The sequence below is a fragment of the Pedobacter sp. PLR genome, from assembly GCF_026239675.1.
Taxonomy (GTDB): domain Bacteria; phylum Bacteroidota; class Bacteroidia; order Sphingobacteriales; family Sphingobacteriaceae; genus Pedobacter.
Genome location: NZ_JAPIVQ010000012.1, coordinates 1 through 57,671, shown reverse-complemented (window position 1 = coordinate 57,671; position 57,671 = coordinate 1). Strand labels below are relative to the sequence as shown.

Genomic DNA, 57,671 nt, shown 5'->3' with positions numbered 1-57,671 from the left:
GCCGTGTAAAAGTGCGACGTTCCGGTGTTTTTGAAAGAACGCTTACTCCCGGAGAACAGAGCCTGGTTGGGAAGGGGATTGAGGTGAGAAAAGTAGATACAGTTACTGCTGTGGCCTGGAAAAATGGACTGTTTAAATTTGAAGACGCCAATATTTACGAGGTCATGAACCAGTTTTCCAGGTGGTACAATTTCGAAGTAGCCTACGAAGGGAAAGTACCTGACAATAAGTTTAAAGGAGAAGTATATAGAAATCTGAATGCCTCAAAAGCAATGAAGCTGTTAAGCTATGCCAATATAAAATTCCGTGTGGAAGTCAATAGTAAAGAACCAGAAAGAAAAAAAATAATCATCACTTCTAACCAGTAGACCCGCCTTTTAGACAACAGCATTAACCGAGCAAATAATTTTAACCAAATAACCTAAACTAAACTGAACATGGAAAGAAAGATACGATGGCATAGCTGAGCGTAGCTAAGGGCCTCTAATGAAAAAACCAGACAATGATTCGAGCCATTGCCTGGCGATAAGTTTGAGCTAACCCATCCGATGATATCATCGGAAAATAAAATCTGAACAATCTGTATTAACCCAAACCAACCAAATGTAAGAAACGGTATCGAGATTACATCCCTTCAAGTGATCAAAATTCTCTGCTATTCCTCTCATTTGGGCAATTTCTAAGCTAAATGAAAATAAATGCTTTTAATCCCGGCCTGTCCGTTTTTCGGATAGCCCCTAAACTGCTATTGATAATGAAATTGACCACTTTCATCCTCATGATAGCCTTGGTACAGGCAAGCGCCGCTGTCACCGCACAGCGCGTTACGCTGAAAGAAAATAATCAACCACTTTCAACGATACTAAAAGAAATAAAGAGACAAACAGGATATGTTTTCTTCAGCAGCGACTTTGATCCGGCAAAAGAAAACCTCTCCGTTAAAGTAACCAATGCCTCTTTGGAAGAAGCACTGGAAGCTTGTTTTAAACGACTTGCCATTAATTATGTCCTGGTTGATAAAACGATTTTCTTGACCAGAAAGACTGATTTTCTGGATAAAAAGAAAGATATATTATTGAGAGGGATTGTGTTGGATGAGAAAGGACAAAGCATCCCTGGAGTAGGCGTAAAAGTGAAAGGAAGTATGGTTTCTACCTCCACAGATGTGAATGGTAGTTTTAGCATCACCGTTCCCGGACCTGGTTCCATACTGATCATTACCTATATCGGATATGAAACACAGGAAGTCGCCGTAACCAATGAGAAAAACCTAAGCATCACCCTTAAGCCCAGCGAAAAAGCATTGGAAGAAGTAGCGGTAGTTGGTTTTGGAACGCAAAGAAAAGTTTCCCTGATCGGTGCACAATCCACCATCAGTTCAAAGGAACTTAAACAACCGGTAGCGAGTGTGACACAGTCTCTTGCCGGCCGTATCGCCGGTGTAGTTGGTGTGCAAAGAAGTGGGGAGCCTGGTAGAAGTACCGCCGACATCTGGATTCGTGGAATCTCTACTTTTGGAGGAAACAAAAGTAACCCCTTAGTTTTGGTAGATGGGGTAGAACGATCTATTGATAATATTGACCCGGAAGATATTGAATCTTTTACGGTCCTGAAAGATGCCTCCGGAACCGCAGTTTATGGGGTTAGAGGGGCCAATGGGGTCGTTTTAGTGCAAACAAAAACAGGTAAAGTGGGTAAGAATACCATCCTGTTCGATTACAATGAAGGCATGAGTACCTTTACCAAAAGGCCAGAAATGGCAGAAGGACTGACCTATATGAACATGGCCAATGAAGCCAGTGTAGGCAGAGGTGGAATTGTACAATATACCCCGGATTATATCGGTAAAACTGCTGCTAAGGTGGATCCATTACTTTATCCAAGTGTGAACTGGATGGACGAAATCCTGAATAAGTACAGCAATAACAGACGCGCCAATCTGAATGCCAGTGGTGGGGTAGACAGAGCACAATATTATGTGTCTTTAGCTTATTTCAATGAGACCGGGTTTTTAAAGACAAACGACCTGAAACAATACAATTCTTCATTAGATTACAACAGGTATAATTTTACCAGTAATTTAAACCTGAAACTCACTAAGACCACCAAGCTGGACCTGGGCTTGCAAGGGTATGCTTCTACCGGAAATTATCCTGGTGAGAATACACAAGATATTTTCGGAACGGCAATGGACATTTCTCCGGTCATCTATCCAGTGATGTATCCGGGTAATTTTATTCCGGGGAAAGCGTCTAACGGCGGACAAAGGAATCCTTATGCGGACTTAACCAGAAGAGGTTACCGGACTGAGTTTAAAAACCAGTTGTACAGTAATCTGAGGTTAACCCAGGATCTGAGCATGCTGACAGAAGGCTTAACCGCGACAGGTATGTTTTCTTTTGACTCCTATAATGAAAACTTCATCAAAAGATCGAAAAGAGAAAGTACTTACTTCCCTGAAAATTTGCCGGGAACGAATTCTCCGTACAAACCAGATGGCAGCTTAAATTTAAAAGAAACATTTGCGAGTGGTGGAAATTACCTGAGCTTTAATCCAGACCGTAACGGAAACCGGAAAACCTATACAGAAGCTGCGTTAAATTATGACCGTGCATTTGGTAAACACAGAGTAGACGCTTTAATGCTTGGCTATGCCAGTGATGCGACCGAACCATTTGCCGGAGATTTTACCACCTCCATCCCTAAGCGTATGCTGGGTTTAGCCGCTCGTGCTACCTATTCTTATGATGACCGTTACTTTGCGGAATTTAACTTCGGATACAATGGTTCAGAGCTTTTTGCGCCTCAAAAACGTTATGGTGCCTTTCCAGCTTTTGGAATTGGCTGGATTCCATCAAATGAGAAATTCTGGGAACCGATTAGAAGTACGATTTCCTTCCTGAAATTCAGGTATTCTGATGGGGTCACCGGAATTGGAGAGATCAACGGAAGAAGATTTGCTTATTTAACACTCGTTTCAGAAAATGACAATGGGTATCAATTTGGAAAGAACTTCACGGGTTACAAAGGAATTAATGTGACCGACTATGGCGTAGATATTTCCTGGGCAGAATCAAGAAAACAGGATTTGGGAATGGAATTCCGGACCCTAAATGATAACCTTCATGTCATTGTGGATGTTTTTAAAGAACACCGTACCGGAATCTTCCTGCAAAGGGGCTCTATTCCAGGCTTTATTGGCTTAACCAATTCACCATGGGGGAACCTTGGGGTAGTCGATAATAAAGGGATTGATGCAACTTTAGAATATAATCTGAAACTAGGTCAGGTAGATCTTGGTTTGAGAGGAACCCTTACTTATAACGAGGATAAGTTGATTAGAGACGATCGCCCGCAACAACCGTATCCATGGATGAGCCGTATTGGTGATAATGTACTTTCCCGCTATGGCTATGTTGCCGAGAAACTATTTGACTCTCAGGCAGAAATTAATGCAAGCGCTGTTCCGGGATCGAAGGCCAGTATCTTGCCCGGAGATATTAAATACAGCGATTTAAACGGCGATGGGGTGATCAACGATTATGATAAAACCAGAATCGGAAGGGGAGATGTTCCTAACCTGGTTTATGGTTTTGGCTTCAACCTATCTTACAAAGGTTTCGCCATCAGCACCTTATTCCAGGCGCTGGAAAATGCGGATGTCATGCTGGGTGGTAATGGCATCATCCCTTTTAATGGTGGAGACAGCAACGTATTCAGTAACATCAGCGACAGATGGACGCCTGAGAATCCTGCTCAGGATGTGTTTTACCCTCGCTTAGCCTATGGAGAAGCGCAAAACATCAACAACTCATTAGAGAGTTCATGGTGGGTGAAAGATGTCAGTTTCCTGAGGTTGAAAAGTGCTCAGATCAGTTATAACCTTCCTAAAAGCTTCACTTCAAAATTCAAACTGGGTAACGTGGCAGTTTATGCAATTGGTACCAATCTGTTAACGTTTAGCAAGTTTAAATTATGGGATCCTGAACTGAACACCAATGCATCTCAAGGCAGAGCAAATGGAACCAAGTACCCGATGACCGCAAATGTGTCTCTAGGATTAAATATTAAATTTTAACTCGTTTGATAAATAGCATTATGAAAAAGTTTATCTATATCACTTTAATAGCATGTTTAACGCTTGCGTCATCATGTAAGAAATTCCTTGACCAGGTGCCTAATGATAGGTTAACATTGGAGGAAACGTTTACCAACAGAGCAACAGCAGAGAAATTCCTGGCCAATGTTTACCACAATGTACCGGATGAATTCGGACAAAGGAATCCAGGAGGGAGCAAAAATGCCGGACTCTGGACTGGTGGTTCGGATGAAGCCGATTTTGTATGGGGCTTTGTACAGAGCAATGCCATGAACATAGGCAGCTGGGATGCCAACACCGGTTTTATAGGTGATTTCTGGAGAAACTATTACCGCGGAATTCGCTCTGCAAGTTTCTTTATGGCCCATATCGATCAGGTGTCTAATGACATCACTCCTGAGCAAAAGCTGAGGTATAAAGCAGAAGCCAGAGCACTGAGAGCTATGTTTTACTTTTACATCATGCGCCTGTATGGACCGGTGATCCTGCTTGGAGAAACAGTGACTCCACCAGATGCCCCGGCTGAACAAATACAGTTGCCTAGAAATTCATTTGATGAATGTGTAGAATACGTAACTTCCGAACTGGATAAAGCTGCAGCCGACCTGCCTGTTATTCCTGCCAATGATGACAATTATGGCCGCATTACAAAAGGAGTTGCCCTGGCTTTTAAAGCGCAAACCTTATTGCTCGCCGCTAGTCCTTTATATAACGGCAACACGGATCTTGGAAATTTGAGAAATAAAGACGGGAAACAACTCATTAACCAATCGGTATCGGTAAGCAAATGGAAGAAAGCAGCTGATGTCTATAAAGATTTTATCGTTCAGTTTAATCCCGGGACTTATAGCTTATTCAAAAAGAATGATGCTGCCGGCAATTTTGATCCTTATTTGTCTTGTCGTGATGTATTTTTGACCGATTGGAATTCTGAAGTCATCTTTGCCCGTGTGCAAACCTCTATTCAGTCCAGACAATATGAGATGACGCCTTATCATAATGGTAAAAACTCGGAGTCTAAAGGTTCTGGTGGTTTAGGTGCTACCCAAAATCAGGTAGATGCTTTCTTTACAGCGAATGGCAGGAGTATTGATGATGCGCAATCGGGTTATGTAAACACCGGGTTTGCAAGCACGGCAACTAAATATACCAAAGCAGGTATTTACAATCCATGGGTGAACAGGGAGCCACGTTTCTATGTGAACATTACTTTTAACGGAAGTACCTGGTTGAATACGGCCAATGGAGAGATCATCACAGAGCTGTATAACAATGGAAATTCAGGAAAAGCAACTGGTGGTGGTGATTACAGCACTACCGGCTATATTGTTCGTAAAGCCATGGGATTGGGTAAATGGCAAGTAGACAACCGTACAAACATCCTGTACAGATTAGCAAATGTTTATCTGGACTATGCAGAGGCTTTAAATGAAGCGGAACCAGGTCATGCTGATGTCGTTAAATATGTAAACCTGATTAGAGAGCGTGCAGGTATTCCGCAATATGGAACAGGCAATTTGAACGTTCCTGCAAGTCAGGCGGAAATGCGTGAAGCCATTAGAAAAGAACGTCGCGTAGAATTAGCTTTTGAAAATGTAAGGTACTTTGATACCAGGCGATGGAAAATCGCGGAAGTAACAGACAACGGGCCAGTTTATGGCTTAAACATCACGTCTAACCTTCCTGCTTTTTTAAATGTTGTGCCATTTGAAACACGGGTATTTACTAAGAAACATTATTTGTGGCCTATACCTTCAAATGATGTGAATGTAGATAAGGAGCTGATACAGAATCCGGGATGGTAGTGTGTTTGTCTCCGGTTAATTTTTCATAAGTATTCAGGTGTTGCTCCCCAAAAAGGAGCAATACCCGAACTTTCACGTTTTAAATTTCTGATTGATGAAACTTTTAAAAGCGATAAGTTTAGTCCTGCTGCTAGCTGCCTGCGGGAAAAAAAATGAGGGACCGGTTTTACCTTCCCCCTCATTGACACAAGCCAAAACGTTTAACATGATAGATGCTAACAACGCATTCGATGCTTTCAATACGGCATTCTATGATACAAATAGAAAATTATATTTTAGTAAAAGCGACCGGAAAGAGCTTGCCGTAGGTTGGCCACAGGCAGTTTTTTGGGACATTTCTATGGCAGCCTATAAAAGAAGTAAAAGTGCTGCACATTTGAAACTGGTCAATGATATTTATCAGGGAGGAGCTGCCGAATACTCTAATTTTGATTGGAAGAAGGTAAAAGAAGTGAATGATTTCATTTATGACGACATGATGTGGTGGATCATTTCCTTAGCACGTGGTTATGAGCTGACTCATGACCAGAAACACCTGGATGCTGCTACAGCAGGCTTCAAATACGTTTGGGATAATTCCTATGATCCTGTAAATGGTGGAATGAGATGGAGCTGGAAAGTAGAAGGTAAAAATGCCTGCATCAATTACCCAACGGTAATTGCGGCAATGACCCTGTTCAATATCACCAAAAATCAAGACTACCTGGATAAAGCAAAGAACATTTATGCCTGGTCGGGAACCAATCTTTTCCAGGCTTCAACCGGAAGGGTTGCAGACCATAAAGTAGGGAATAATCCTCCTGGATTTGAAGATTATACTTATAACCAGGGCACATATATCGGTTCAGCCGTGATGCTGTTTAAAGCAACAAATGATCCATCGTTTTTAGCTGATGCGAAGCGCGCTGCAGATTATACGAAAAACAAGATGTCTGATAGTAAAGGTGTTTTGCCCGCTGAAGGAGAGTGGAATGAGCAAGGAGTATTGAAAGCAATTTTCGCACAATACATGCAAATGTTGATCCTGGATGCCGGACAAACTCAATACAGCGAATGGATGCATGCCAATCTAAATCTGGCCTGGATAAACCGTGATCAGAAAAGAACACTGATGTTCAGAGATTATAAAATCGCCTGTCCAACAGGTGTTATTCAGTCTTACGAAGCCAGCAGTGGGGTAGCCTTTATGCAATTGTTTGACCCGGTGACCAATTAATCCAGGGGAGCGCTGTTCCCGGTTTTCCCGAATTATTAAGATAAAGATTTAAAAGAATGATAAAATTTAAAGTTAGTATCGCTTTCCTTTTATGCTGCTGCTTCAGTACCTATGCCCAGGAAAAGAACCTGGTTCAATACGTAAATACTTTGCAGGGTACAAATTCCAAACATGAGTTGACCAGGGGGAATACCTATCCAACCACAGCATTGCCTTTTGCCATGCACACCTGGACGCCGCAAACCGGTAGAAATGGAGATGGCTGGAAGTATCAATACGAAAAAGAGCACATCAGAGGCTTCCAACAGGCTCACCAATGTAGTTCCTGGAGTAGGGATTATGCGGTTTTCTCTTTTATGCCGGTGATCGGCGAACTCAAGGTAGCCGAAAATGAACGCGAAGCGAAATTCAGTCATGCCAATGAAATTGGGAAACCCAATTACTATAAAGTGCAGTTCGACAATAAGATCAGCACAGAAATCTCACCATCTGAGCGTGGTGCCCATATCAGGTTTAGCTATCCTAAAGGACAAAAAAGTTTTCTGGTACTGGATGGGTATACGCACCTGAGTGGCGTAAAGATCTATCCGAAAGAACGCAGAATCACCGGGTATGTAAATAATGGAGAGGGCTTTAAGCCTACTTTCAGGAATTTCTTTACGGTCTGTTTTGATCAGCCTTTTAAAGCTTTCGGAACCTGGGAGAATCGTAAAAACACCATACAGCCCAATCAACTGGAAGCAGAAGGTGAGGGGAAAGGTGCCTATCTGGAATTTGCTGCCGGCAGTACGGTTCAGGTTAAAGTGGCCTCTTCTTATATCAGCGCAGCACAAGCAGAGCTTAACCTCAGCAGAGAGCTTGGGAAAGATAAAAAGCTGGAGCAAACGAAAGAAAATGCAGCGAAGGTTTGGAATGCTACGCTAGGTAAAATCCAGGTGGAGGGTGGTTCAGAAGAAGACATCAGGACTTTCTATTCCTGTATGTTCAGGGCAAATCTTTTCAGCAGGAAGTATTATGAGCTGGATAAAGATGGACAGCCTTATTACTTTAGTCCATACGATGCAAAGGTACATCCCGGGTATATGTTTACAGATACCGGATTTTGGGATACTTTCCGGGCGCAGTTCCCACTAAATACCCTGATGCATCCTGAAATGCATGGCAGGTATATGCAGGCGCTCCTGGATGCTTATGAGCAATGTGGCTGGTTGCCTTCCTGGTCTTTTCCAAGTGAAGCCGGAAGTATGATCGGTAATCATGCCATTTCCTTGTTAACCGATGCCTGGGTAAAGGGGATTCGAACGTTTGATCCTCAACTTGCCTTAAAAGCTTACCTGCATGAGGCAACCAATAAAGGGCCATGGGGCCCTGCAAATGGACGGGATGGCTGGAAAGAGTATTTTCAGCTGGGCTATGTTCCGTATACCAAAGCAAGAGAGGCAACGGCAAAAACAATGGAATATGCTTATGATGATTTTTGTGGGTATAACCTGGCCAAAGCAACCGGCAACAAGTTTTATGAAGACATCTTCGCCAGACAGATGTACAACTATAAAAATGTATATGATCCCTCCACTAAATTCATGCGGGGAAGAGATGAAAATGGAGCCTGGAAACCAAATTTCGATCCGGTAGAATGGGGAGGTCCTTATACAGAAGGTAATGCATGGCATTGGCAATGGTCAGTTTTTCAAGACATGCAGGGTTTGATTGAGCTGATGGGAGGAAAGGATAATTTTACCGCGAAGCTGGACTCTGTATTTACCGAGCCAAATCGCGTAAACGTAGGCAGCTATGGTGGTATGATCCATGAAATGACGGAAATGGTTATGGCTAATATGGGACAATATGCCCATGGAAATCAGCCGATCCAGCATATGCCTTACCTGTACAACTATGCAGGGCAACCCTGGAAATCTCAGTATCATGTCAGGAATATCATGACCAAACTGTACAATTCAACAGAAAACGGTTATCCCGGGGATGAAGATCAGGGACAGACTTCCTCCTGGTATGTGTTGAGTGCAATGGGCTTTTACAGCGTTACGCCGGGAACAGATGAATATATCCTGGGTAGTCCCATGTTTAAAAAGATTACCTTGAATTTAGAGAATGGTAAGCAGTTCATTATTGATGCTTCAAATAACAGTAAAGAAAATGTATACATCAAAACCGCAGAACTGAATGGTAAAGATTATACGGCCAACTTCATTAAGCACAGCGATCTGACACAAGGTGGGGTGTTAAAATTGGAGATGAGCGATAAACCAGTGATGACCCGGGGAATAAAACCGGAAGATCAGCCTTTCTCCCTGAGTAAATAATTAATCAACCTAACCTACAAAGAACCAAAAAGAAATGAAACGAACCTGTTTACTGGCATTATGCCTTTTGATCGCCTGGAACACCCGTGCCCAGAGGAAAGCACCGGCTTATCCTTTAATTGCATCAAATACCTATTTTAGTTTATGGTCTTTTAGTGATGAACTTTATGCATCCCCTACAAGGCACTGGACTGGAAAAACACAGGCACTGACCGGAATCCTGAAAGTGGATGGTAAATCTTACCGGTTCCTTGGACAAGAGGAGCGGCCTTACCGTAGTATCCTAAAAGAAGCAGGGCATCTGTTCAGATACAACCTTGCTAATCCTTTGAAAAACTGGAAGGAAAACGCGTTTAAAGATCAAGACTGGAAAGAATCAGCCGCACCTTTTGGTGATGATCCGGCTTATGCAAAAACAACCTGGAAATCAGAGGAAATTTACCTGAGGAAAACCTTTAACATTGGGGAGCTTCCAAATCAGAAACTATTCCTGAAACTGAACCATGACGACAATGTGGTGGTCTACCTGAATGGCAAAAATATCTATGAAAAAGAAGGCTGGGTACATGAGTACATTTACATTCCTGTAAAAAGTGAATATTTGAAAAAGGGCAGTAATGTGTTAGCGATTCAGGTGAAAAATACGGCTGGTGGCAGACATATTGATGCCGATTTAGTAGTTGAGCCTGCTGCAGATAAGGATATATTGACCGCAACTCAACTGGGGGTTGACTTTGAAGCAACAAGAACTGTTTACCGTTTCCGTTGTGGAGCGGCAGAGTTGGCTGTTACCTTTTTATCGCCGCTTTTATTGGACAATATTGAGCTTACCGAAAGGCCTGTTAGCTATATTAATTACGCTGTTAAAGCTGTGGATGGTAAAAAACACGAGGTGAAATTGCTGTTTACTGCTTCTTCAGATCTTGCAGTGAATACAAAAGGGCAGCCTGTTTCGGCCTGGAAGCTGAATGAAAATGGTTTGTCGGCATTGAAATCCGGAACAGTAGAACAACCGATGTTGAAGAAGGCAGGTGATGATGTCAGGATAGATTGGGGTTATGTTTATGTAGCCGCACCGGTAGCTTATAAAGCAAAACAATACCTGACTAAAGTCAATGAGGGCAGGAAAGCATTTAGAACAGGAACACCATTAGCCGGAACATCCAGTATGATCAATCAGACCTCAGTTGATTTGAATACGGAATTAGATTTTGGAATGGTATCAGGAACGGAAATTGAAAAGCATTTGATGATTGGCTATGATGATACCAATCCTATCCAGTATTTTCATCAAAACCTGCCACCACTTTGGAAAAAGGATGGAGTAGTTAAATTCACAGATCTATTGGCGATTTCGGAACGTGAATACCCGGATATTCTTAAAAAATCTATTGCTTTTGATCAGTCATTAGCCGTAAAAGCGACTAAATCAGGTGGAAAAGAATATGCGGAGCTGTGTAAAATGGCTTATCGCCAAAGTGTTTCTGCACACCGGATTGTGAAAGCACCCAATGGAGAAACCCTGTTCTTATCAAAAGAAAACTTTAGTAATGGTTCCATCAATACGGTAGACATCACTTACCCTTCGGCCCCTCAATACCTGGTCTATAATCCGGAATTGTTAAAAGGAATGATGAACGGGATCTTTTACTATAGTGAAAGCGGGAAATGGAAAAAGCCATTCCCGGCACATGACCTCGGGACTTATCCTTTGGCCAACGGGCAAACTTATGGTGAAGATATGCCGGTAGAAGAAGCGGGAAATATGTTGATTCTGACTGCAGCAGTAGCAAAATCTGAGGGAAATGCAGCATATGCCCGCAAACACTGGAAAGTACTAACCATTTGGACAGATTATCTTGTCAAAGAAGGTTTTGATCCTGCCAACCAATTGTGTACCGATGATTTTGCTGGTCACCTGGCTCATAATACCAACCTATCATTGAAAGCAATTGTAGCCATTGGATCTTATGCGCAATTGGCAGCACAATTAGGTGAAAAAGAAGTTGCCGAAAAATACAGAGCTGCCGCTTTGGATATGGCTGCCAAATGGATGGAGAAAGCCAATAGTGGTGATCATTATGCCTTGGTTTTCAATGACAAAAATACCTGGAGCCAGAAATATAACCTGGTATGGGATAAGTTATTGGGACTAAAACTCTTCCCTAAAGAAGTTTATGAAAAAGAAGTGGCTTTTTATTTAAAGAAACAGGAAGTTTATGGACTTCCTTTGGACAGCAGAAAAACTTATACCAAATCAGATTGGATCATGTGGACTGCAACCTTATCCGATAATGATCAGGAATTCCAGCAATTTGTGAAACCTGTTTATAAATATGCCCTGGAAACGGAAAGTCGAGTTCCGATAAGTGACTGGCATGAAACCACCACCGGAAGAATGGTCGGTTTCCAGGCGCGTAGCGTAGTAGGGGGCTATTTTATTAAAATGCTTGCCGATCATTGGAATGTTAAATAAGTAAGTAACTAGATTTGAATATATTCATTAGTTAGCAGTAGTTTAAATACTGCTAGCTAATGAATAATGATTGTTTTTTGTTTTCATTTTTAATTAATCATGCGCAGAATGTGCCGTTTTGTGTGTAGTTTACAAATGTTATTCTATCTCAATGGGAATTCAATTCATTTATTGGGACAGCCATCAGCAATATAAGTGTTTAAACATGAGACAACTAATAACGATTATTGTATTCGTTTCTTCAATTGCAATTGGAAGAGCTAATCCGGCAAACAAAGAAAGCGCTGTTAAGATAGACACGACAGAAGTTGTACAGATAGGCGGGATCAAACAGTTTATTAAGCTCCAGGGCGTTGACGATACAAAGCCGTTATTGTTATTTCTTCATGGGGGACCAGGGACTTCATTGATCCCGGTTGCAGATACATTTACGGATAAGCTAAAGGCGAAGTTTGTGGTCGTTCAGTGGGACCAGAGGGAGGCCGGAGAAACCTTAAAATTGAATCACTCTCCTGAAAAGCTATCGCTGGGTTTATTACAAAAAGATACTGATGAGTTGATCAAATACCTGTTGAAAAAGTACAACCGCAAAAAGCTGTTCCTGGTTTCGCATTCTTTTGGATCGATGTTAGGGTTTAATTTTGCGGATAAACATCCGGAATTACTTTATGCTTTCATTCCAATCAGTGCCATCGTAGACCAACGAAAAAGTGAGCAGCTAACCATGGAATTGTTAAACAAATGGGCGAGAGAAACTAAAAATGATACTGCTGTAAAAGAATTGGCATTGGTGAAAATCCCATTTGAAACTGAAGATGATTTATTTTATTCTCAGAAATGGCTATTTATTCATAACGGCGTTGATTTTGCAAAAGAGGAAGGTTTCAAGGCAAAGTATCAGGTTTGGTTGGCTGTTTGGTTTCCAATGTGGAAGCTCGCTGTAACGAATAATCTCTTTAAAACCCTGCCGGCATTAAACTGCCCGGTGTATTTTATAGAGGGAAATGGAGACAAACAGCAATCCCATTATCTTGTGGAAGATTATTATAAGGTTTTAAAAGCGCCAAAGAAGGCATTGTTCTGGTTTGAAAAATCAGGGCATACTGTTTTTAACAGTGAACCAGAAAAGCTGCAGCAGGTTATCATTGAAGAAATCCTGCCGGCAGCTTTTCAATAACATCAAAAGAAAAGGTTATTTACCTTCCCGTATTGCTTTAAAAGAGCCATTAGGCTGAATAAACAACAAAGATTCAGCCTTCTTATTGCCTTTAATGTCAAACTTCAGGCTATATCCATCCAATGCTTTTATTTTAAAGGTATGGTCGCCCATGGCAACCGTTTCATATTCTGGTTGTTCTGGTACATATACATACAAGATATTTTCCCTCACAGATACTTTGGCCTTCGCCTTTCCCATCATATACGCTCCAACGTATTGATCCAGTGTTTTTAGATCCAGGTTAACCAGCTTAGGACTTACTGTAAAGACAGTAGACTTCATACCTGGCTCAAATGTACCGGACAAGCTTGCTATTTTACCATCTATACCGGTAGAGAAATTCACTTTTAAGCTGCTGGCGGAGGTGTCCGGCTTTCCATCTTTATTGACATCCTGCACATCGAAAACATCATAATGATAATGCTTTAACCAAATGTTATAATTCCCCATTTTTGCAAATAGAGAATCATTTTTAAGGGAGATATCTATAAGTCCATATCCAGGATTGGTAAATGCCAGGGCGTAATCTTTCAATGGATGTGAAGGTTTTGTGTTTGCGACATGCTTTAAATTTGCCTGTTTTTTTACCATTTCTTCTGTTTGAGCCTCCTTTTCAGTCGCTTTAAGGGCTTTATCATTCCAGTCAATAGTTTTTAATTGGAATAACCTATCGGCAATGCTATTCTGGACAATTTTTGGAACCTGAGAGCTATTTTGATTGGTTAAGATCACAACTCCGAGCCCATCAGTTGGGTAAAAGGAAACGCTGGCACTAAAACCATCTATATTTCCGCCATGCTGAACTTTGTAATGTCCTCTGTAAGAACTGATCATCCAGCCTAAGCCATAATTGTTTGTATGGATATCCTTTTCTGTATCAGGCAATCCGCTGTTCATCACCATTTGGGAACTTGAAGCGTCCACAATATATTCGGGCGATAAAATATCTTTATCGTTATAGCTGCCTCCTGATATCCATAATTTCAGCCAATTGGCCATGTCATTGGCGCTACTGTTGATGCTTCCGGCTGGTCCCATGCCATCAATATTATAGTAATCCATTTCTTTTATCCCTTTTCCGTCCTTTCTATAAGGCAAGGAAGCGTCCGTATCGTTTTTGAATTCTGCTAGAGAAGTCGTTGAACGTTTCATTTCCAGGGGTAAAAAGAAGCGCTCTTTGATGTTCTGTTCCCAGGTTTTACCAGTTAGTTTTTCTGCAATCATGCCCTGTGCTAAATACATAAAGTTGTTGTATTGCCATTTCTCCCGAAGACCTGCATTTGGCTCCATATACCGCACTCTGTTAATCATGCTGTCGCGATTACTGGTATTAAATATGTACCATGACATATCATAACGGGATAGGCCTGTACGATGCGTCATCAGGTCACGTACGGTAATCTGGTTATTCATCTGGTCATTAATAAAACGCAATTGTGGAAGATAAGATACCGCATTGCCATCAAGAGAAAGCTTTCCTTCCTTTTGTAAGGTTCCTAATAAAGCAGCTGTAAATGCTTTGGTACTTGAGCCGATTGCAAAAAGGGTATTGGCAGTCACGGGTTTCTTATTTTTTACATCTCTGTAGCCAAAACCCTTACTATAAATCACCTGATCTCCATCTATTACAGCCACAGAAAAACCTGCAACATTTTGATCTTTTAAAATTTTATTTAGTAAGGTGTCTATTCCCGCCAGACGGGCATCAGTTGGTTTGTTGGTCTCCTGAGCCAGGCTTAGAAAATTAGTAGCCGCTAATAAGCATAAGGTAAAGATGTATTTCATAGTGGGGCGTTAAAAAAATTAAGGTATGGGCGTATATTTTAATGAGTATAAGACCGGTTAACATGACGGTTGTTACATCTGTTTTTGGAATGGCCTGAGCCGCGCAGTGGAAAGATAAAAGCGGAGATGAGGTTTTATAATGATGTGTTTTACAAGAATCTTATCTCGGGGTTGCTAGGGCTCTCCTGGCTGAAATTGCCTGAAAACCCTGTGCTGAGGTTGGTTTAGTTGATGAACGGTTTACTAAATAGTTTAGTATCATTATAGGGGGTTCATAGGATATGCTGTTGTTTGTCCCTATCTTGGTTCTAGTCAATTCAGACGAATTAACCAATTATATTATGGCAGTATGCAAAGTGGGCCCTTTTGGGCACCCTACGGGGAAAATAGGGGATGTGGTGTTTTATATGTCCAGAGGACAATTGATATGCCGCAGTGTCGGTAAACCTGGTAAACCCAGCCTGAAACAAAAGGCCAATCGCGGGGAGATGTCGGTAACGATGGAACTGCTGAAACCGATGAAGGATTTTATCAATGTCAGTTTTAAGCAGGAATCGGAAGGAACGCTTAAAAATCCGCACAATCTGGCGACTTCCTATAACAAGAAACAGGCTTTAACGGGCGAGTATCCCAACATCAAGGTCGATTATGCGAAAGTGATCCTTAGTAAAGGAACACTGGAAATGGCAGCGGATCTGAAAGTCAGCAAAAGTACAGATGGGCTCAATTTAAGCTGGGATTCCGGTATCGAAGAAAATGGCGCTATTGATGATATCCTGATGGTACTGGTCAGTCACCCAACAAAAAAATGTGCAAGTACCTATCTGAATGCCGCGAAAAGGGCAGATGGAAGCTGTTTTCTCCCGCTTGACAAAGAATGGATGATGGAAGCGCAAATGGAAGTTTATGTCTGCTTTAAATCTTCTAATGAGAAATTAATCTCTGACAGTGCTTATGCAGGGAATCTGAATGGTGCTCCGGATAGCCCGCTTGAAATCGCAGAAAAAGCGAAGTACGGTGTTATTAAAGCCCGTTTTGATCAGGTTGCTGCGGATTACGAAAAGAAAAAGATGGACTACGCGGAGGGAGTCCTCGCAACCAAAGCATTCCGGTACCTGGAAAAGGAATACCAGGTATTAAAAGATAAACTGAAACACCTGCCGGGGAAACCGGCTTAAAACAGGAGGAGATTCTTAGTTAGAAAACCTGATTAAGCTTGTATTTCAGTAAGCTAATGGAAGCGCTTTGCCAAAATTTTCATGAATTTGAAATAGAGTAACTATATCAACAAGATTCTAATTTGCGGATTTCATGTCCATAGCCGGATTAGTCTCTCTGATAAAAATGACCGCATCATAAGACTCAATCAGTTTATGTTGTATATAAGATGGAGCTTGTCCTTTATTAAAAGCAGCACCATAGGCGGAGGAGTATATCTTATTTTTTAAAAAATCGGTGACGATTGGATTAGCAGATGCCGTTTTAAAATCAAGAATGAAATTAGGTACTTTACACTGCGAAAATATTGCCCCGCTTGAGCCATCTTTTGCATGGGGTAACTCAGCAGCCACATTTTTCTTTGACTTCATGTCGAAGGACCTCATTTTACCGTTGTAAAAATCAAAACCTATCACATAATATTTATCCTTTAACGTCTCTGCCAGGTAATTACCCATACGTATATAACCAGAGCCATTTTTTGATCTGGAAATGTGCTCATTGTGCTCCCAAAGCATCATCTTGTTTTGTCTGGTATAATTGTAGATCCACTCACAATTTTCAGCCATATACTTATCGCGGACATCGGATTGTTTTGCCGGGAACAGCTTTGATTGTGCATCAGTAAGCTCAACGAATTGTTGCAATAGTCTTAAGTCGCGCTTGTACAATGCGTTGTTAGCTGTATCCTGATCCTCAAATTTAATGGCCGATAAATTAGTACTCATCTTGCGAAGGGCTGTCTTTTCCTTTCCGGTTAAACCAGAGTAATACTTATTCATCGCATCAAATCCTATATTCAGGTCTGGAGTAAGCAGGTTCTTTTGCACTAAATAATCCTTTATTTTTTTAACAGCAAATACAGGATATTGCATATCACAACCATAAATACTCACTTTGTTTTCAGCTAGCTGTGTATCATTGTAAGATTTTAACCAGTTAACGAGGTCAATAAACTCTTGGGTAGTGCCACTGAAACCCATCCCTAAAAGACATTGCGCTGCAGTCCCTTTTCCATTTAGAACGAAATCATTCATGACCTGGGTTCCTGTGAAGTCAGCTTCTAATACAATCGTTTTAATACCTGTTTTTTTTACCAGATATTCTAACATTCGATGTTTGTACAGAAAGAATTCGTGGCTGCCATGAGTGGCTTCGCCGAGGGCAATGATTTGCTTCTCCTTTAAGATAGAATTTAGCGGATTAAAATCCATGAAATCCAGATCATCAGAAACCGTCTTTAAGGGAATGAGCTGATCATTGATGGCATTTACTAAAATACTATTATCTTGCGCAAAGATCTTGCTCGTATTATAATTTAACGCAAAAAAGGTGATGATAAGCCATTTAATTCGATAAGTCATTTTCTAAATTTGATCACAACATAGGGTTTTGGTTTACAATAATCTGCATATTAACTTATTTTAACAATTAGTAAATTAAAATGACTGTCAAATCTATCATCTCTGCTATTCTAGTCGCCATATTGGGCTTAATCGGATTGCTATGTACGCAAAATGATGATTTGAATCTGATGTATGCAGTGTTCTGTTGTACGCCGTACGTTATCCTTATGACTATTTTCTATTTTCATTTTAACAGTATTCGCAGGAAGCTAAATCTGCTTGATAAGCCAAATATTTTGTTCGAGCTGGCTTATGGTTTTGTGTTTTACCTGGCTTTTTGCATACTCTTCCCTGTTATACTGTTTTTAGGAACACTCGGCGATGAATATGAACACAAGCTGTATAAAGATTTAGGTAATGTCATTCTAGAATTGTTCCCGCTATTTCTAACCTTGAGCCTGTTTTTGACGTTTTTTAGTAGTATAATCATCGTATGGGCCATTAAATCATACAAAACATTGTTGCCTGTTTTTATTGGATATTTTATTTTAATACCGATGATTTACACTTTTGCTCAGAATACGCGGGAGTATAAAAAAGCAAAGGAAAAGGCAGAAGTCATTGCATATGATATCAAGGAAGGTAGATACGAATGGCATGGCGCGATGAGTAACCCAACGGCTTATCCGGTACAATTGTACAAGGGAACTTTTACCTTTCCTAAAGGCGAAAAGAATGATTTTACTTTTAGCGAAGGCAACACCGTAAATTATGGTGCAAAATGGGGCGCTGACGGGGCTGAGACCAGGAAGCAAACCTCATTAATGCCTAATGCACTGGATATTACCTGGTATTCTTTTGTGGAAGATGCTTTTTACCGGTTGAATAGCCCTATAGATCATGATAAGTTGCGAACACTCTTCAGCAAGTCTTATCTTGATGTAAGATCCAGGGGGAATTTTGAAGAGCACTTTGACAGCATTATCATGGGCTTTGCCCCTGGTGGAGTAATGGTGGTTTGGGCGGGTAGCTCTGGCCGTCGCCAAATAGAAATTGGAAGCTACCAGGGCGAAAAGGTAATTATTGCCAAACAAGTGTCCAACACTGAGCAGTTAGCATATGGAGATTTGTTTAATTCAGCATGGCGAAAAAAAGTCTTAACTGACACCATGATCGTGCCTTCTAAAATACAGAAACTTACAAAAAACAAGCCCATTCCTTATGGTTACTGGGATAAGCTGCGAACAAGTTACAACTGGCGCCCTACGTTTGTAGTCTCGCCGGAAATAAAGATCTTCGCTGCCGATTTTAGCTTTTATAACGCTGAACGTTTTGTGTTTTTTGAGGAGAGCCTGCAAAAGAATGTTTATGAAAAACGCGGGGTTCCGGAAAATGTATACATCAAATGGTACGATAAAAATGGCCACAGGTGTGCGGTGGATTTTGAGTTTAATGAAGAGAAAACCTTTAAAAAGTTTGATGTCTTTTTTAATGCCAAAAAAAATACTGCTGCCGAAATAGAATTTAACATCGATCAAAAAACCAAAACCGCAACTGCCACGCTAAAGAATGGTAATAGTCAGCTCTTGCTTTTAGAAACTAAGATTATAGCATATGGAGAGAATTTCTAATCTGATGAACAATTTTTATTTTACAACATTTAAAGCGCTTTTAGTGCTTGAAGATTTCAATACTTCCCTGGAGCGTATTTCTGCCTATCATGGAGAAGAATTTGATGATGATGCCGTTTTTATCGTCAGTAATGGCGATGTGAATTTCACAGATCATCTTAGGCTTGATATTGACCTGGGCTGGACAACTAACGATAAAAGGTGGCTGAACAAATTTCCGGGCCTGGAGGCACAGAAATCTGATGAACGTGTCGAAGGCTTAATCATTTTTGGTAATCTGAACTTAAAGGGTTCTATCCTTAATGAGGAGGGGGATTATGGGGCATTTTTATATGTATCCGGTCAGATAACCTGTCAGAGTTTAGTTGCAGGGGGATCTGTGATCTATGTTAAAAATGATGTTACTGCAGAAGAAGTGTTTATCAGCCATTACAATCATGGATATTTTAGGTGTGATGGACTGGTCAGCTCTCCAATATTGATTATCTATGATCATTATACAACGCTTAGTAATTTTAATGCAAGTCTTTTTTATTACAATGATAATACGGGTCAAATTCCTTCCGGCAATGATTGTTACGAAGGGGAAGACGGAGATTGGCTGTGCGCTAATAACCTAACAAAGCTTTTAGATAATCCGACACTAACTTTTGAAGATTTAATATTCGATTTAAGCGAAGGGGAATACGTATTGTCTACAGCAAGACACTTACTGGATAAAGATGAGCTGTACTGGTTGCAAAAAGTGAATAGAGACTGGAGTAACTTAAAACGGATTCCTGCTGAACTTAAAACGAAACAGTTTTTTGAAAAGGCATACGCTAAACATGGCCCTCTTTGCTTTTCTTATTTTCCTGAAACGTATATAACTGCGGAACACTGTGAGCAGGCAATTAAAAAAAGTGGGATTAACCTTAGATATATTCCTCAATCGCTGCTCACAAAAGACATCTGCTGTCTTGCAGCAAAGCATAAAACACACATCGCATTTATTCCTGTCGTTTATCTGGACGAAAATCTAATCAAAGAGATCATTCATTACAATGAATCACAGATGAGTAATGTGCCTGATGAATTTATTACAGAAGAACTTTTGATAGCTTATGTGAAATTAGGACGCGGTTTATGGCTAGACAAATATTGTGAAATTGCCAATGTATCTAAAAACACGGTACTCTTTAAGGCATTGGATTCAGGTATAACGGCCATAAATGAAATTTGGGGCTTTCATTTTCAGGAGGTGGTTTATCTTTATGCCAAAGACCTATACAATAATGAAGAGAATGAGGAAGCCTGGAATAGTTATGTAGAAAAATTCCAGAAGAAAATTGATCGCATCATCCAGTGATAAACTTTTAGTGCCACTGATTTTTATGGGTCATTCTCATGTGCTGTAGGAACATGCGCTCTCTATGTTTTCTTTGAGATGCTTTTTTGGAGCGTCGAATCAGGTTCCAGAAGAATAAGGAGATCATCATAAGTCCAATTCCAGCCGCTATCTGCGGATACTCCAGGAAAATTCCTATAAAATAGCATGTTCCAAAAACTAAAAAAGTAAACATGATATATATCCCGATCTTCATGGGGTAAAGATATTAAGAACTTTAGGTTTATGGCGTCCTATTTATCCACATCGTATAGATTAGCATAAGAATATTTTTTCTAATGGGTTTTGGGTAACTTAGTTTAACCAACTATACCTAAGTAATATTCAAGGCCTATGAATTTTCAGACATTCTTACCTTCCGAAATACTAAAACCCTATGTCAGGTATTTTTATAAACTGGAAACAAATGTGGGGCTCCCAACGGATCAAAAGACGCTTAGAACCATTGCAGATGGCTGTCCGGGAATTATTTTTCAGGAAAATAGTAAAGGGAAACTTGTTCGTGATCAAAAGGTATTACCGCCGGTGTTTTTGTTCGGACAATCCACCAGGCCTTCGGATATTTCCCTGACTGGTAATTTTGACACGCTTGGGGTATGTCTACATCCTAACGCCTTAAATTCATTATTTGGGTTGAATGCGGAATTACTAACAGATTCCTGTCTTGAACTCGATGAACTTTCTGCGCGAAATCAGTCGCTGCTTTCGGAAAGACTTCATGATGTTTGTTCCACAGCAGAGAAAATAGAAATTTTGAGTCATTTTATGGTAACCAAAATATACGGTAAAGGACCAGGCAACGATGGGGAGATGCAGTTTGCCATGGATAAGATCATACATTCGAATGGCACTACTTCTCTAAAAGTACTGCAGGAAGAACTTTACGTTACAGAAAGAAGTTTCGAAAGAAAATTTAAGCAGTACGTGGGTATTGCTCCTAAATTATTTTCCAGAATATGCCGTTTTCAATCCTCACTAAAACAGCTCAATACTAATCAGTTCGATAAGCTTGCCGACCTTGCTTATGACAATAATTATGCTGATCAATCGCACTTTATCCGGTCTTTCAAGGAGTTTACGGGCTTATCTCCTCATCAATACCAAAAACGTTCTACTGAATTGGCAGAGAACCTTTCTGAACTGATCCTTTAAACTTTGTCGGGTTTGTTCTATTTTCTGTTTTTCTAAGGCAATAGTTTTGTTAAAAAAATAAGCAATGGAAAATAGTTTAAAAACAATATTGGTTTTAGGAGCCAATGGTAAGACAGGTAGCCGGGTGACAAAAAAACTGGAAGCCTTAAATATAGCGGTTAGAAAAGGTTCCCGTACGGCTGAGCCAAAGTTTGATTGGGAAGATCAATCTAACTGGGAGGAGGTGCTTAAAGGGATTTCGAGTGTTTATATCACTTTTCAGCCGGACCTGGCCGTTAAAGGTGCAGACGAGAGTATCGATGCCTTTGTGAAAATGGCGATAAAAGCTGGCGTTCAAAAATTAGTCCTACTGTCTGGTCGCGGCGAACCTGAAGCTCAGCGCTGCGAAAAGATCGTCATTGAAAGTGGCTTAAAATGGACAATCGTCAGGGCAAGCTGGTTCAATCAAAATTTTAGCGAGAGTTATTTACTGGAACCCATATTAGCTGGATATGTTGCGCTACCGGTAGCTGAGGTAAAGGAGCCATTTGTGGATGCTGATGATATTGCTGATGTGGTAGTCGCCTCACTTACAGATGAGCTTCATAATGATAAGGTCTATGAGGTTACAGGTCCGCGTCTCATGAGTTTTAAGGAGGCAATTAATGAAATTGCTCAGGCTACAAATCGCTCAATTGAGTATAGTGATATCCCATTAGCTGAGTATACAGGTCAAATGCGGGCATACGAGGTCCCCGAAGAATTTATTGATTTAATTTCTTACCTGTTTACTGAAGTTCTGGACGGACGTAATGAGTCTATAACAACTGGTGTAGAGGAGGCCCTTGGCAGAAAACCTAAAGATTTTAGCCAATTTGTAAAAGAAACTCAGGCTGCTGATGTTTGGTTGGTAGAGTAGCCCTTAAAACCTGATTTAGGATGGTTTTTAACACAAAATGCCCCAATTTTAATTGAGGCATTTTGTGATATTCAGGGTGTTTTTATCGGGGAGTTTTACGCTTCTTTTGGTTCCCAAAGCTCAAGAATGTTTCCTTCAGGATCGAGTACATGGACAAATTTTCCATATTCAGAATCTGTAATTTCATCAATAATGGTCACGTTTTCCTTCTTTAATTCCTCTACCAGCGCAACGATATTTTCCACGCGGTAATTAATCATAAATGGTTTGTCTGATGGATTGAAATATTTGCTGTCCTTGGGAAAGGTGCACCAGGTTGTGGATCCTTTTTTCGATGGATCATCGGCCTGCTGCCACTCAAACGTTGTTCCGTAGTCGCTGGTAGCCAATCCGAGGTTTTTGGCGTACCATTCGTTCATATCTTTTGGATTCCCGCATTTAAAAAATACGCCGCCAAGGCCCGTTACTTTTTTCATATTTAAACGTGTTTCATGATTTATGAATGGATATAAAATGTCTCTTTATGGACAACCTTACGGGTAATTTCCATCTATTTCCGGACATTACCAAATCTGTTTTCAAATCTTCTGCGGGATAAGAAGCTGAAAGATAAGGTTAATGTTTACGGTCAACACCTGGCAGTGGATGATATTGACTGGTTATGAAATAAGTATATGGATCAAAGCTAATAATCGTTGATTTGACGCTTAATATATAATTCATACATTAGTCAGGAGATCATGATGACTACTACAGGCCTAAAATAACATGAAATACAAACGTAATTTAATCGCCCTGCTCCTGGCCGGGACATTTTTTAGTGCAAGCGCCCAACAAGAGGACCTTATTGTAGTTAATGCGGCTAAATCTGAAGGAAAAGTATCAGCTACGATGTGGGGCGTGTTTTTTGAAGATATCAATATGGGCGCAGATGGCGGGATTTATGCTGAAATGGTAAAGAATCGCTCGTTTGAATTTCTGAAGCCATTGATGGGCTGGTCTGTAAAAGGAAATAAGATCGGAGAGGGCGATCTGCTCGTACAGAACAGGCAGGGGGCGAACCTTGCAAATCCGAGATTCCTGAGCGTAGCCATTAAAGGAGCTGCAAAAGGAGAAGCAGGTATCAGCAACGAAGGGTTCAAAGGAGGTATGGGAGTGAAAAAGGGCCTTAAGTACGATTTTTCTCTGATGTATAGACAGGTCAGTCCGGGAATCACCTTGCATGTGGAGTTGGTAGACGAGGAGAATAAGGTACTTGCAAGTGGCTTACTGAAGCCAACTGATGTCCCGGCGGAATGGAAAAGCCAGGATCTGAGTTTTATAGCGGTTGCTACTTCAGCTAAAGCCAGGATCAACATCTGGTTTGAAGGAAGCGGTGTATTAGATATGGATATGATTTCTTTATTTCCTGCGGATACCTGGAAGGGTCGAAAGAAAGGGATGCGTGGAGATATGATCCAGATGCTGGCAGATATGAAACCTGGTTTCGTACGTTTTCCCGGCGGCTGTATTGTCGAAGGAATTGACCTGGCCAACCGGTACCAATGGAAAAAAACAATAGGCCCTATAGCGGAGCGTCAATTGATCATGAACCGCTGGAATGTCGAATTTTCCCATCGGCCGTCTCCAGATTATTTTCAAACTTTTGGACTTGGATTTTTTGAGTATTTTCAATTGGCAGAAGATATCGGTGCGGAGGCTTTGCCGATCCTGAACTGTGGAATGGCTTGCCAGTTTAATACGGCTGAAGTGGTTCCTTTGGATCAGCTGGATCCATATATTCAGGATGCTTTAGATCTGATCGAGTTTGCCAATGGCGATGTTTCTTCAGAATGGGGTAAGGTTCGTGCAGCGATGGGACATGCAGAGCCATTTAACATGAAGTACTTAGGTGTAGGGAATGAGAACTGGGGCCCTCAATATATTGAACGGGCGAAAGCCTTTCAGCAGGCCATTAAAGCAAAATATCCGAAGATCAACCTGATCTACAGCTCAGGTACAGATCCAGATAGTGAAAGATTTCATTATCTGGATAAGGAACTGCGTGGCATGAAGGCCGATATTATAGATGAACATTATTACCGTTCTCCGGAATGGTTCCTTAAAAATGCGGCGCGTTATGACCATTACGATCGTCAGGGAGCAAAGGTTTTTGCAGGAGAGTTTGCAGCACATATCAAAGGAAAAGCGACCGGAAGCAACCGGAATATTTGGGAGGCTGCACTTGCTGAGGCAGCCTTTATGACCGGACTGGAACGCAATGCAGCAGTAGTAAACATGGCTTCGTATGCGCCTTTATTTGCGAATACTGAAGGCTGGCAATGGGCTCCCGACTTAATCTGGGTGGATAACCTGAATATATATGGCACGCCAAATTACTATGTTCAGAAGCTCTTCTCTACCAATAAAGGTACGCAGGTTGCAAGTGCCTTATTCGAGGGTAAATCACTTTCAGGTCAGGGTGGTTTGTATGTTTCCGCAGTGTTAGATAGTATTAAGAAAGAGGTTATTGTTAAATTGGTCAATACCAATGAAACGGAACGAACAAAACAGATTGCTTTTGAGGGGATAAAGAAATTGGCTGCTGAAGGGAAGCTGACAACAGTTAAGGGGGAGCTTACAGCTCAAAATTCGATGGAAAGTCCTTCAGCCATTGTTCCCGCAGAATCGCTCCTGAAGTTGAAGGGGAAAAATGCAGTCGTAAAAATGCCGGCAAATTCCTTGATCATGCTTAAAGTTAGTTACAAATAGCGGTAGACCCTAAATGAATCACAATGAATATAAAATTCAACTTTCATCCACATAGATTATTACTGAGCTGCATCTTGTTTGTGCTGGCAGGATGGCCTGCGATGGCTCAAAAATCAAAAAAAAACGCTTACCTTTTTACTTACTTCACTGGTAATGGTGGTTTAGAAGAGTCTATCCGTTTTGCGATCAGTAATGACGGTTATACCTATCAGGCACTAAATAATAACCGGCCGGTGATCAGCTCCGCTGCAATCAGTTCAACAGGGGGCGTACGCGATCCCCATATTTTACGTGGAGCGGATGGTAAAACCTTCTATATGGTCGTTACTGATATGGTGGCAGCTAAAGGTTGGGATTCGAACCGGGCGATGGTCTTGCTAAAATCTACTGACCTGATCAACTGGACTTCGGCTATCGTAAATATTCAAAAACGTTTTCCTGGTCAGGAAAGCTTACTGAGGGTATGGGCACCCCAAACGATTTATGATCAGGAAGCGGGTAAATATCTGGTCTATTGGTCGATGAAACATGGCGCGGATCCGGATAAGATCTATTGGGCTTATGCCAATAAGGATTTTACAGATCTGGAAACTGAGCCTAAGCAACTTTTCTTTAGTCCGACCAATGGTGCCTGTATTGACGGAGATATCGTCTTTGACCAGGGGAAATACCATTTGTTCTTTAAAACCGAAGGCGAGGGATTAGGAATTCGTGTTGCCGTTTCTGATCGCCTGAAAGAGGGCTATGTGTTGCGTGAAGGCAATGTGCAACAGACAACAGATCCGGTGCAAGGTGCCGGTGTTTTCAAGCTCAATAACGGGGAAGGTTATATTCTGATGTATGATGTTTACACCAAAGGTCGCTACCAGTTTACCAAAACAAAAGATTTTAAACAATTTACCGTAGTCGATCAGCAGGTGAATATGAATTTTCATCCCCGTCATGGAACAGTTCTTCCCATTACGAAGCAGGAAGCAAATGCATTACTAAAAAAATGGGATAGTCCTGAAAGTGATCTGAACCCTGTATTGAGTGGCTATTATGCTGATCCGGAGATTTTGTATTCCCATAAAACCGGAAAATACCATTTGTATCCCACCACTGATGGCTTTACCGGTTGGGGCGGAACCTATTTTAAAACATTTTCCTCCTCAAATCTTGCAAACTGGAAAGATGAGGGTGTGATCTTAGATCTGCCTGTGGATGTGAGCTGGGCAAAGAAATATGCCTGGGCACCAACAATCTCTGAGAAGAAGGTTAATGGCAGTTATAAATACTATTATTATTTTACTGCTGCACAGAAAATAGGGGTTGCCGTTGCAAATGATCCTTCCGGCCCCTTTAAAGATAGTGGAAAGCCCCTTATTGCAGGAAAACCTCAGGGGATCAAAGGCGGACAGGAAATAGATCCGGATGTATTTACGGATCCGCAGAGCGGCAAAAGTTTTTTATATTGGGGGAATGGTTATATGGCCGTGGCAGAGTTGAATGATGACATGATATCTATAGATTCATCATCTGTGAAAGTAATCACTCCTGATGAAACTTATAGAGAGGGAACTGAAGTGTTTTACCGGAAGGGGAAGTACTATTTTTTATGGTCACAAAACGATACCAGAGATGCGGACTATGGGGTGAGATATGGGATTTCAGACACGCCAACCGGTAAAATCAACCTGCCTGAAAATAACCTGATCCTTTCCAAAGATGTGAAGCAGGGGATTTACGCGACCGGGCACAATGCGGTGATTCAGGTGCCGGGAAAAGACGAGTGGTACATTGTTTATCATCGTTTTAGCCGTCCTGAGGGACTGGCTATGGGGAAATCTGCAGGCTACCACCGGGAAGTGTGTATTGATAAATTAGAGTTCGATACGAAGGGGAATATAAAAGTCGTACAGCCCACACTAAAAGGGGTTTATCTAATGAAGTGATGAGGACGCAGGTAATAGAATGGAAACCCTGGTGATGTTCAATCATCTGATAAACATCACCAGGTCAGACTAAAGTCTAGCCATTCTTGAATGCTATACACATTGCAGTTTGTACTTTTAAAACATCTTCTTCTATTGTTTTTTTGACAACCGTATCAAACGGAGCAGGGAACTCTGGAGTAACAAGGACCTGAGTTGGTTCATTCGTGACAGTCAGGTCAAAAAGGTGTTTTCCAAATTTAAATTTGCTTTTAACTTTTGTGATCTCTTTTTCAATGGTTTTTACAAATTCATAACTGTTGCTCAGCTGATCAAATTCGTCTTTAACCGCCTGGAATATCAGGTTTGTTGCTACATCTAAAGCATTAATGATAATGGTAGTACTTTGTAATGCCACCTTTAATTCTCCCTTAACATTTTCGTGCAAATTATTTAAAGGGGTCATTAAATCTTCACTGTAGATGATCTCTTTCGGATCCTTAATAAAGATGGTTGCAGCATTTCCAGTGCTGTCAGATTTCTGTTCAAAATATATGGTGTCGTTACCATCTTTCAGTGTTGCAATGCTTGTAGAAGTATATTGAATTTTAGCACCACTGATGGTCTTTTCAATTAGGTTTACAGTGTATTCCAATACTGGGTGTGGTTTGAAGTCGCTCATGTCTTTTAATTTTCGGCAAAGGTACGCTATGCTGACTTCTGGCGCAATCCGAAAAGAAAAAAGTTAATCAAAAAGACAAAAGGCTATTAAAAATGACATTTATCTAACCTATGGTTTTGGGCTTGTTGTGCTGTGAAAGGGGCTAAGAGGCCCCTTTAAGGGAGATGCATTTGGCTTAAGTATTTTTTAAACCATCGTCTATGCGGAATGAAACTTTGCAAATCACTCCAAAAGAAACGATCTGGTCATCCTTTACATGGACTTTAAAGTCCTTCACATAGACAGAGTCGATATTTTTTATCGTCTTTGATACTTCCTTTACTGCGTTTCTTACCGCATCTTCAAATCCGCTTTCTGAGGAAGCGATGACTTCAATAACTTTTACAATACTCATAGCATTAGGTTTAAGTGATATAATAGATAACTACTTGTGAGATAGATTCTTTTTCTTTTATTACTGCCTGTGGAAAATAGGAACAATCCGGATTTATCTTTGTTTTTTTCGAACCAATCAAGCTCTGGATTGTTTTTTAAATGACGTTAATAGGAAAGGGGGGATTCACCTATTAAAGGTCCATCATATGGAAACTAACGATATTATCGGTGGGTTGGCAATTTTTCTTGCTGTGCTGTTATTGTTTTTTCTGGTACGAAGGAACAAGAAAGATCAGAAAAACTTTGAGCACGATATGAACCAGTCAGAAATTAAGCCGAAAAAACATAAAAGTGATCATGTTTAAATTAAAACTACTGTCATGGGATTTATCGGGATATTGTTCGCCCTGTTTTTTGCCATTGTATTAACTGCTTTTTTCAGACTGGTTTTTAGAAATACCGGACCATGGGCTGGATTTTGGACTTTCTTTATATTGTTGTTCTTTATTTCGCTTGCTGCCGGAGAATGGGCCGCTCAGCGTGGACCTTCCGTATTGGGATATTATTGGGCTCCAGGGTTTATTGCGGCTTTCGTGGTTGGGTTGGTACTCGCCGCTGCTGCTCCGGGGCCAGCTGCCGACCAGACAAAGAAGCCGAAGAATGGGGCAAAGGTTGAACCTGAAGAAGAAATTACGGAGCTTGAAGTAGCAGTAGCTGCCGCGGTAATTGGCGTTTTTTTCTGGATCGTGATAATTGTACTGGCATTGATTGCTCTTGCAGGTCTGGTAATTAAAATGTGAGGATGATTTTAGCTGTTAAATGTAAAACACTTGTATTATGCAACACAATATTAAAAGTCTGATCGGTTTCACTATGGGCGCAACCGATGGGGAAATAGGAAAAGTGGTTGAGTTTTATTTTGATGATGAGAGCTGGACGATTCGTTATCTGATTGTAAAAACAGGTGGTTGGTTATCGGAACGTAAAGTATTGATTTCACCAATGGCTTTAATGGAACCAGATTGGGAAAATGAATCCTTCCCAGTTAAACTGAGCAAGGATCAGATTAAACACAGTCCGGATATTGATACCAAAATGCCGGTTTCCCGCCAACAGGAAGTGGCTTTATACAAATATTACGAATGGCCATATGGTGATCCGATCGGCGCAGGATTTTATGGTCATATGGGAATGTTGGGCATGGTGGAATCCAGGGTCTCTTTTGAGCAGGCCATCGCGGCCATGCGGAACGACAAAGAACCTGGTGACCCGCATCTCCGTAGTACCACTGAAGTTAAAGGTTACCGGATTCATGCTATAGATGGGGAAATCGGTCATGTTACTGATTTTATTGTAGATAAACACTGGAGGATCCGCTTTCTGGTGGTTGATAGTGGCAAATGGTTTCCAGGGAAGAAGCTGCTGATCTCAACGGAATGGATCACTGCCATCAGTTGGGCACGCTCCAGGGTTGAAGTGGATGTTTCTATAGAGGCTGTAAAAAGCAGTCCTGAATATGATCCCGATCGGCCTATAGGGGACAGCTATCAAACGGGGCTTTACCGGCATTATCGTAAGTGATAACAGGATCAGGCATCTGGTATTTCAGGTTCTACTAGCTTAGCCAGCTTCTCCAGGGATTCCTGCCAGCCTAAATAACACATTTCTACTGGTATAACAGCAGGGATTCCTTCCTGTGTGATTTTTATTTCCGTGCCCGCTAAAGTTTTTCGAAGCCAGACAGAGGTAATCATCTCACCCGGTAAATTAGGGTCATCAAATTTATCGCTGTATTTCAGGAACTCATTGGGCTTGAGCTCAATGTATTTTCCACCGAATGAATGACCATTGCCCGTAGAAAAATTCAGAAAGGACATTCGAAAAGAACCTCCTGTTTTAACGTTCATTTCATGAACAGTACAAAGAAAGCCATATGGTGGGAGCCATGAAGCTATTGCCAGGGCTTCGGTAAATGCACGGTATACCTTTTCCGGAGATGCTTTAAGCATTCTGTGTAATGAAACATTATGGTCTGACATAAAATCGTTTTTTAGTTTTGCCTGTTAACCTCAGCATTACCAAGGTACCGGTAAAACTTGATTTTTATAGCGTCTAAACAAGACAATTTAAGGGGGTGTTTGCGACCGGATTCAGGAATCATTTTACTGGACAAACCGGTGGAGAACCTCTGTATATGGATTCCAAAAACTGTTGATGGTGCGGAAATGATCTCTTCCACACCTAAATCCTTGCCCGGAGCCGCATTGTGCGCTCATTTATTTCTGGATTAATTCCGGCCTTGTAGCATATTCTGCCAGCGTACCAGAGATTTCCTTTATGGTCTTTATGCTGAAAGAGTGCCTACCCGTCAACCATCTTTTGATTTCATCTGGATTGATGTCCAGGGAAACAGCAAGATCATTTTCTGAAAGTCCTTTATCGGTTAACGTTTTTGCGGTTTTACTGGCAACGTCCAGATTCAGCTGCGTTAATTCCTCTATAGCGGGGTTTCCGCTTTCTTCCAGCCAGATGGCTACAAAATCATTCTCTTCCATTTATGTTTTTCGTATTGTTTAAAGTATTCCGGCCTTCCGTACCGTGTGTTCATTTGGGCGGCAAATTTAATGATATTACTTCTATTATTGCAATTACAGAGGAAGTCTGTTACCTTATAATGCTGTTTTAAGGGAGAAGCTTACAATCGAACAGCTACCTGGTGGCGGAAGAAATAAAATGTTCTATTTTTGTAGGACGACTATTCCCTTAATGAAGTATGAGATATTTTAGAAATTTTTAGTTATGTGGCCCTGCTGTTTTTTTTGATCAGTTGTAATGCCACTCCAAAGAAAGATTCAACAAGCCTCACCCCGGTCTATGAAGGTGAAACTTTTTCCTCATTTACAGAAGCCCAAAAAAGGGGGGCAGGTATCATTTCTTTTACCCTTGATTTTGATGCTGAGGAAGTAGAATCGGATGCTGGGTTTCTTATTATATATGCGAATCAGGAAAAGCGGAAAGTAAAGAAATCCGATCTCAAGTTTACTTTTACAAAGTGGAGATCTAATTAAAAAATGCATATCCGGGAAGAATTTGGATTAAAACCAGTTCTCAAAACAAGATAAATATGAAAGCAACCGAGCTAAGGATAGGGAATTACATTAATTTGAATTCACAGTTACCAGACAGTAAGTACAACTATTTTGTATCATCAATCACGCAGTATACAGCTGATTTAATTATTTTAGGTGCAGATCTGCAACGAGCTAATTGTACTTCGTATCAATTGACGGATTTAAGTCCAATTCCTTTAAACGAAGCATGGCTGGACAAATTAGGGTTTAAAGATTCGCGTATAACTCTACCCGGGGATGGAGAACTGGAGATAAGATTTCCTGGAAACACTGTTCATATCTGGCCTGCTGGTAGACAAAAAGAAAGCCATAATTACAAAATTATGATCACCTATGTACACCAATTGCAGAATCTTTATTTTGCACTGACAGGGGGAGAGTTAACCAGTAAATGATTTGGCAAATGAAGTACAGAACAGCTATTTTGTGCAGTCCTGGAGGTTCAGAATTTTTAAGGTAATGTGGTCTTTTAACCCCTGAAAGAATTTTTGCAATACTTTTTCAAAGACCGGGTCTGCCCCCGGGACTGAAGAAAATAAAGTCATACTGGATTTTAGCTTCAAATCATCAGGGCTGGAGAAAATCTGCCGGGCCTGGTCGGTTGGTAATTCAAGTAAGAGATTACTCATTAGGATCAACCTGGGCCCCAGAACCCTGTGGTTCAGGTATTCAGCCGCTTCGGCTAAGTCGGTAAGGGCATAATATTTATTGAGGTCACTATAACCTAGCCCTTGAATCTGTGGGAAAATAAACCACATCCAGTCGCTTTGCTTTCTTGCTGCTTCCAGTTCATTTAATGCGGTTTGATAGGTTGATTTTTGAGCGCTGAGGAATCTTTCCAGATGGTGTGGTTTCATAGGCAATTGCTTTAAGTTTGAAACAATTGGAATGGGGGATCTGTTTTGATAAAAAAAAATAGCTTTTTAAGAATATTCCGAAGTCTGAAATATTAGCTATCTTATCCAACATGGCAGTTAAATGCCGGATCTCTATAACAAATTCAGATTTATGAAAATTGCAGTTTTTAGTACGAGCCAATATGATGAAGATTTTTTGAGTCAGCACAACAGCAGCCATCAGATCGTTTTTTTTAAAGTATCCCTTTCCGAAGACTCTGCTGTTTTAGCGGCAGGGTTTGAAGCGATATGTATATTCGTTAATGATATCCTGAACAAGCAGGTGCTGGATAAATTACATCAATCCGGCCTTAAGTTAGTCGTGTTACGCTGTGCTGGATTTAACAATGTTGATGTCCAATATGCAGATCAATTGGAGATTCCGGTTTTGCGCGTTCCGGCCTATTCTCCGGAGGCTGTTGCTGAGCATGCCATGGCCTTGATTTTAACGCTCAATCGCAAAACCCATAAAGCATATAACCGCGTTAGAGAAGGTAATTTTTCCCTGGAAAAGCTAATGGGTATAAATTTAAACAGGCGCAAAGTAGCCGTGATTGGAACAGGCCACATTGGACAGGCCTTTTGCAGAATATTGAACGGTTTTGGGTGCCATATTAAAGCTTATGATCCTTTTCCATCTGTGGAGATGGAGGAGTTAGGGGTGAAATACGGCTCCCTGGATGACACACTGAAAGATGTTGATATCATTTCATTGCATTGTCCGCTTACCGTGGATACGCAATATTTGATTAACGAACAATGCCTCAAAAGTATTAAACCAGGTGCGATGCTGATCAATACCAGCAGGGGTGGATTGATTGACACCAAAGCCATTATTGCCGCTTTAAAATCGGGGATTATCGGTTCACTTGGCCTGGATGTTTATGAACAGGAATCGGACTTCTTTTTTCATGATTTTTCTGAACTGATCATTCAGGATGAACAACTTAGTCAGTTAATTTCTTTTCCGAATGTACTGATCACGGGGCATCAAGGATTTCTGACTCAGGAAGCCATGACCGAAATCGCCAAAGTGACTTTTGATAATATTGATGCTTTTCAGGCGGGATCCCCGTTAGTGAACCGCATTGAAATCCAACCTAAAGTTGTCGATGTAATTTAGTCGCAACGCAGATATGACAGCTTAGAGACAACACAAATCAGTAAATAGGTTGTTTTATAGGAATATATCTTTGTTATGGAACATAAATGGCCAGTACTTTCTTATGAAAAGGGAAAATCTACCTATGAAACCTTGCAACTATGGTCGCAGATTGTCGGAAAAATAAAGCTTGCAGCTTTGCCATGGGTAAACCATTCCTGGCATATTACCCTACATATTACTGCCACCGGTTTAACCACGGGATCTATGCGGTACAAAGATCAGGATTTTCAGATAGATTTTGATTTTATAGCGCATCTATTAAAGATTACGACAAGCAAGGGGGAAATCAGGCAATTTGATCTTCATGGAATATCTGTTGCCGGTTTTTACAGTAAAATTTTTCAATCATTAAACGATTTGGAAATCAAGCTGTTTATCAAACCTACTCCTGTAGAACTTGTTAATCCTATTCCTTTCGAATTAGATACTATTCATGCTACTTATGAGGAGGAGGAGGTTATTTCTTTTCATCAGGCTTTGCTAAATATACAAGGTGTTTTTATGAAATTTAGAGGTGAATTTAAGGGGAAGTGTAGTCCTATTCATTTTTTTTGGGGAAGTTTTGATTTAGCATTATCCCTTTTTTCTGGTCGTGAAGCACCAAAGCACCCCGGAGGTGTACCTGGCATGCCCAATTGGGTTGCAGAGGATGCCTATTGTAAAGAAGTGAGCAGCTTCGGTTTTTGGACAGGTGGAGAGGATTTGAAGGAAGCTGTATTTTATTGTTATTTATATCCGGAACCGGAAGGCTATAAAAGTGCAAAAGTTCAACCCAACGAAGCCTATTATCACCATAAATTGGGCGAATTTATTTTGCCATTTTCAGCGGTACAGGGAGCAGAAAACCCCGGGGATAAATTACTTGAATTTTTACGCAGTACTTATGGTATTGGCGCTGATTTAGCCAAATGGGATAGGGCTGCACTGGAATATCAGTACCCGGTAAAAAATTGATATGGTTTTTTATCTACTGATTGAAGTCACCTCATTACGGGTAGTCAGCTTTTCACCCATGTAAAATTCCATTTTCAGTACAGTAGCTTCAGGTGCGTACCAGATGATCATCTTGTTTTTCGGCATTTTTGCTTTCATGGCCTCCATCGATTTTTTCATTTGGTCTGTAAGACCGGGCATTTCTATGTCAGCGTTTATTATGGACGAAATTTTATAACATTCATATCTTTCACCACTAATTACTAGATTTTCCTTGCTTTCCACTTTTCTATCCGTCACATGGCTCACTATTTTCATTTTTTTACCAGCCTGTTCCATGCTAATGCTGTATTCAGCATCAGGTAGAACTTCACCGGCGGATAAACGGGTAGGGAAGGACAATCCACCGCCCTCTATTTTGGCTTTATTATCTTTTGGTAGTAAACCTGATATATCCATAAAAAGGCTTTTTCCATCGCATTTGTAAAGTAATACATTGGGTTTATTGTTGGTAGCTAAAAGGGTATCGGTACTTTGAGTTTCTATTTCTGCAACCCTGAAAGCTGCCTCTTCATAAACTTTGATTACCGTTGCGCTTTGTTTATTTATTTCTTTGCCTTCGCCATTATAGGTTACCGACTGCATCTTTACGCCTTTTTTAAATAGCAGGCTATTGCCACAATCATTGTCAGCACTAACACTGACCATTTTGGTAGCTGAACCAGGATCTTTACCATCTGCATTGCCGGAAGTTTGATTGTTCGAATTGCTGCATGAAAAGAAAGAGAGGGTTAAGAATCCTAAAAAAATAACTTTGCTTTTTATGATTTGCCAGGTATTCTGTCTGCTATTCATGATGTTTCCCTTTTAGGTACACTAATGAGAAAAGAACAATTTAGCAGGATTTAAGTTTTGAGAATGCTTTTTATTGCAATAAACTTTGTTTGATATTGACCCCTTTTACCAAAACTTAAATGATCATTTAAGTTTTGGTAATCAGTAAGTTATGAGGGGGTTTTAAATTGACGATCGGGGCCGTTTGAGGTAATGACTTATAGCTGAGCTGCTTTTTTTCTTTTGCGTCCACGCCAAATCAGAAAGCCTGTTACCGGTAAACTTGCGGCAATTAAACTAGCCAGAAAAGCGATGATCTTACCAGGTAAGCCTGCTATAGCACCAATATGGATATCATAGTTCATCCTTGCTATCTTATCTGCTACACTCGCATTTTTTAGTTTTCCATAACTATGTGTTACTTCCATTTCTTGTAAAGAATGTTGATCATAGTACAGATAATCGGCCTTCCAGTAGGTGTCAGTATCTGGATTGATGGCTACTTCAATAGCTGACTTTGCATTTTCGGGTACATGTACTTCGAGACCTCCCGTGTATCCGGGTAAGCCCTTTAAGGTTTTTGCCCATAAAATGTCCATAGCAGGTTTTTTATCTTTGGCGGCATTTACCAGCGTCGTGTCCGAGTAACTTTCTACAAACTGTTTCATCTGATCCCCGCCCGAGGAAAGCCAATAAACTGATTTTGCAAACCATTGAAAGCCCATTACCAGACCTGTTATGGCTATGAAAATAAGAATCCATGTCATGTAAAAACCCAGTACATTATGTAGGTCATAATTTACCCGCTTCCATTTTGCGTTCCACTTAATACTAAATCTCTTTTTACCGGCAGCTTTGTTTTTTGGCCACCACAATACCAGACCTGAAATAAGCAGGCAAAGAAACATTAAGGTTGCTGTAGCGAGAATAGGCTGACCGATGTCAGGAGGAAGCCAGAGGTAATAATGCCCCATGATCACAATCCTGAAAAAGTCATCATCCATATTTTTAACCTTCAGTACCTCGCCGGTATAAGGGTTCAAAAATACGATCCAGTAATAAGCTGGATTTTCTGCAAAATAAACAACTTGTGAAGCTTTTCCTACCTGATAACCTACGCTATGCGCATGTTTGCCTGGCAAGGCTTTATCTGCAATTTTTTTAAGCAAAGAGGGGGCTATGGTGGCACGCTGCTCTACTTTTGTAAAACGGTAGGGTTGTGTAATGTTTTCAATTTCGCGTTCAAAGGCTAATATACATCCTGTAATCCCTAAAAAACACACAAATAGCCCGGATGTTAATCCGAGCCATAAGTGTAACTGTCCTGTCCAATATTTGAACTTCTTTTTTTTGTTACTCAACATTGATTTTATTAAAATTTGTAAGCAATGCTTAGTCTGTAATTTCTTGGTGCTTCACTTTGCCAGTAATAATAATCGCCATAAGAAGCTCCGCTGTAAAGGTATTTGTCCAGAATATTAAAGACATTAGCTGTTAAGCGGATCTTATCCTTTTCCCAGAAAACACCACCATCCAGTTTAAAATAGCTGGGCATTTCCTGAGTTCCAGCGCCTCCCCATGACCATGAACTGCGATCGGCCAGGTAACTGAAACCACCAGATACTCCAACACCTTTTAATTCTCCTTTTTGAATTTTGTAGCTCAGCCATGCATTGGCATTATGTTTAGCATAGCCTGTTATTTTAGTTCCAACAGGAATAATCTCTCCATAAACTTCCGTTTCTTTACTTACTCTCGAATCTGTAAGGGCATAATTTGCGATCAGATTTAATCCAGGTAGAATCTCGCCACGCAGGTCAAATTCAATACCTTTTGTAGTGCTTTGTCCAAGCTGTAAAGAGAATGGGGCGGCAGGAGTACTGGTTGGATCTGGCGATAATTCATTGTTTTTAAGGATGCGGTATGCAGCAATAGTTGTGTTCCAGCGTCCATCAAACCAATCTTTTTTTATTCCGAATTCGATGTTGTTTCCGGTAATTGGTTTAGGTTGCGCACCACTTTTAATTGAACCTGTTTGTGGAATGAAAGTTTGGTCGTATAATCCATAAACAGAAGTTTCCTCATCAACAGATACACTTAAACCGACTCTAGGTGTGAATTTTTTGTCTTCTGTGCTTACACCATATTCAGATTGTTTTACGAAGGTGTATCTGCCGGCAAGTGTTAAGCGAATTTTGTTTTCCAGAAAACCAAGCTCGTCCTGTAGGTATAAGCCGGTGTAAGATTGATTCACGCGACTATTTGCGCCTCGTTGATATAAGGTTTTACTACGATCAAACTGAGGTATTCCATTTGCAGGAGCACCATATACGGGATTGTAAATGTTAAATGGTTTAGAGGCGTTGTCAAGTGGAAATGATTGTCCCCAGTCATAATAACGCTCTTTATCACCTACATCTAAACCAACCAAAATGCGGTGACTAATGCTTCCGGTAGTTGCCTGACCATTTAAAAATACCTGGCCGAATTTATAGTTCAATGCAGCATCAAAAATGTAAAGATCACGAATTACATCACCATTGGCAGCGACAGATGAAGGCCATATATCACTAGATTTCTGATTGAAATCTACATAGGCTAATTGTGCAGTAAGTTTCCAGTTAGGATTAAAATGGTGTTGCATGTTTAAAAATAAACTATGCTCTTTTGCTATATTCGGCTCTAAGCCAGGTTCAGACATGGTAAAGTCTCCTGGTAGTGTAGCAAAGCCATTTGGAGCAAAAACATAAGCTGAACCCAGGTCCGATAATTTAACATGCTGAAAATTGTATTCAGCAGTTATCGTGGTTTGATCATCAATTTTATAGCTAATAACAGGAGCAATGCTATAGCGGTCATTATACTCATAAGCACGGTGCGAGTTTTTACTCTGGCCCATTAAGTTTAGCCTGTATGATAACTTCCCGGATTTATTCAATTTTCCATCCAGATCAAGTGTGCTGCGGTACATATCATAACTACCCAGGGTAAAAGAGGCTTCACCATTAAAATCTTTTCCAGTAGGCTTTTTCGTTACCACATTGTAAATACCACTTGGTTCGCCGTTAGACATCATAAAGCCAGAAGGACCTTTCACAAATTCGATATGGTCTACAAAACTCATATCTTCAGTAAGTGGTCCCCAGTCAGATGTTAAATTTATCCCATTTCTAAAAGCCGCGGCCCTTGCACCGCGAGTGTTTACACGGGTATACAAATCGCCCCAATGTTCTAATCGGGTTACACCACTTACATTTCTGATTACGCCATCACTCATACTGGTAATTTGCTGGTCAGCAAGTGTTGCAGCGGTGATGATCTGAATATTTTGTGGTATCTCCAATAATGGTTCATCCAATCTTAATGAGGAGGAGGGGGCGTCAACTTTATATTTCTTATTAATGCCGGAAACGACAACCTCTTTTAGTTGATCGGCACTTTCTGATAAGCTGAAGTTTACATAGACAGTCTGATTGGCCGAAACCGTTACTGCTTTTTCTGCACTTTTTAAACCTATGGCAGAAACGCGAATGGTGTATTGGCCATCCTTTAGTTTTACCAAAATATATTCTCCCTGGTCATCAGTAGTTACAGCAATTCCTTTGCCCTTCAAGCCCACACTAACATAGGCTGCAGCTTTTCCATCGGCTGTTAATACTTTTCCTTTTATGGTATTACTCTGTTGGGCATTAGCCGCTATGGAGAATAGGGAAAACAGGGTTATTAAATTTAGTAGTCGAAGTTTATTCATATCGTTATTTAGATTGATTCTAATCGATGGCAAATATTGCATCTATTTCGTTACAAACAAAATTTATTTAGAATTATTCTATTTAACGTAAATGAATAGGGACTGAAGGAAGACTACCTGTTATTAAAACAGAAAATCCTCAGATTTCTCTGAGGATTTTTATGAACGGCTGCCACCTTTCCCGAACATTTTTACAAGCCTATCTCCACTTTATCAATTAATATCGGGATATAACGGTCCCGGTAATAGTCTGTTATACCAGGTGTTTTTCTTGAGGAAAGATTAATGATCTCCAGCCTCGGATAGTCCAACCAGTTCTGTCTGTTTATTGAGGTAATACCCATTGCTTTTAGATCTTCCATGGTTGAAGGCATCATAAATATAGCCGTATAAAATTTACCCGCTTCTTTTATTGAAGGCGTCAATGATACCACCCGATAAAAATCATCGTGTCCTTTTGGCGTGACCATTTCTCCGGGAATTATTTCCCCTGTCGATTCTATTGGTATTTTTATTCCTATTTTCACTTCATCGATACCGGTATTAAAGGGTAATACGTTTGCAGGAATTCCCTTATTATTGGAGCTTGGATCTACAAAGTAGACAGCACCAACAGCTTTACTCGCCGCAAATGTAATTTTTAAAACTTTCATACCTTTCAAATTCCATTCCTGATTAGGATAGAGCTTAAGAGAACAGTGAATGGAATCTTTCGGAAAATAAGGATAAATCTTTCCTGGTTTCGTAAAACTGACATCTGCTGCATTTGCCAACTGTTTGAGCGCCCCTTCCCTCAAAATATCTCCTTGCCAGTTTACGAATTTGGTATATAGTACTTGTTGCTGTGTTGTACTATTTATGTCATAGGCTGTGTTTTTCCAGGTTGTAAATTCATCCGTAACATACTTTAAAGGACGAATCTCCGACGTACTAAGCGGTGCTACCCGGACTTCATTTCCATTTAAACGTACAATACCCAGGACACTCCTTATATCCTTTGGCAGCTCCTGACCATTAAATATCGCTTCTTCGTTTATATACGAAGCAATGGTAACCTTTCCATCTTTGATTTTCATGTTACCTGAATAGTTTCCATTATCAGAAATAAGTTCGCAGGCTCCTATACGTATTAAGCTACCTTCCCATTCCTTTTTATTTGCTTCAAGTTCTCTAATACTGGTTGTACGGGGAGTGATTTTCCCAACACCCACTTTTTTCACTAAATTATTAGCTAAATCCTGCAAGAGAACTGCTCCATTCAGTGTGGTTACCGTCTGATCGAAAATGTTTATTTCCAGACTGTCATTTAATGCAAAATTATGATCCATTTTTAACTTGACCATGATCCCGTTGCGGCCGGTACCTTCCTGGATAAATAAAGTTTTATTGTTATCGACATTTTTTGAACGGGCATCCGAGATCACGATACCTCTTATTACACCAGTGTCTTTAATTTTAACAAATTGTTCTGTACTTAAGGCCTTTACAGAAGCAATCGAAATTTGTTTGGCTTCAGGTTTCGGGATAAATACCGGGCCCGCCTTTTTATCTTTCCTGCAAGAGACAAGACTAAATATGAAGATCAAAAGCATCGATGTTGCTATGGGATGACCTGCGTTGATTTTTTTCATAACTAATTTTTAGAGTTGAGTTAAACAATAGAGTTGAGTTACTGCGCTTTTCATAATAGATTGATTTAAGCAGGAAGATATTGGTTTATACTATCCGGACTTTTATGGATCCAGATTAACTTAATCTAAAATACGTTATTTAAACTAAATACTTAGGTAATATTTTTGTTTTATAAAGAAATCGTGGGGTAGGGCATTGTTTGAGGCCTTCAAGAGTTAATTTGATGGGATTATTTTCTTGCTTTTTAATTCGTCGAACAAATCAAAGAACATTTTTTCTGTATCTATAAATTCATGAAAGCCCATACGCCTTGCTTTAGTTCCGTCCGAAAAGAAATCATAGTTCCAGGAAAATACAAAATCACCAAAACCCCAGGCTGACACTTCCTGGTAGCTATGTTTTTCTAAGCTGTATTTTTCTTGTATTTGCTCCCAAACAATTGTTTTATCAGCCATAACGGTTTGTAGCGGGAGGTGTAATGGCGGCGCTGTTTCCATTTGAAAATAAGCGGCTATTTTTGGCCAGAGTTCATTCCAGCGAAACAAATCGCCATTAGTGATATTGAATGCCTGGTTTCTGCATTCAGGAGCTGTAGCCGCCCAAACTGTTGCTTTAGCCAATAAACCGGCATCCGTAAAGTCCATTAATTTATCATAAGCACCGGGTTTCCCGGGGAACCTGAGTGGTAAGCCAAGTGCTTTGGATATGGTCGCATAAATAGCGATGACTAAAACGAGGTTCATCGGATTTCCCAATGCAGCACCGCCAACAACTGAAGGCCTGAGCGCTGACCAACTCCATTTCTTTCCTTCCTGCTGTTTTTCCAGGTACTGTTGCTGATCCACATTAAATTCCGGTGGCATATGTCCTGCATCACTTTCTTTGGCCGGGGTTTTAAAGGGGCCGTAATGCGCGCCATAAACTTTATAGCCTTGCATTAAGCTGATATGTTGTAAATCCTTTGCGACAAGCTCAATTTCGGTTACCACATTCACAAGCATGGCCAGATTTGGAGGGACCAATTCTGCCCATGAAGGTTTATCCTGATAGGCTGCATAAAAAATGTGCGTGATGCTTGTTAAAAATTGTAATTGTTTTTTGCAGTCTTCTTTATTGAGCAAGTCTACCGATAAGTATTTGGTTTTAGTGGTGTCAGTGCCGCCACGTCGTGAGATGCCAATAATATTCCAGTTGTCTAGTTCTTCAAGATATTTGATCAGATTACTTCCAATTACGCCGTTTGCACCTATTACCAGTGCTGTGTTTTTAGTTTTCATATTTCTAATTTAGTGGTACTATTATTTTAATTAATTTTCATACTCAATATGGTCATGCCGCTCATGATGGGCTTGATAAGATTGCCAATTCTGTTCCAATGACCTGTATTGTTCAAAACAAAGGTGGGGCTATGAGAACGGTTGCTTATTGTAAAAAACTATGATAAATTTGTATCAATCCATGATGAAACGATATAAGCAATTTGAGCCAGTACTGATTTCGGATTTTGAAGTTTTGGAATGGCAACACCCAGTCCACAGTCACAATCATTATGAACTGATCTATATTAGTCATGGCTCGGGCAGGCACTTTATTAATTCCGTACCTGTTGACTATAGAAAAGGAGATGTGTTCTTACTGGGACCGGAAGAAGAACACTATTTTGAGGTTATTGAAAAAACACGGTTCATCTATCTGAAGTTCACTGATGCTTATATTCATCAGCGCAGTGCTGTTACGAACAGTACGGTTAAACACCTGGAGTATCTTATCAAAAGCAGGGAAACCCATCACTCAGGATTTAATCTTTCAGCGGGAGATCAGACTATTGTTGACCTATTGTTCGGTGTAATTATTGCAGTCAAACACGATTTAATGAGAAATGAGCAAGTGATATGGATGCAGGTACTTGCGCTATCTGAAATCTTGCAGCGGAACATGCCGGAGATAAAAGCCAGTGCGAATCGAAGCCGTGATATGCAGGCTGTTTTTTGTTATATCCATAAACACATCTACAGCCCCGCAAATTTAAAGGCGGATGTAATGGCAGGGCATTTCCATTTTACCAGTGGGTACATCGGTCCTTATTTTAAAAGGAATACGGGCATTACACTTAGAAAATATATCGGGGATTACCGGAGCAGCCTCATCAGGCAAAGGTTGGATAGCGGCAGGTTTACCCTTAAACAGCTCGCTGCTGAATTTGGATTGACCGATGAAAGCCATGTAAGTAAACTGCTTAAGAGCAATTGAACCTATTTTCGCCCACATCGCTGCTGTTGTTAGGCGAAATGCCCATTTGGGTAGCACAAAAAGAAGGTTGTATCATCAGGCTGATATGGAAGAGGAGGGGATGCTGTGAATTTTTCTCAAAATCTTTAGATTTCTTGTAATTTTTTGAATACTAATATTATTAGTATAGATTTGTGGGTCGCTAATATTTAAAGTAGCCCCTTATGAATTTCAATACTTCACTTTTTCCTGAGGATGATATGCCTGAACCTGCCCCTGGTATTCAGCAACAGCAAGTATTGAGGAGTTTTGGGGAGACACCCTGGCACCGCAACTGGAAGAAGGCATTTCCACCTTCTTTTCGTGAAGTAAGCTTTGCAGATAGAGATTTGGGGGAGTTGCATAGGGCCGATGTGCATACGCCTTGTGGTACAACCATTGAATTTCAGAATTCGCCGATTTGCCTTCAGGAGCTGGAAAGTAGGGAGGCCTATTATCCCAAATTAGTCTGGGTACTGAATGGGAAAAAGTTCAAAGGTTTTCGGATTTTAAAACATTTGCCAGATGTGAATGACCCCAGGATCTCGGGTTACGAATTCTGCCATACAGATCATCTTTCTATGATCAGAAAGATTGACCTCTTGCAGGGAAAGGGCAAGACGAAAGTATTAAATTTCCACCATCCTGAACTCAAAAACATCCCTTTAACCAGTCATTACTATTCTTTTTGCTGGAAGAACCCACACCGGGTTTGGTACCAGGCCAGGTGTCCCCTGATTGTGGATTTGGGTGGGCATTTCTTATATCAATTGAAACAACGCAAGCAGTTATCGGGAGATTACCCTTACCTACATATGATTCCAAGAAAGGATTTTCTCTCTAAATACCTGGGTTATCTTTAATCTTAACCGGTTCTATGTTTTGGGGCATTTGTGGGTTCTCTTCCTCGTATTTTTCAAAACCTTTATAGTGATAGGAGTGCTCAGAACCTTCACCGCACACGCTGAAGAAGATGCTTTTATTGGCTAAGTTACTCTCGCTGAATTTGAGTTTAGTTTCTGGTTGGAGTTTGATGTATTTACGCAGGTATCTGGGGTCGTTGTATTGATTTTGCTTGTAATAAGCACTATTCTCCTGATCGGAGCTATCTGTGTATTGATTGGATCTGGAGTCATAATGATATTTAGAAGAATCTGGTTCGGGAAATGTATTGTAATGTTTATTGGCATAGACCTCGTTTTTCTTTACTCCCTTTGATTGATCATATTGGCTTTTCCATTCCAGAATCTCCTTCCACCGGGCTTGTTCCTCCTTATTTTGTTTAGGATAGCCTTCATCTCCACCGTAATTTGAAAGTTTTATCACATCGCCGGTTTTAGCAGGAATTATCATTGCGGAAAAGTCTTCGTATTCGCGTTTGGGTGCATTGTGGACGAGGATAAAATCATTGTATCCAGATGCATTGTGATAATGCCGGGAGCTTTCGATAGCTACATTTGGTTTTGCAGCTTCTTCCGGTAACCTGGATAAGATGATGTTTTTGGTTTGGCCAGCTTTCTGGTACACAAACGGTGCATTTAAACAATTAACATCATCATTAAACACCTTCCGTAAGCTGTCCTGATCAAACTTAGCGAAGGTTTTACCGCCTCTTTCAAAGCCGAGGAAATTAATTCTTGTGCTGTCCCTTAAAGCGGGATTTTGATGAGCGAATACTTCGAACAATTCCTGCTGATCCGGATAGAATAGGAGGTAATCCTTTTCAAATTTATAAGTGCCAAACACTCCTGTGGCATAACCGTACAATAGATAGGTTCCATCCTCAAATAGGCTGATACCAGAGGTATTGCCATAGTGGCCTGCATATTTTTTATATCGCACATCTTTGGTTTGATGTTGTGCTGATGCACTATTGAGGAGGAGCAGAGAGACTAAGAGGGTTATTAAAGACTTCATAAACTTATTGTTAAGGCTAGTTAAAGTAACAAAATCAGGTGCCGAAAGTTTATCTCTTGATTTATAAAGAAATTAGTGACCGTTTATGGATTTACGAAAAGAGCTTTTTGATTACTGAACAAAATGAATAAGTAACTAAACTTTAGTAAATTTAATATAGTAATAGCTATTAACTGAAATAAGAAAGCAACCAGAGTGTATGATATCTAAAGAAATTAATCAATTTGAGGTTTTTGAGGAGAGGTTTGATAGTGAGCCTTTTTTTGAAGTTTCTCAGGACCTGATGTGCATAGCCGGTTTTGATGGCTACTTTAAAAGAATCAATCCGGCGGTTTCTAAATTGTTAGGATATACCAATGAAGAGCTGTTTTCAAGACCCGTAAATGATTTTGTTTATGAGGAAGACAAGTACAATACAGAAGATCATCGGAACAACCTCAGGAAAAACATTCCACTGTTAAATTTTGAAAATCGTTATGTGACCAAAAGTGGTGAAATTTTATGGCTATCATGGACTTCAATTCCTGTTCCGGAATCGAAACTGGTTTATGCTATTGCCAAGAATGTAACGCACAAAAAGAAACTGGAAGAAGAACGTAACAAACTTTTTATCAGCCTTTCAAAGATAAATGAAGAGCTGCAGCATTTGAGCCATATGGCTTCACATGATTTGAGGGCACCTGTAAATAATTTACTTGCGATATTTAGTCTTTTAGATGTTTCGACCATTCAGGATAAAGAGACTAAAAGCCTGATTAATATATTGAAGTCAACAACAGAGGGATTGAAGGTTACCTTAAATTATTATTTGGATGCGGCCTGTCAGAAAAAAAGCGTGCATGTTCCGACAGAAAATTTGAATCTACATCAGTCTCTAAATAGAGTATCACATTCTATAAATTCGCTGATACTAGACTCCAGGGCCGTTATCAATATTGATTTTTCTGAATTTGATACCCTCAACTTTAATCAGGTATATATGGATAGTATATTTCTTAATCTGATTACGAATTCGATTAAGTATGCAAAACCGGATTCCCATCCCGATATTTCTATTGCGACAAAACGAGCCAATGGTAGCCGGCAATTGATTTTTTCAGATAAGGGGTTGGGGTTTGACATGGAAAAAGTTAAACACAAGGTATTTGGGCTACACCAGACATTTCACAATCACGCGGACAGTAAAGGTATTGGTCTTTTTTTGATATACAACCATATTAATAGTTTAGGCGGGCATATTGAAGTAGAAAGCAAGTTGAATGAGGGGGTGACATTTTTACTTACATTCAGGGATTAGGTTGGAAATTCCGGCCTGGTATAGGTGAAATTTATTAAGCTCTATGAAAATACTCAGGCAAATTATAGCAGAAATAAGGAATACTAAATATGAGGATACACATAAATTGCAGGATCTTATACTGCAGTATATTTGCTATTCTCCGAAGATGCCGTTGAGAACCTTTCAGAAAAATTTACTTGATCGTGCTGAAAAAATTACGCTAAAGGTTCATGACGAATATTTCTCCGGACAAGAGTTAACTTTTCAAGCTTTTAAGTGGGGAGCAGGTAGGCGAAAAATACTACTTACACATGGCTGGGGCTCAAAAGCAGCAGATCTTTATGAAATAATAATCGCCCTGGAGCAGATCGATGATACTGAGATTATTGCTTTCGATGCCCCTGGTAATGGTGGATCTGAGGCTGCGCTATCTAGTTTGGTACTGTTCGCGGAGGGTGTAAAAACTATTGTCAATCAATATGGGGTACCCGAAGTAACCATTGGACATTCTTTAGGTGCTATGGCAAACATAATTGCGATGAAGCAGTTGCAAATCCATCCCAGGCAGATCATTAGCGTTGCCCCATTAATCCATCTGGGGAAAAACTTCGAAGCCAGTATGAATGCCCTGGACATCCCAACAGCCACTCAAAACAATTTTTTTAAAAGTTTTGAAGAGCGGTTTAGGAAGCCCGTTTCCCACTATAATCTTTTTGATTGGTCCCCCTTTACTACTGAGTCATCTAAACATTGGGTCGCTTATGACGCAAATGATCTGATTTCCCCCTATTTATTTATGAAGACTTTTTTAGATTCAAATTCTTTAATCGACTCTACTAATTATCATGATGCCGGGCATGAGCGGATCATAAAATCGCCAGCGATGATTCAGGATATGTTAAAAATTCTAGGTTAGGATCTTTAATAACTAATTTGACTGCTACCTTAGGGTATGGCAATGGGTTTTAAATTTTCCGAATTCAGTTTTACGATGATGAAAAGGATCAGCATGCTTAAGATCGACCCGAAGAAGCACCATACAGAAGTGAGATAGTTTGTATAGATGATTGCCGTGAACACATAGGAAAGTACCAGCGCCCAGCCCAATAGTCGGAGCCATTTGTTACTGGAAAAAAATGGTGAAATGGCCGTTGCCAGCATATAGGGAATGCCTCTGAGCAGTCTGCCCTGGAAAGGGAATTCCAGTGAATATCTGATATGGTGTTCCTCTATTCTAGCCGAGGCTTTAAAGCTCAGTAGCGAATAGCCAAGGTATAGGGCTGCAAGTACCCCCGTCCCTAAGAGGCCTATCAAAATTTTCTTCCTCAGGGGATCTTTCTCGAATAACAACATAGATAAGGGAACCAATATGGGCCAGACGGTCTGGGCGAATGTCAGAAACAGGTACATCGCCAGGTCAGTCCACCGGGCATATGCCGCATGGGAAAGTGCCAGCCACAACAACCCCTCCATAACCTGCTGCACCGCAAAAAGGATCGGAATACAGGCCAGTACATATTGCGGCGCAGTTTTAGCCTTAACCAAGGCAATACCGCCCACCAATAGCAGGCCGGCACCTGCCGTAAAACTTGCCGTAGCGGAAAAACACATCAGCTATTTCTTTACATCTGGGGAAAATTCATCAGGTATTAAACAAAACACCTCAGCGTAATAAAAGTTTAGCCAACAACCAATTCTGAGGTGTCAAGAGCTATTTTTATGTTTAAATGGATATATTTTTTTTGATTCAAATTAACAGCATACTTACTGTTGTATCATTTTTAATAAATGATATCGGGATGAATAAGGGGGAGTCCATAGCTGTAAAAGCGATGGACTTATCTCCATAAAATCATTTGCTGTATCAGAGACTTTGGTCAACTTGTTTCTGGTTTTCTGAGCCACCGATTGCCCAGGTTGCAAAGAAGCAAATAGCAGAAGGTATAACCCAGCCTAATTCATATTGAAAGAACGGGATATAATTTAATGCCTCAAGGTTGCTTTCGCTAAGGAGCGAGAAGTGTTTAAGTAGATAAAACACAGCAATGACCATTGAAGCTAGTAAGGCATAAAGATAGGGTTTTCGGTTTTTGACGATGCGGCCAAAGAAAACTGAATAAAGAACCAGGGTTATCGCAATTGGATAAACGAAACTTAAAATCGGATAAGCGAAGGTTATGATATTATCTACTCCGGTAATCGAAAGCACAAAAGAGGCTACACAACAAATGGTAACCAATAGTTTATAACCCAATTTTCCTTTGCTGAGTGAGGAAAAGAAGGTTCCAAAAGCCGCAACCAGCGCAATAGAAGTAGTCAGGCATGCAAGCGCAATGGAGATCGCAATACCAATGTTCCCATATGGCCCTAAAATGGACCGGGAGATGTGCATCAATAGCTCAGACCGCTTGATTGAAGTGCCTGATATTCCCGAAGTAGCGCCCAGGTAGATGAGTCCTCCGTAGATAATAAACAGGAAAGTGGATGAAAGTGCACCAGCGGTAATCACCACCTGCATTTTTGACCGGGTGTTCTGATAACCCTTTGCTTTGGATGCAGCAATAATAATCCCGGCGAAGATAACGGAGGCCAGGACATCTAAGGTCTGATAGCCATCAATGAAACCTAAGGTGAAGGATTGACCACTGCTTAATGCGGATTCATTATAGCTATCAATTGGTGAAAATATACCGGTCAGTATTAATGTGATTAGTAAAACTAACAGTAAGGGTGTAAGTATGTTGCCAATAATATCTACTACGCGTGAAGGTCGGATTGTTAAAAGCCAGGTCACGATAAAAAAGATCAGGGAAGTCCAGATCGGACCAGATTCTGGAAACGATGGTAAAATACCCACTTCATAAGTCGTGGCTGCTGTACGCGGAATGGCAATCAGGGGACCGATGCAAAGCATGATAACGGTTCCTAAAATGGGAGACAAGAGCGGGTGAATCTTAGCTGCCAGATCTTCGAATTTGTCACCAGCAATGACGACAGAAAGGATTCCGAGGAAGGGTAATAAAATACCGGTGAGTCCGAATGCCAATATGGTGATCAAGACATGGTTTCCAATCTGTATACCAATGTAAGGAGGTAGTAATAAATTGCCTGCTCCGAAGAACATGGCGAATAAGGCAAAGCCTATGGTGAGGATATCTCTTGTCTTTTTATTCAAATTCTTAATTTTTGATTGAAGCTTTGATCCAAAATCCCGCAAAGTAGCTAATTTTTACTTATTAATAGTTCTAAGTGCTTTTTTGATAATGGATCTTGTATCTTTTGTTTCGCTTTCTTTTTCCCAACGTCCGCAAAGCTCCATTACAAAACCTGGTTGTGTTTTACTTGCATCGTTAAGCCAGTTACCTACACTGTCCTGCACATATTTCGCAGGATCGGATTTTAACGGCTCTAAGATGGTTAATGCCAATGTAGGATTTTGTTTCAGTACTTCGATATGTTCACACCAAACGCCACGGGGTCTTGTTGCTTCTGTGCTGAACCGCCTGGTATTTTCATCATCGTTTGAAGTCCATTTTGAAAGAATGGCAATGCTCATTTGCAGGTTTTCAGCTATTTTTTGTCGTACAGACATCCAGCATATTTCACGAACACCAAAATGTTTATCCGCAGCAAATGGTTGGATTTGTAATAATGTTTCGCCAATGCTTAACTTTTGGTTTTTGCCAATAGTATAGGTAGCCCAACAACGAACTAAATCAGCATTATGACCTGATAAGGTGTTTAAAAAATCATGGTCATTATTTTTAATTACCAGTTCAAAAAGTCCAGTCCCGATAGTTTCATTTATGGTATTGACAGTTTGCTTTTTTAATTGGTCAATGGATGCCAGGATAGGTTTCAGGTAATCTGTTCGCCTGTTTTGTTTGAGTAAGTTTTCTAATAATAGCCGTTGGTCAACTGCTAACCATTCTACAAGATTGGCGGTTTCAATCTCTCCTTGATTTAACTGTTCCAAAATAGCTGCTGGAATGTCTTTTATACTTCTTGCCCCTTTTCTTTTTATTTCGATCATAGCTGTTCAATCAATTCTGGAATGCTAATCCTGTTCATATAATTGGCATCAGCAAATTTGTAAATAATAGTACGGTCTGTATCTATTACAAAAACAGCAGGAACAGGCAGTTCGTTATGATCATTCTCGTTGTAGTCCGATAGTACTATTCCTAAACTGGTGTAAATAGGAATTATATCATCCTGAAGCTCAAATGAAATACCAAGTTGTTTCGCTAAAATATTGTCTTTATCCGTCAATAACTCAAAATCCAAATGGTGATTGCTCTTCAATACTTCGCTATATTCGGGCGTTTGTGGTGAAATTGCTATAAGCGTTACTTTTCTGCCGGTAATTTGTTTTAGATTATCTTGTAGTGCTTTCAATTCGAGATTGCAATAAGGACACCAACTGCCACGAAAAAAAGCTACTATCACTTTTCCGTTTTTTAGAAGCTCCTTTAATTCGACTATTTCATTATTTGAATTGGGCAGGTTGAAATCGGGAAACCTTTCTCCTATACTGATACTGTTGTCTTCCATGTTTTTGGTTTTCAAATCCTGAATTGATTTGCCAAAGACTTCTAAAACCTCTACCGGAATTTGCTTTGCTAAATTCTCATTAAGTTCCTCAATCTGCTGCTCTAAATATTTCATTTTTTGTTTTATATTTTTGCAAAGATTTGAAAGTAAATTCAGAACGACAATACCGCATATAATTATCCCTATGGGGTAAAAAAGTCAATTTTATGAAAACAAAGGAACGAGCGATAGCAGAGAAAATTTGCCCATTGGAATTTGCTGTAAATGCCATCAGTGGAAAATGGAAAATTCCGATAGTGTGGCGTATAAATGAGGGCGAAAAACGCCCAAGTGAATTTTTACGTGGCATAGCAAAGGTTGATAGAAGAGTCTTAAATCAACAATTGAAGGAATTAGAAGAAGCCGGAATTTTGAGCAAGAAAATCTTTAATGAACTCCCGCCTCGAGTCGAATATTCACTTACACCACTTGGGGAAGGGCTAGTGGATGTGCTTTGGAAACTGAATGATTGGGGAGAATTGCTATTGAGAAAAACCGTGGAGGTTACCATGAACTAAGATGATTCAGCCTAAAATAGGTCAGCTGGTGCATAAGTCCTGGAGTCCAGGCATTAAGGTTTTCAAACGACATAAAAGGCTAAGTTTACGTGTTTACAGGGATAGCTATAAAAGAGAAAATATTCATGTTTCCTGATTTTGTATCATTATTGAAAACCATATAATTACAACAAATTTCGTACAAGAAATAATAAATAGAGTTCACTTTTAGTGAAAGATGTAGCGCTGAACAGTTCCAGACAAACGATTTACAGAGAGTAAAGCAGGGAAAATCAAGGGTAAAAATGCCTGTTAAGGAAAACACTGATTCCTCGTACTGAAATAGGCAAGCTTTTTCATCAGGAACCAGTAGTTGCGAATTTAATACGGAGGTTATACCTCTGAAACAATCCGCTTAGTAACCTTTTTTAGTTCTTCCATTGAGAATTTCCTGGTCATCTTATTGATTTTCATAAGTAATAACTTATCGCCTTTCCTCACAATTATTACACTGAAATTTTCGTTATCACTATGATACCATGCTTCATTGCCGATTCCAATTAATGATGTCTGGCCTGACATGTTATGATTACTTTTCAAAACATCATCATAAGCATTTCTTGCTAAGGTGGAATCAGCGTATTTTGTCAAGATGTAATTTAAATTTACAGTGCGATTTGTTTCTGGCTCATTTTCCAAACTAGTATAAGTTAAGCTCCTCTTTATAAGGTTATCCTTTATTTCTTTCTTTTGATCTGTCAAACCCGCTGACTGACCCAATATTTTTTCTACATCAATTTTAGTAGGTGCCGCATTGAAAACAACAGATGTATCTGACAAATCATTGGTATGCAATGGGTTGTTTTGCTGCGATTTGCTACACGCAAATAAATAAATTGGGCTAAACATTAAGATCAAAACGAGCTTTTTCATTTTATTCGGATATTTTTTTTAACAATTAAAAATAAACTTACAATTTATCATTTCGCTAGCTCAATAAAACTTGTCTAATACAAATCTGATGCCGGGAGAATAACCTGTCAATGAATCTAGGTGTCTGCCTCTTAGAATCGGGCTTTCTATGATAATAGACTTATCTGGTTATAAGGACTCTTTTTTTATACGTTTTTAACTGCAATTGTTATACTATAAATATACCACTAAAATTTCTTTTATTAAAAAAGTATAGCGTTCAATCCTAGCGTATGCTTGTTTTCAGCCGTTAAAATTCTTTCTTTAAAGCGCAAGTATGTTTATGGTGAACAAGAAATGCTGGCCCTATTTAAAATGGATAAAGGCGCTAAGGTTCCACTACATCATCAGCCCAACTTGCAAACGTATTCTATAACCAAGGACAGTGTAAAGAAAACACACCGTAAGAACTGGAAAAGGGGGGGCAGCAATGGACATACGTCCCGGGGATATTGTTGTACCTGCTGAAGGAAGAGTGTTTGTAGTTAAATTTTGGGCTTGATCACCAACTGTCTTGCAAGATTGGTAAGTAGTTTACGCTGAGAACGGCGTTTACTAACGCGGAAAAGTGCTGGGTTAAATTTTACTTAAAATTGAGTTATATTTGGGAATAGTGATGTGCTGATTAAAATTTAAACGCAAAATTCCGCCCTTATGAGAACATTTATTTGCCTTATCGTTTTATTCATTACTGCTGGTTTTATCACAGCCAACGCACAATCTGTTCAGCTTTATTTGGCAATAATTAAAGCCAAAAATAATATCAGTCATAAGGGGATATTGCAAAGAGTTGATTCTGGTAATGTGATCATTAATTCTGAAAAAGGGATTGAAACTATTGCTGTTCAGTTGATAAAAACAATCAAAATTCGGGTACCTAAGAAAAACTACAATTTAAAGAATTTTACACCTGATACGGGTAAAAATAAAAATTACAGACAAAATGCTGCAGGTAAATTCGTTGATGAATGGGGTAATGAAGAACCTTCCTTAACAGACATAAAAGACGGCGCTATTGCTTCAGTGTTTGGTAATATACTTATCAATAGCATTGCGCTGCCTGTTAGTAAGATCAATCCAAGTATAAGTAATTTTAAAATTGATTATGATAAGTCTATTTATATTAGTCGATTAAATGAATTATCCTATTATTCGATTTACTATCAAGCGAACCCGGATAAAACAGCTGAATTGCGCAAACTAAAAGAAATATCATTAAAGCCTAATTAGTAGCAGCAATAGAGATAATGCATATTTGAGGGTAACATAATGATCTGTTATCAGGGAAGACGACACAATCTAAAAGCCTTTAGATCTTACGTATCCAGAGCATATCTGGATGCAAAATCCCGGTCCAGATACGGTCAATAGACGGTCAATTTATAAGCTGTCCCGTTCTCGTATAGCTATGGCTATTCTTCTCTATCAAGGATGCCAGGCAGATTTTGCGAATAAGGATGATTCAGAGCAATATTATCATCATGATCATGTTGATCGTTGTTGTTGAAATGAATTTCCGAATCGTCTGATTGGTCTCCACTTCCCTTTTGTTTGGAGTAATGATCTGCCCTTTCATCTGCCAATTCATCCCCGCAATGCTCAGTTTCAAGATTACTATCTAGCCGTTCGTTCCATTCGTCCAACCCTGTCTTCCCCTGGTTGTTTGGTTTTGGTTGTTCGTCAATATTTTGAGTGTTCATTGTTGGTAGATTTACTAACTTAATAAACAGCAAAGAGTGCATTTTGTTTAAAATATCCTTTACTTCCAATTAAGATAAAAAACATTAAATCTGGCTGCCCTAAGAATTAGGCAATGAAAGAAATTAACTCATAAAAAAATATAATTCAACTATATTAAGGAAATTAAATATTAAGACATAACATCATTAGTATCTAAACTGAAATCGACAGATCTTTTTTAAGAATCATAGCGGTTCAATGTGCCTTGTACAGTCTTTACCCACCAAAGATTACATCTTTTCATTGTGATCTTTGATAGCCTTTAGTAAAGTGTGTGAACCATTCATTTGATATGCCTGATAAACGGAGTTTTGTTTTGCTTTTTCAGATAGAAAGAGAGAGTGGCTCATCGAATCACTCACTTTAGTGATAAGAAATGGGCAAGTTTTGGTATCCTCGTAAAAGGAAAAAGGCCTTTAATCATAAGATTAAAAGGCCTTTTTGTAATCCCGCTGGCATCAGAACCTAGTCCTGAAATCAACGTTTGAATAGTATCTAGTGCGGTTTTAAAAAATTCGACTCACCGAATCACTCACCACTTTTTTTATACGTTTTAACTGCAATTGGTATCTAATAAATATACGACTAAAATTTTGTTTAGTAAAAAACATAAGGTTAAATTCTCATTTATTCGTGTTCTCAGTGCACCTCACTAGATTATCTTTTCCTAAGGTTTTATTATTCGAATATTCTGCTCACAATTCTATACTATAGTATCTAAGTTAACGTCAGTTGAACATTCTTAAATCATAATTCTGGGTATGGTAACTATATCTCTGATTAGGGACCCCAATGAAGTGAAACTAATTTTCTCATATGGGAAAACGGGGATTTCTAAAACTCAAAATTTGGGTATATAAATCAATTGCCTATCTCAATCTTTTGCTGGCGAAAGACAGCAACAACGAATTTGCATTGGGCAACGTTACTTTTGAACCGGGGGCAAGAACGCTTTGGCATACAATATCCCAAAGGCCAGGTTTTGATCGTGACAGAAGGCGAAGGCTGTTATCAGGAAAAAGGGAAATCTACACAAGCGATAAAAAGGGGTGATGTGATCAATATTCCAGAAAGTTTGGAACATTGGCATGAGGCGTCCTCGTCTGTTAAGATGATTCATATTGCAATTACCAATTATAAAGGGGAAGAAAATGTGACCTGGCTAAAACCCGTAACAGATGAAGAATACCTGGAAGTCAATAAAAAGCAAGGATGATGGAATATTTCAAAAAACTCTTCCTGTCTTACCTAAGTATTAAACCGTTTCATTAGCGAAAGATAAACGATAGGCCCAAAAATTGAGGGTAGTTTATCACTATTATCATTAATAAACTGATCATATGAAACGGATTACGTATGTCTTTTTTATTGGCCTGTTTAATGTCATGTTAATGACGATGCAGGCCTGTTCTCAGACCAACGGCAATGTTATTAAGCCTGCTGTTTATGTAGGAATTACACCTTGTAGTTCTGGCACCAGGCCTGTACCAGGTATTCCCAAAGAAACGGAATGTGAACTCATCAAATGGGAACTCAAACTTTTCTCAGGCAAAGAGCAGGAAATATCCGGGACCTATATTTTGGATTGTGACTATGGATTGCCAAAACAGGGAACCAAGGGGCTACTGCATGGCGGAAAGCGCCTTCACAGGGGAGGAAAATGAGGTAAAGGAGCAAATCCTGTTGGTACGATTTATCAGTTGGATCCCGAAAAACCTGAAGCCTCTATTTCATTCCTCAGGTTAAGTGAAAGTCTAATCCATTTGCTGGATAGCCAGCAAGAATTGATGGTAGGAAATGGCGGACCCAGTTATACACTCAATAGATTAGGACAATGAAAAAGTTTATTTGTATGATTTATGGTTGTTTTAGTTTGTTCCTTATATATAAAGTGTAAAAGGACAAACAGCAGCTCCAGATAATAAGGTTTCAGAGCAATTGTATATGAACTCAGTTATGGCAATTCGGGTAAAGTTATTTGCCTTTTTAAAGGTAGTGAAAATGTGCTCTTTATATTGGATAAAAACCGTAGATTTCGCTTAGGTAACAGGGATTATAGCTATACCATAAACAGGGTTCAAATAGTTAGAACTAAGTAAATCATCCAAAGTTACATACGCATTCCACCAGCTTTTAGCGATAGGCCTTTCCTTAATCATAGATTTTAACTTTTATTTCTTTTGATTAGCAGACTTGTTTAACAAAGCTCTAGAATATTGTTACGCATTGGAGGTTCCGATCACCAGGGAAAAAGTAATGGATTCCTTTTTGGTTAAATAGGAAAGCGGGAATGATCTCCGACCATTCCCGCTTCATTCTAAATTAACGCTCTCAGATATAAGACGCTCATATGGTCTATATATTGTATTCCTTGCCAATTAAATTTTTGGATCCTTCCTGTAAAATAGCAGATAGCAGCTGCTTAAGTTTCTGAATCCCTTATGTTTTTAACCGCACAGTTCAATAGTTGGTTGTGTGGTATTCGCTGAGTAGGGTAGATTTTCAAAATGACTCACCACTTTCTTAACTGCAATTGGTATAGCATTGCGGTCTTCATAAGTATTTCGGCCAAACTCATAAGTAATTGCTTAATTACTACACGAAAAAACGGTAGTTATATTTTTATTGTAAATATCAGAAACTCTCTTAACTACATTTTCAAACTTATGTGAATAGCCTAAAGTTTGGTCATTTTAGCATTATTGTATGGGTAATCCAATTAATTGCCATCATGTTTAGGTCTGTTTTCTCTTTCTTTTCCTTTGCTTAATCTGTTGGTTTTAAGTCGGTTGTCGTCAGTGCGTAGATGTGCGTAGCCATTTTTTAGTAAACAGATACTTTCCTTAACCACCTTTGTTACAGGTGACGAAATGAATGCTTCCTGAATCTAAATTATCACGAATGTTCATTCCGTTTATATTAACGCTTTTTATTGGCAAAATAAGATTTTCAATTTTCCATAAGAGGCAAGTTTATAGTTTAAGTTTTACAAATAGCTAAATTAATGAAAAACAAACTTCTCTTATGTTTCCCCTTATTAGTATTCTCGTTTGGGGCAGCGGCTCAGCAAAAAATCAAAGATGGTAGTGTATCTGGCAGTAAAATAGCATATAAAGATGCACTGTTGGAGTTAGAAAGTAATGACAAGGGCTTGTTACATGCTCGTGTTGCTTTGACTTTAACTAGTAGTCCTTCTCCTTTAGCAACTCATGTTGCCGGTATGATGGTTTATAATACCGTAGCTAATAATGATGTTCAACCAGGAATTTATTACAATGACGGGACTAAATGGATAGCTGTAAAAGGCAGTAAAGGCCAGGCCATCTCTATTGAAGATCAATCTGGTAAAACAGGGGCTCCCGGGGTTCCAGGAAATCCTGGTGGTCCGGTAACAGGTACCAGCATGGTAACAAATGATAGTGGAGCCTGGTTGTATAACCCATTACTTGGGACCTGGACAAATATCAATGGTAAAAAAGGCGATACTGGCGCTGATGGTAAATCAGCTTATGATATTTATAAAGCGATACCTGGCAATGAGAATAAAACACCTGCTGATTTTGCGGTTGGCTTGAAGGGTGATAAAGGGGATACTGGTGCCGATGGTAAGTCATCCTATGATATTTATAAAGCGATACCCGGTAATGAGAACAAAACACCTGCTGATTTTGCGGTTGGTCTGAAGGGTGAAAAAGGTGCTACTGGCGCTGATGGTAAATCAGCTTATGATATTTATAAAGCGATACCAGGCAATGAGAACAAAACACCTGCTGATTTTGCGGTTGG

General features: G+C 39.9%; 48 protein-coding genes and 1 pseudogene (1 of these 49 running past the window's edge). 29 read left to right on the top strand and 20 right to left on the bottom strand.

The window, feature by feature from the left end; all coding sequences use genetic code 11:
* The 7 genes from OQX61_RS23355 to OQX61_RS23325 all read left to right on the top strand — a co-directional run.
* Positions 1-368 carry the end of a FecR domain-containing protein gene (locus tag OQX61_RS23355; RefSeq protein WP_265844254.1) on the top strand. 868 nt of this gene lie to the left of the window's left edge, so the window shows 368 of its 1,236 coding nt (coding positions 869-1,236); the start codon falls outside the window, past its left edge; it ends in the stop codon at positions 366-368.
* A 386-nt stretch (positions 369-754) separates the two neighbouring features.
* On the top strand, positions 755-4,078 hold the full coding sequence (locus tag OQX61_RS23350; protein WP_265844253.1) for a TonB-dependent receptor: 3,324 nt from the start codon (positions 755-757) through the stop codon (positions 4,076-4,078).
* 20 nt (positions 4,079-4,098) lie between these two features.
* The gene (locus OQX61_RS23345) at positions 4,099-5,904 is read left to right on the top strand and encodes a RagB/SusD family nutrient uptake outer membrane protein (protein WP_265844252.1); all 1,806 of its coding nucleotides are present in this window, start codon (positions 4,099-4,101) and stop codon (positions 5,902-5,904) included.
* 94 nt (positions 5,905-5,998) lie between these two features.
* Entirely contained in the window at positions 5,999-7,120 is a 1,122-nt protein-coding gene (locus tag OQX61_RS23340; protein ID WP_265844251.1) for a glycoside hydrolase family 76 protein, read from the top strand.
* Positions 7,121-7,176: 56 nt separating this feature from the next.
* Entirely contained in the window at positions 7,177-9,444 is a 2,268-nt protein-coding gene (locus tag OQX61_RS23335; RefSeq protein ID WP_265844250.1) for a GH92 family glycosyl hydrolase, read from the top strand.
* A gap of 34 nt (positions 9,445-9,478) precedes the next feature.
* Positions 9,479-11,920 carry a glutaminase family protein gene (locus OQX61_RS23330; RefSeq protein WP_265844249.1) on the top strand — a complete coding sequence of 814 codons (2,442 nt, stop codon included), beginning with the start codon at positions 9,479-9,481 and terminating at the stop codon, positions 11,918-11,920.
* Positions 11,921-12,125: 205 nt separating this feature from the next.
* Positions 12,126-13,097, top strand: a complete 972-nt coding sequence (locus OQX61_RS23325; protein ID WP_265844248.1) for an alpha/beta hydrolase — start codon at positions 12,126-12,128, stop codon at positions 13,095-13,097.
* 15 nt (positions 13,098-13,112) lie between these two features.
* Here OQX61_RS23325 and OQX61_RS23320 read toward each other — a convergent pair whose 3' ends face one another.
* Positions 13,113-14,924, bottom strand: a complete 1,812-nt coding sequence (locus OQX61_RS23320) for a serine hydrolase (RefSeq protein ID WP_265844247.1) — start codon at positions 14,922-14,924, stop codon at positions 13,113-13,115.
* 341 nt (positions 14,925-15,265) lie between these two features.
* Here OQX61_RS23320 and OQX61_RS23315 point away from each other — a divergent pair, with 341 nt between their 5' ends.
* Positions 15,266-16,102 carry a DUF6266 family protein gene (locus OQX61_RS23315; RefSeq protein ID WP_265844246.1) on the top strand — a complete coding sequence of 279 codons (837 nt, stop codon included), beginning with the start codon at positions 15,266-15,268 and terminating at the stop codon, positions 16,100-16,102.
* A 117-nt stretch (positions 16,103-16,219) separates the two neighbouring features.
* Here the strand turns inward: OQX61_RS23315 and OQX61_RS23310 are convergent, their stop codons facing one another.
* Positions 16,220-17,506, bottom strand: a complete 1,287-nt coding sequence (locus tag OQX61_RS23310) for an erythromycin esterase family protein (protein ID WP_265844245.1) — start codon at positions 17,504-17,506, stop codon at positions 16,220-16,222.
* An 80-nt stretch (positions 17,507-17,586) separates the two neighbouring features.
* Here OQX61_RS23310 and OQX61_RS23305 point away from each other — a divergent pair, with 80 nt between their 5' ends.
* The 4 genes from OQX61_RS23305 (at position 17,587) to OQX61_RS23290 (ending at position 22,556) form a co-directional block, all read left to right on the top strand.
* Positions 17,587-19,119 carry a DUF2931 family protein gene (locus OQX61_RS23305; RefSeq protein WP_265844244.1) on the top strand — a complete coding sequence of 511 codons (1,533 nt, stop codon included), beginning with the start codon at positions 17,587-17,589 and terminating at the stop codon, positions 19,117-19,119.
* Positions 19,103-20,467, top strand: coding sequence for a hypothetical protein (locus OQX61_RS23300; RefSeq protein ID WP_265844242.1), 1,365 nt, complete (start codon positions 19,103-19,105; stop codon positions 20,465-20,467). Before OQX61_RS23305 ends, OQX61_RS23300 begins: the two co-directional genes overlap by 17 nt.
* Positions 20,468-20,839: 372 nt before the next feature.
* Positions 20,840-21,658: a helix-turn-helix domain-containing protein gene (locus OQX61_RS23295; RefSeq protein WP_265844241.1), complete on the top strand. Its 819-nt coding sequence runs from the start codon at positions 20,840-20,842 to the stop codon at positions 21,656-21,658.
* 64 nt (positions 21,659-21,722) lie between these two features.
* The gene (locus OQX61_RS23290) at positions 21,723-22,556 is read left to right on the top strand and encodes an NAD(P)H-binding protein (RefSeq protein WP_265844240.1); all 834 of its coding nucleotides are present in this window, start codon (positions 21,723-21,725) and stop codon (positions 22,554-22,556) included.
* 95 nt (positions 22,557-22,651) lie between these two features.
* On the opposite strand, the gene OQX61_RS23285 is transcribed toward OQX61_RS23290, so the two are convergent.
* Entirely contained in the window at positions 22,652-23,032 is a 381-nt protein-coding gene (locus OQX61_RS23285) for a VOC family protein (protein ID WP_265844239.1), read from the bottom strand.
* Between the two features lie 292 nt (positions 23,033-23,324).
* Here OQX61_RS23285 and OQX61_RS23280 point away from each other — a divergent pair, with 292 nt between their 5' ends.
* Together OQX61_RS23280 and OQX61_RS23275 are read left to right on the top strand one after the other, a co-directional pair.
* Entirely contained in the window at positions 23,325-25,307 is a 1,983-nt protein-coding gene (locus tag OQX61_RS23280; protein ID WP_265844238.1) for an alpha-L-arabinofuranosidase C-terminal domain-containing protein, read from the top strand.
* A gap of 23 nt (positions 25,308-25,330) precedes the next feature.
* Positions 25,331-27,241 carry a family 43 glycosylhydrolase gene (locus tag OQX61_RS23275; RefSeq protein WP_265844237.1) on the top strand — a complete coding sequence of 637 codons (1,911 nt, stop codon included), beginning with the start codon at positions 25,331-25,333 and terminating at the stop codon, positions 27,239-27,241.
* A gap of 76 nt (positions 27,242-27,317) precedes the next feature.
* Here OQX61_RS23275 and OQX61_RS23270 read toward each other — a convergent pair whose 3' ends face one another.
* Both OQX61_RS23270 and OQX61_RS23265 read right to left on the bottom strand, forming a co-directional pair.
* A complete protein-coding gene (locus tag OQX61_RS23270; protein ID WP_265844236.1) occupies positions 27,318-27,902 on the bottom strand; it encodes a hypothetical protein in 585 nt (194 codons plus the stop codon).
* A 175-nt stretch (positions 27,903-28,077) separates the two neighbouring features.
* Positions 28,078-28,296: a dodecin family protein gene (locus OQX61_RS23265; RefSeq protein ID WP_265844235.1), complete on the bottom strand. Its 219-nt coding sequence runs from the start codon at positions 28,294-28,296 to the stop codon at positions 28,078-28,080.
* Positions 28,297-28,483: 187 nt separating this feature from the next.
* On the opposite strand from OQX61_RS23265, the gene OQX61_RS23260 reads away from it, so the two are divergent.
* Genes OQX61_RS23260 through OQX61_RS23250 form a run of 3 tightly spaced genes read left to right on the top strand, consistent with a single transcriptional unit; the run spans position 28,484 to position 29,858 of the window.
* Positions 28,484-28,642: a hypothetical protein gene (locus tag OQX61_RS23260; protein WP_265844234.1), complete on the top strand. Its 159-nt coding sequence runs from the start codon at positions 28,484-28,486 to the stop codon at positions 28,640-28,642.
* Positions 28,643-28,657: 15 nt separating this feature from the next.
* The gene (locus OQX61_RS23255) at positions 28,658-29,077 is read left to right on the top strand and encodes a hypothetical protein (protein WP_265844233.1); all 420 of its coding nucleotides are present in this window, start codon (positions 28,658-28,660) and stop codon (positions 29,075-29,077) included.
* 37 nt (positions 29,078-29,114) lie between these two features.
* Entirely contained in the window at positions 29,115-29,858 is a 744-nt protein-coding gene (locus OQX61_RS23250; protein WP_265844232.1) for a PRC-barrel domain-containing protein, read from the top strand.
* A gap of 8 nt (positions 29,859-29,866) precedes the next feature.
* Here the strand turns inward: OQX61_RS23250 and OQX61_RS23245 are convergent, their stop codons facing one another.
* Positions 29,867-30,316: an SRPBCC family protein gene (locus tag OQX61_RS23245; protein WP_265844231.1), complete on the bottom strand. Its 450-nt coding sequence runs from the start codon at positions 30,314-30,316 to the stop codon at positions 29,867-29,869.
* 237 nt (positions 30,317-30,553) lie between these two features.
* Positions 30,554-30,832, bottom strand: coding sequence for a helix-turn-helix transcriptional regulator (locus tag OQX61_RS23240; RefSeq protein ID WP_265844230.1), 279 nt, complete (start codon positions 30,830-30,832; stop codon positions 30,554-30,556).
* A 569-nt stretch (positions 30,833-31,401) separates the two neighbouring features.
* On the opposite strand from OQX61_RS23240, the gene OQX61_RS23235 reads away from it, so the two are divergent.
* The gene (locus OQX61_RS23235; RefSeq protein WP_265844229.1) at positions 31,402-31,803 is read left to right on the top strand and encodes a hypothetical protein; all 402 of its coding nucleotides are present in this window, start codon (positions 31,402-31,404) and stop codon (positions 31,801-31,803) included.
* Positions 31,804-31,827: 24 nt separating this feature from the next.
* On the opposite strand, the gene OQX61_RS23230 is transcribed toward OQX61_RS23235, so the two are convergent.
* Entirely contained in the window at positions 31,828-32,265 is a 438-nt protein-coding gene (locus OQX61_RS23230; protein WP_265844228.1) for a DUF1810 domain-containing protein, read from the bottom strand.
* A gap of 151 nt (positions 32,266-32,416) precedes the next feature.
* Here OQX61_RS23230 and OQX61_RS23225 point away from each other — a divergent pair, with 151 nt between their 5' ends.
* Together OQX61_RS23225 and OQX61_RS23220 are read left to right on the top strand one after the other, a co-directional pair.
* Complete coding sequence (locus tag OQX61_RS23225; protein ID WP_265844226.1) at positions 32,417-33,427, top strand: 2-hydroxyacid dehydrogenase; 1,011 nt, start codon at positions 32,417-32,419, stop codon at positions 33,425-33,427.
* A gap of 75 nt (positions 33,428-33,502) precedes the next feature.
* On the top strand, positions 33,503-34,423 hold the full coding sequence (locus OQX61_RS23220; RefSeq protein WP_265844225.1) for a DUF5996 family protein: 921 nt from the start codon (positions 33,503-33,505) through the stop codon (positions 34,421-34,423).
* Positions 34,424-34,432: 9 nt separating this feature from the next.
* Here the strand turns inward: OQX61_RS23220 and OQX61_RS23215 are convergent, their stop codons facing one another.
* From OQX61_RS23215 to OQX61_RS23195, 5 genes are all read right to left on the bottom strand, one after another.
* A complete protein-coding gene (locus tag OQX61_RS23215; RefSeq protein WP_265844224.1) occupies positions 34,433-35,257 on the bottom strand; it encodes a hypothetical protein in 825 nt (274 codons plus the stop codon).
* Positions 35,258-35,454: 197 nt separating this feature from the next.
* Positions 35,455-36,600, bottom strand: coding sequence for a PepSY-associated TM helix domain-containing protein (locus OQX61_RS23210; protein ID WP_265844223.1), 1,146 nt, complete (start codon positions 36,598-36,600; stop codon positions 35,455-35,457).
* 8 nt (positions 36,601-36,608) lie between these two features.
* A complete protein-coding gene (locus OQX61_RS23205; protein ID WP_265844222.1) occupies positions 36,609-38,987 on the bottom strand; it encodes a TonB-dependent siderophore receptor in 2,379 nt (792 codons plus the stop codon).
* A gap of 191 nt (positions 38,988-39,178) precedes the next feature.
* Positions 39,179-40,618: a DUF5689 domain-containing protein gene (locus OQX61_RS23200; protein ID WP_265844221.1), complete on the bottom strand. Its 1,440-nt coding sequence runs from the start codon at positions 40,616-40,618 to the stop codon at positions 39,179-39,181.
* Between the two features lie 216 nt (positions 40,619-40,834).
* Positions 40,835-41,896, bottom strand: a complete 1,062-nt coding sequence (locus OQX61_RS23195) for an SDR family oxidoreductase (RefSeq protein ID WP_265844220.1) — start codon at positions 41,894-41,896, stop codon at positions 40,835-40,837.
* A 181-nt stretch (positions 41,897-42,077) separates the two neighbouring features.
* Between OQX61_RS23195 and OQX61_RS23190 the strand changes: the two genes are divergently transcribed.
* Positions 42,078-42,869, top strand: coding sequence for an AraC family ligand binding domain-containing protein (locus tag OQX61_RS23190; RefSeq protein WP_265844219.1), 792 nt, complete (start codon positions 42,078-42,080; stop codon positions 42,867-42,869).
* Positions 42,870-43,072: 203 nt separating this feature from the next.
* Entirely contained in the window at positions 43,073-43,750 is a 678-nt protein-coding gene (locus OQX61_RS23185) for a competence protein (RefSeq protein ID WP_265844218.1), read from the top strand.
* Here the strand turns inward: OQX61_RS23185 and OQX61_RS23180 are convergent.
* Complete coding sequence (locus OQX61_RS23180; RefSeq protein ID WP_265844217.1) at positions 43,728-44,804, bottom strand: preprotein translocase subunit SecD; 1,077 nt, start codon at positions 44,802-44,804, stop codon at positions 43,728-43,730. The genes OQX61_RS23185 and OQX61_RS23180 overlap by 23 nt on opposite strands.
* Positions 44,805-45,003: 199 nt before the next feature.
* Between OQX61_RS23180 and OQX61_RS23175 the strand changes: the two genes are divergently transcribed.
* Both OQX61_RS23175 and OQX61_RS23170 read left to right on the top strand, forming a co-directional pair.
* Positions 45,004-46,101 carry a PAS domain-containing sensor histidine kinase gene (locus tag OQX61_RS23175; protein WP_265844215.1) on the top strand — a complete coding sequence of 366 codons (1,098 nt, stop codon included), beginning with the start codon at positions 45,004-45,006 and terminating at the stop codon, positions 46,099-46,101.
* A 43-nt stretch (positions 46,102-46,144) separates the two neighbouring features.
* Positions 46,145-46,999 carry an alpha/beta hydrolase gene (locus OQX61_RS23170; protein ID WP_265844214.1) on the top strand — a complete coding sequence of 285 codons (855 nt, stop codon included), beginning with the start codon at positions 46,145-46,147 and terminating at the stop codon, positions 46,997-46,999.
* Between the two features lie 29 nt (positions 47,000-47,028).
* On the opposite strand, the gene OQX61_RS23165 is transcribed toward OQX61_RS23170, so the two are convergent.
* The 4 genes from OQX61_RS23165 to OQX61_RS23150 all read right to left on the bottom strand — a co-directional run bounded on the left by OQX61_RS23165 (position 47,029) and on the right by OQX61_RS23150 (position 50,751).
* Positions 47,029-47,694, bottom strand: coding sequence for a DUF6629 family protein (locus OQX61_RS23165; protein ID WP_265844213.1), 666 nt, complete (start codon positions 47,692-47,694; stop codon positions 47,029-47,031).
* Between the two features lie 253 nt (positions 47,695-47,947).
* A complete protein-coding gene (brnQ, locus tag OQX61_RS23160) occupies positions 47,948-49,258 on the bottom strand; it encodes a branched-chain amino acid transport system II carrier protein (protein WP_265844212.1) in 1,311 nt (436 codons plus the stop codon).
* 54 nt (positions 49,259-49,312) lie between these two features.
* The gene (locus OQX61_RS23155) at positions 49,313-50,116 is read right to left on the bottom strand and encodes a DNA alkylation repair protein (protein ID WP_265844211.1); all 804 of its coding nucleotides are present in this window, start codon (positions 50,114-50,116) and stop codon (positions 49,313-49,315) included.
* On the bottom strand, positions 50,113-50,751 hold the full coding sequence (locus OQX61_RS23150) for a peroxiredoxin-like family protein (protein WP_265844210.1): 639 nt from the start codon (positions 50,749-50,751) through the stop codon (positions 50,113-50,115). Before OQX61_RS23150 ends, OQX61_RS23155 begins: the two co-directional genes overlap by 4 nt.
* A 92-nt stretch (positions 50,752-50,843) precedes the next feature.
* Between OQX61_RS23150 and OQX61_RS23145 the strand changes: the two genes are divergently transcribed.
* On the top strand, positions 50,844-51,194 hold the full coding sequence (locus OQX61_RS23145; RefSeq protein WP_265844209.1) for a helix-turn-helix domain-containing protein: 351 nt from the start codon (positions 50,844-50,846) through the stop codon (positions 51,192-51,194).
* Between the two features lie 372 nt (positions 51,195-51,566).
* Here the strand turns inward: OQX61_RS23145 and OQX61_RS23140 are convergent, their stop codons facing one another.
* Entirely contained in the window at positions 51,567-52,106 is a 540-nt protein-coding gene (locus tag OQX61_RS23140; protein WP_265844208.1) for a hypothetical protein, read from the bottom strand.
* Between the two features lie 693 nt (positions 52,107-52,799).
* Here OQX61_RS23140 and OQX61_RS23135 point away from each other — a divergent pair.
* Positions 52,800-53,375 (top strand): hypothetical protein, encoded by a 576-nt coding sequence (locus OQX61_RS23135; RefSeq protein WP_265844207.1) that lies wholly within the window; start codon positions 52,800-52,802, stop codon positions 53,373-53,375.
* 182 nt (positions 53,376-53,557) lie between these two features.
* Here the strand turns inward: OQX61_RS23135 and OQX61_RS23130 are convergent, their stop codons facing one another.
* A complete protein-coding gene (locus tag OQX61_RS23130) occupies positions 53,558-53,845 on the bottom strand; it encodes a hypothetical protein (RefSeq protein WP_265844206.1) in 288 nt (95 codons plus the stop codon).
* A gap of 1,022 nt (positions 53,846-54,867) precedes the next feature.
* On the opposite strand from OQX61_RS23130, the gene OQX61_RS23125 reads away from it, so the two are divergent.
* From OQX61_RS23125 to OQX61_RS23115, 3 genes and pseudogenes are all read left to right on the top strand, one after another.
* Positions 54,868-55,101 (top strand): cupin domain-containing protein, encoded by a 234-nt coding sequence (locus tag OQX61_RS23125; protein ID WP_265844205.1) that lies wholly within the window; start codon positions 54,868-54,870, stop codon positions 55,099-55,101.
* 124 nt (positions 55,102-55,225) lie between these two features.
* Positions 55,226-55,549, top strand: coding sequence for a hypothetical protein (locus OQX61_RS23120; RefSeq protein ID WP_265844204.1), 324 nt, complete (start codon positions 55,226-55,228; stop codon positions 55,547-55,549).
* Between the two features lie 1,340 nt (positions 55,550-56,889).
* Positions 56,890-57,671, top strand: a pseudogene (locus OQX61_RS23115) (hypothetical protein); the annotation flags it as partial.

Excerpts from the sequence above, each read along its gene's own strand:
- OQX61_RS23350 (WP_265844253.1), top strand. The coding sequence starts at position 755 with ATGAAATTGACCACTTTCATCCTCATGATAGCCTTGGTACAGGCAAGC.
- OQX61_RS23345 (WP_265844252.1), top strand. The coding sequence starts at position 4,099 with ATGAAAAAGTTTATCTATATCACTTTAATAGCATGTTTAACGCTTGCG.
- OQX61_RS23340 (WP_265844251.1), top strand. The coding sequence starts at position 5,999 with ATGAAACTTTTAAAAGCGATAAGTTTAGTCCTGCTGCTAGCTGCCTGC.
- OQX61_RS23335 (WP_265844250.1), top strand. The coding sequence starts at position 7,177 with ATGATAAAATTTAAAGTTAGTATCGCTTTCCTTTTATGCTGCTGCTTC.
- OQX61_RS23330 (WP_265844249.1), top strand. The coding sequence starts at position 9,479 with ATGAAACGAACCTGTTTACTGGCATTATGCCTTTTGATCGCCTGGAAC.
- OQX61_RS23325 (WP_265844248.1), top strand. The coding sequence starts at position 12,126 with ATGAGACAACTAATAACGATTATTGTATTCGTTTCTTCAATTGCAATT.
- OQX61_RS23320 (WP_265844247.1), bottom strand. The coding sequence starts at position 14,924 with ATGAAATACATCTTTACCTTATGCTTATTAGCGGCTACTAATTTTCTA.
- OQX61_RS23315 (WP_265844246.1), top strand. The coding sequence starts at position 15,266 with ATGGCAGTATGCAAAGTGGGCCCTTTTGGGCACCCTACGGGGAAAATA.
- OQX61_RS23310 (WP_265844245.1), bottom strand. The coding sequence starts at position 17,506 with ATGACTTATCGAATTAAATGGCTTATCATCACCTTTTTTGCGTTAAAT.
- OQX61_RS23305 (WP_265844244.1), top strand. The coding sequence starts at position 17,587 with ATGACTGTCAAATCTATCATCTCTGCTATTCTAGTCGCCATATTGGGC.
- OQX61_RS23300 (WP_265844242.1), top strand. The coding sequence starts at position 19,103 with ATGGAGAGAATTTCTAATCTGATGAACAATTTTTATTTTACAACATTT.
- OQX61_RS23295 (WP_265844241.1), top strand. The coding sequence starts at position 20,840 with ATGAATTTTCAGACATTCTTACCTTCCGAAATACTAAAACCCTATGTC.
- OQX61_RS23290 (WP_265844240.1), top strand. The coding sequence starts at position 21,723 with ATGGAAAATAGTTTAAAAACAATATTGGTTTTAGGAGCCAATGGTAAG.
- OQX61_RS23285 (WP_265844239.1), bottom strand. The coding sequence starts at position 23,032 with ATGAAAAAAGTAACGGGCCTTGGCGGCGTATTTTTTAAATGCGGGAAT.
- OQX61_RS23280 (WP_265844238.1), top strand. The coding sequence starts at position 23,325 with ATGAAATACAAACGTAATTTAATCGCCCTGCTCCTGGCCGGGACATTT.
- OQX61_RS23275 (WP_265844237.1), top strand. The coding sequence starts at position 25,331 with ATGAATATAAAATTCAACTTTCATCCACATAGATTATTACTGAGCTGC.
- OQX61_RS23270 (WP_265844236.1), bottom strand. The coding sequence starts at position 27,902 with ATGAGCGACTTCAAACCACACCCAGTATTGGAATACACTGTAAACCTA.
- OQX61_RS23265 (WP_265844235.1), bottom strand. The coding sequence starts at position 28,296 with ATGAGTATTGTAAAAGTTATTGAAGTCATCGCTTCCTCAGAAAGCGGA.
- OQX61_RS23260 (WP_265844234.1), top strand. The coding sequence starts at position 28,484 with ATGGAAACTAACGATATTATCGGTGGGTTGGCAATTTTTCTTGCTGTG.
- OQX61_RS23255 (WP_265844233.1), top strand. The coding sequence starts at position 28,658 with ATGGGATTTATCGGGATATTGTTCGCCCTGTTTTTTGCCATTGTATTA.
- OQX61_RS23250 (WP_265844232.1), top strand. The coding sequence starts at position 29,115 with ATGCAACACAATATTAAAAGTCTGATCGGTTTCACTATGGGCGCAACC.
- OQX61_RS23245 (WP_265844231.1), bottom strand. The coding sequence starts at position 30,316 with ATGTCAGACCATAATGTTTCATTACACAGAATGCTTAAAGCATCTCCG.
- OQX61_RS23240 (WP_265844230.1), bottom strand. The coding sequence starts at position 30,832 with ATGGAAGAGAATGATTTTGTAGCCATCTGGCTGGAAGAAAGCGGAAAC.
- OQX61_RS23235 (WP_265844229.1), top strand. The coding sequence starts at position 31,402 with ATGAAAGCAACCGAGCTAAGGATAGGGAATTACATTAATTTGAATTCA.
- OQX61_RS23230 (WP_265844228.1), bottom strand. The coding sequence starts at position 32,265 with ATGAAACCACACCATCTGGAAAGATTCCTCAGCGCTCAAAAATCAACC.
- OQX61_RS23225 (WP_265844226.1), top strand. The coding sequence starts at position 32,417 with ATGAAAATTGCAGTTTTTAGTACGAGCCAATATGATGAAGATTTTTTG.
- OQX61_RS23220 (WP_265844225.1), top strand. The coding sequence starts at position 33,503 with ATGGAACATAAATGGCCAGTACTTTCTTATGAAAAGGGAAAATCTACC.
- OQX61_RS23215 (WP_265844224.1), bottom strand. The coding sequence starts at position 35,257 with ATGAATAGCAGACAGAATACCTGGCAAATCATAAAAAGCAAAGTTATT.
- OQX61_RS23210 (WP_265844223.1), bottom strand. The coding sequence starts at position 36,600 with ATGTTGAGTAACAAAAAAAAGAAGTTCAAATATTGGACAGGACAGTTA.
- OQX61_RS23205 (WP_265844222.1), bottom strand. The coding sequence starts at position 38,987 with ATGAATAAACTTCGACTACTAAATTTAATAACCCTGTTTTCCCTATTC.
- OQX61_RS23200 (WP_265844221.1), bottom strand. The coding sequence starts at position 40,618 with ATGAAAAAAATCAACGCAGGTCATCCCATAGCAACATCGATGCTTTTG.
- OQX61_RS23195 (WP_265844220.1), bottom strand. The coding sequence starts at position 41,896 with ATGAAAACTAAAAACACAGCACTGGTAATAGGTGCAAACGGCGTAATT.
- OQX61_RS23190 (WP_265844219.1), top strand. The coding sequence starts at position 42,078 with ATGATGAAACGATATAAGCAATTTGAGCCAGTACTGATTTCGGATTTT.
- OQX61_RS23185 (WP_265844218.1), top strand. The coding sequence starts at position 43,073 with ATGAATTTCAATACTTCACTTTTTCCTGAGGATGATATGCCTGAACCT.
- OQX61_RS23180 (WP_265844217.1), bottom strand. The coding sequence starts at position 44,804 with ATGAAGTCTTTAATAACCCTCTTAGTCTCTCTGCTCCTCCTCAATAGT.
- OQX61_RS23175 (WP_265844215.1), top strand. The coding sequence starts at position 45,004 with ATGATATCTAAAGAAATTAATCAATTTGAGGTTTTTGAGGAGAGGTTT.
- OQX61_RS23170 (WP_265844214.1), top strand. The coding sequence starts at position 46,145 with ATGAAAATACTCAGGCAAATTATAGCAGAAATAAGGAATACTAAATAT.
- OQX61_RS23165 (WP_265844213.1), bottom strand. The coding sequence starts at position 47,694 with ATGTGTTTTTCCGCTACGGCAAGTTTTACGGCAGGTGCCGGCCTGCTA.
- OQX61_RS23155 (WP_265844211.1), bottom strand. The coding sequence starts at position 50,116 with ATGATCGAAATAAAAAGAAAAGGGGCAAGAAGTATAAAAGACATTCCA.
- OQX61_RS23150 (WP_265844210.1), bottom strand. The coding sequence starts at position 50,751 with ATGAAATATTTAGAGCAGCAGATTGAGGAACTTAATGAGAATTTAGCA.
- OQX61_RS23145 (WP_265844209.1), top strand. The coding sequence starts at position 50,844 with ATGAAAACAAAGGAACGAGCGATAGCAGAGAAAATTTGCCCATTGGAA.
- OQX61_RS23140 (WP_265844208.1), bottom strand. The coding sequence starts at position 52,106 with ATGAAAAAGCTCGTTTTGATCTTAATGTTTAGCCCAATTTATTTATTT.
- OQX61_RS23135 (WP_265844207.1), top strand. The coding sequence starts at position 52,800 with ATGAGAACATTTATTTGCCTTATCGTTTTATTCATTACTGCTGGTTTT.
- OQX61_RS23130 (WP_265844206.1), bottom strand. The coding sequence starts at position 53,845 with ATGAACACTCAAAATATTGACGAACAACCAAAACCAAACAACCAGGGG.
- OQX61_RS23120 (WP_265844204.1), top strand. The coding sequence starts at position 55,226 with ATGAAACGGATTACGTATGTCTTTTTTATTGGCCTGTTTAATGTCATG.